Source organism: Gordonia sp. B8661-1 (genome assembly GCF_059427765.1).
Window position 1 is genome coordinate 399413 of the sequence record NZ_JCAHRL010000001.1, and the last position, 57095, is coordinate 456507.

Annotated in this window: 52 protein-coding genes and 1 tRNA gene (1 of these 53 cut by a window edge); 19 read left to right on the forward strand and 34 right to left on the reverse strand. The window is 66.7% G+C overall.

All coding sequences use genetic code 11. The annotated features are described in order from the left end of the window. On the forward strand, positions 1–26 hold the end of the coding sequence (locus AC4JJG_RS01875) for a glycoside hydrolase family 25 protein (RefSeq protein ID WP_495399209.1). Its footprint begins 706 nt before the window's first position; 26 of the gene's 732 nt are visible here — the last part of the coding sequence; its start codon lies off the left edge, out of view; it ends in the stop codon at positions 24–26. A gap of 6 nt (positions 27–32) precedes the next feature. Here AC4JJG_RS01875 and AC4JJG_RS01880 read toward each other — a convergent pair whose 3' ends face one another. The 6 genes from AC4JJG_RS01880 to AC4JJG_RS01905 form a co-directional block, all read right to left on the reverse strand. Then, positions 33–968, reverse strand: a complete 936-nt coding sequence (locus tag AC4JJG_RS01880; RefSeq protein WP_495399208.1) for a 4-(cytidine 5'-diphospho)-2-C-methyl-D-erythritol kinase — start codon at positions 966–968, stop codon at positions 33–35. A 41-nt stretch (positions 969–1009) separates the two neighbouring features. Beyond that, positions 1010–1576: a GNAT family N-acetyltransferase gene (locus AC4JJG_RS01885; protein WP_495399207.1), complete on the reverse strand. Its 567-nt coding sequence runs from the start codon at positions 1574–1576 to the stop codon at positions 1010–1012. A gap of 59 nt (positions 1577–1635) precedes the next feature. Beyond that, the gene (gene rsmA, locus AC4JJG_RS01890) at positions 1636–2523 is read right to left on the reverse strand and encodes a 16S rRNA (adenine(1518)-N(6)/adenine(1519)-N(6))-dimethyltransferase RsmA (protein WP_495399632.1); all 888 of its coding nucleotides are present in this window, start codon (positions 2521–2523) and stop codon (positions 1636–1638) included. Next, the gene (locus AC4JJG_RS01895) at positions 2487–3611 is read right to left on the reverse strand and encodes a resuscitation-promoting factor (RefSeq protein ID WP_495399206.1); all 1125 of its coding nucleotides are present in this window, start codon (positions 3609–3611) and stop codon (positions 2487–2489) included. The genes rsmA and AC4JJG_RS01895 overlap by 37 nt, the downstream gene beginning before the upstream one ends. A 130-nt stretch (positions 3612–3741) precedes the next feature. After that, on the reverse strand, positions 3742–4617 hold the full coding sequence (locus AC4JJG_RS01900; protein ID WP_495399631.1) for a TatD family hydrolase: 876 nt from the start codon (positions 4615–4617) through the stop codon (positions 3742–3744). A 62-nt stretch (positions 4618–4679) separates the two neighbouring features. Then, positions 4680–5522, reverse strand: coding sequence for a PhzF family phenazine biosynthesis protein (locus AC4JJG_RS01905; RefSeq protein ID WP_495399205.1), 843 nt, complete (start codon positions 5520–5522; stop codon positions 4680–4682). 167 nt (positions 5523–5689) lie between these two features. Here AC4JJG_RS01905 and AC4JJG_RS01910 point away from each other — a divergent pair, with 167 nt between their 5' ends. The 3 genes from AC4JJG_RS01910 (at position 5690) to AC4JJG_RS01920 (ending at position 9556) form a co-directional block, all read left to right on the forward strand. Further along, positions 5690–6400: a GntR family transcriptional regulator gene (locus AC4JJG_RS01910; protein WP_495399204.1), complete on the forward strand. Its 711-nt coding sequence runs from the start codon at positions 5690–5692 to the stop codon at positions 6398–6400. A 91-nt stretch (positions 6401–6491) separates the two neighbouring features. After that, positions 6492–7202: an HAD family hydrolase gene (locus AC4JJG_RS01915; RefSeq protein ID WP_495399203.1), complete on the forward strand. Its 711-nt coding sequence runs from the start codon at positions 6492–6494 to the stop codon at positions 7200–7202. Continuing rightward, positions 7199–9556 carry a glycoside hydrolase family 65 protein gene (locus AC4JJG_RS01920; protein ID WP_495399202.1) on the forward strand — a complete coding sequence of 786 codons (2358 nt, stop codon included), beginning with the start codon at positions 7199–7201 and terminating at the stop codon, positions 9554–9556. The genes AC4JJG_RS01915 and AC4JJG_RS01920 overlap by 4 nt, the downstream gene beginning before the upstream one ends. Before the next feature lie 79 nt (positions 9557–9635). On the opposite strand, the gene AC4JJG_RS01925 is transcribed toward AC4JJG_RS01920, so the two are convergent. Both AC4JJG_RS01925 and AC4JJG_RS01930 read right to left on the reverse strand, forming a co-directional pair. Next, entirely contained in the window at positions 9636–10349 is a 714-nt protein-coding gene (locus tag AC4JJG_RS01925) for a hypothetical protein (RefSeq protein ID WP_495399201.1), read from the reverse strand. Further along, positions 10346–10708 carry a PadR family transcriptional regulator gene (locus tag AC4JJG_RS01930; RefSeq protein ID WP_495399200.1) on the reverse strand — a complete coding sequence of 121 codons (363 nt, stop codon included), beginning with the start codon at positions 10706–10708 and terminating at the stop codon, positions 10346–10348. The genes AC4JJG_RS01925 and AC4JJG_RS01930 overlap by 4 nt, the downstream gene beginning before the upstream one ends. A 150-nt stretch (positions 10709–10858) precedes the next feature. Here AC4JJG_RS01930 and AC4JJG_RS01935 point away from each other — a divergent pair, with 150 nt between their 5' ends. The 4 genes from AC4JJG_RS01935 to AC4JJG_RS01950 all read left to right on the forward strand — a co-directional run bounded on the left by AC4JJG_RS01935 (position 10859) and on the right by AC4JJG_RS01950 (position 16456). Beyond that, complete coding sequence (locus AC4JJG_RS01935; RefSeq protein WP_495399199.1) at positions 10859–12376, forward strand: HNH endonuclease signature motif containing protein; 1518 nt, start codon at positions 10859–10861, stop codon at positions 12374–12376. Positions 12377–12427: 51 nt separating this feature from the next. Further along, the gene (gene metG, locus AC4JJG_RS01940) at positions 12428–13984 is read left to right on the forward strand and encodes a methionine--tRNA ligase (RefSeq protein ID WP_495399198.1); all 1557 of its coding nucleotides are present in this window, start codon (positions 12428–12430) and stop codon (positions 13982–13984) included. Further along, positions 13981–15159 (forward strand): aminodeoxychorismate synthase component I, encoded by a 1179-nt coding sequence (locus tag AC4JJG_RS01945; RefSeq protein ID WP_495399197.1) that lies wholly within the window; start codon positions 13981–13983, stop codon positions 15157–15159. The genes metG and AC4JJG_RS01945 overlap by 4 nt, the downstream gene beginning before the upstream one ends. 109 nt (positions 15160–15268) lie before the next feature. Further along, complete coding sequence (locus tag AC4JJG_RS01950) at positions 15269–16456, forward strand: helix-turn-helix domain-containing protein (protein WP_495399196.1); 1188 nt, start codon at positions 15269–15271, stop codon at positions 16454–16456. On the opposite strand, the gene rsmI is transcribed toward AC4JJG_RS01950, so the two are convergent. Beyond that, positions 16383–17225 carry a 16S rRNA (cytidine(1402)-2'-O)-methyltransferase gene (gene rsmI / locus AC4JJG_RS01955; protein WP_495399195.1) on the reverse strand — a complete coding sequence of 281 codons (843 nt, stop codon included), beginning with the start codon at positions 17223–17225 and terminating at the stop codon, positions 16383–16385. The two genes, AC4JJG_RS01950 and rsmI, sit on opposite strands and share 74 nt — an antisense overlap. A gap of 82 nt (positions 17226–17307) precedes the next feature. Between rsmI and AC4JJG_RS01960 the strand changes: the two genes are divergently transcribed. Beyond that, positions 17308–18876: a dolichyl-phosphate-mannose--protein mannosyltransferase gene (locus AC4JJG_RS01960; RefSeq protein WP_495399630.1), complete on the forward strand. Its 1569-nt coding sequence runs from the start codon at positions 17308–17310 to the stop codon at positions 18874–18876. Here the strand turns inward: AC4JJG_RS01960 and AC4JJG_RS01965 are convergent. The 7 genes from AC4JJG_RS01965 to AC4JJG_RS01995 form a co-directional block, all read right to left on the reverse strand. After that, the gene (locus AC4JJG_RS01965; protein ID WP_495399194.1) at positions 18824–20503 is read right to left on the reverse strand and encodes a BCCT family transporter; all 1680 of its coding nucleotides are present in this window, start codon (positions 20501–20503) and stop codon (positions 18824–18826) included. The genes AC4JJG_RS01960 and AC4JJG_RS01965 overlap by 53 nt on opposite strands. 31 nt (positions 20504–20534) lie before the next feature. After that, complete coding sequence (locus tag AC4JJG_RS01970) at positions 20535–20915, reverse strand: GntR family transcriptional regulator (protein ID WP_495399193.1); 381 nt, start codon at positions 20913–20915, stop codon at positions 20535–20537. Further along, positions 20912–22177 (reverse strand): arginine deiminase, encoded by a 1266-nt coding sequence (locus AC4JJG_RS01975; protein ID WP_495399192.1) that lies wholly within the window; start codon positions 22175–22177, stop codon positions 20912–20914. Before AC4JJG_RS01975 ends, AC4JJG_RS01970 begins: the two co-directional genes overlap by 4 nt. A gap of 29 nt (positions 22178–22206) precedes the next feature. Further along, positions 22207–23412 (reverse strand): MFS transporter, encoded by a 1206-nt coding sequence (locus tag AC4JJG_RS01980; RefSeq protein ID WP_495399629.1) that lies wholly within the window; start codon positions 23410–23412, stop codon positions 22207–22209. 10 nt (positions 23413–23422) lie between these two features. Continuing rightward, on the reverse strand, positions 23423–24448 hold the full coding sequence (locus AC4JJG_RS01985; RefSeq protein ID WP_495399191.1) for a patatin-like phospholipase family protein: 1026 nt from the start codon (positions 24446–24448) through the stop codon (positions 23423–23425). Between the two features lie 38 nt (positions 24449–24486). Next, complete coding sequence (gene soxR, locus AC4JJG_RS01990) at positions 24487–24933, reverse strand: redox-sensitive transcriptional activator SoxR (protein WP_495399190.1); 447 nt, start codon at positions 24931–24933, stop codon at positions 24487–24489. A 138-nt stretch (positions 24934–25071) separates the two neighbouring features. After that, complete coding sequence (locus AC4JJG_RS01995) at positions 25072–25932, reverse strand: universal stress protein (RefSeq protein WP_495399189.1); 861 nt, start codon at positions 25930–25932, stop codon at positions 25072–25074. A gap of 165 nt (positions 25933–26097) precedes the next feature. Here AC4JJG_RS01995 and AC4JJG_RS02000 point away from each other — a divergent pair, with 165 nt between their 5' ends. Continuing rightward, a complete protein-coding gene (locus AC4JJG_RS02000) occupies positions 26098–26487 on the forward strand; it encodes a hypothetical protein (RefSeq protein ID WP_495399188.1) in 390 nt (129 codons plus the stop codon). A 46-nt stretch (positions 26488–26533) separates the two neighbouring features. Here AC4JJG_RS02000 and AC4JJG_RS02005 read toward each other — a convergent pair whose 3' ends face one another. Beyond that, entirely contained in the window at positions 26534–28321 is a 1788-nt protein-coding gene (locus tag AC4JJG_RS02005; protein WP_495399187.1) for a cation:proton antiporter, read from the reverse strand. Between the two features lie 243 nt (positions 28322–28564). Between AC4JJG_RS02005 and AC4JJG_RS02010 the strand changes: the two genes are divergently transcribed. From AC4JJG_RS02010 to AC4JJG_RS02025, 4 genes are all read left to right on the forward strand, one after another. Continuing rightward, on the forward strand, positions 28565–29584 hold the full coding sequence (locus AC4JJG_RS02010; protein WP_495399186.1) for an AurF N-oxygenase family protein: 1020 nt from the start codon (positions 28565–28567) through the stop codon (positions 29582–29584). Between the two features lie 44 nt (positions 29585–29628). Continuing rightward, positions 29629–31161 carry an FAD-dependent oxidoreductase gene (locus tag AC4JJG_RS02015; protein ID WP_495399185.1) on the forward strand — a complete coding sequence of 511 codons (1533 nt, stop codon included), beginning with the start codon at positions 29629–29631 and terminating at the stop codon, positions 31159–31161. Between the two features lie 153 nt (positions 31162–31314). Further along, positions 31315–32148: a maleylpyruvate isomerase N-terminal domain-containing protein gene (locus AC4JJG_RS02020; protein ID WP_495399184.1), complete on the forward strand. Its 834-nt coding sequence runs from the start codon at positions 31315–31317 to the stop codon at positions 32146–32148. A gap of 187 nt (positions 32149–32335) precedes the next feature. After that, a complete protein-coding gene (locus AC4JJG_RS02025; protein WP_495399183.1) occupies positions 32336–33154 on the forward strand; it encodes a hypothetical protein in 819 nt (272 codons plus the stop codon). Positions 33155–33242: 88 nt separating this feature from the next. Here the strand turns inward: AC4JJG_RS02025 and AC4JJG_RS02030 are convergent, their stop codons facing one another. The 3 genes from AC4JJG_RS02030 to AC4JJG_RS02040 form a co-directional block, all read right to left on the reverse strand. After that, positions 33243–34757, reverse strand: coding sequence for a DEAD/DEAH box helicase (locus AC4JJG_RS02030; protein ID WP_495399182.1), 1515 nt, complete (start codon positions 34755–34757; stop codon positions 33243–33245). A 253-nt stretch (positions 34758–35010) separates the two neighbouring features. Next, positions 35011–37446 (reverse strand): patatin-like protein, encoded by a 2436-nt coding sequence (locus tag AC4JJG_RS02035; RefSeq protein ID WP_495399181.1) that lies wholly within the window; start codon positions 37444–37446, stop codon positions 35011–35013. A 145-nt stretch (positions 37447–37591) separates the two neighbouring features. Further along, positions 37592–38347, reverse strand: coding sequence for a hypothetical protein (locus AC4JJG_RS02040; RefSeq protein WP_495399180.1), 756 nt, complete (start codon positions 38345–38347; stop codon positions 37592–37594). Between the two features lie 122 nt (positions 38348–38469). Here AC4JJG_RS02040 and AC4JJG_RS02045 point away from each other — a divergent pair. After that, positions 38470–38542 (forward strand) — tRNA-Ala (locus AC4JJG_RS02045). Positions 38543–38767: 225 nt separating this feature from the next. On the opposite strand, the gene AC4JJG_RS02050 is transcribed toward AC4JJG_RS02045, so the two are convergent. Both AC4JJG_RS02050 and AC4JJG_RS02055 read right to left on the reverse strand, forming a co-directional pair. Further along, the gene (locus AC4JJG_RS02050; RefSeq protein WP_495405742.1) at positions 38768–39271 is read right to left on the reverse strand and encodes a helix-turn-helix domain-containing protein; all 504 of its coding nucleotides are present in this window, start codon (positions 39269–39271) and stop codon (positions 38768–38770) included. 251 nt (positions 39272–39522) lie between these two features. Continuing rightward, positions 39523–39846: a hypothetical protein gene (locus tag AC4JJG_RS02055; protein WP_495405735.1), complete on the reverse strand. Its 324-nt coding sequence runs from the start codon at positions 39844–39846 to the stop codon at positions 39523–39525. Between the two features lie 137 nt (positions 39847–39983). On the opposite strand from AC4JJG_RS02055, the gene AC4JJG_RS02060 reads away from it, so the two are divergent. After that, a complete protein-coding gene (locus AC4JJG_RS02060) occupies positions 39984–40970 on the forward strand; it encodes a hypothetical protein (protein WP_495399178.1) in 987 nt (328 codons plus the stop codon). 256 nt (positions 40971–41226) lie between these two features. Here AC4JJG_RS02060 and AC4JJG_RS02065 read toward each other — a convergent pair whose 3' ends face one another. From AC4JJG_RS02065 to AC4JJG_RS02100, 8 genes are all read right to left on the reverse strand, one after another. Next, positions 41227–41724, reverse strand: coding sequence for an immunity 49 family protein (locus AC4JJG_RS02065; RefSeq protein WP_495399177.1), 498 nt, complete (start codon positions 41722–41724; stop codon positions 41227–41229). After that, positions 41721–42083: a hypothetical protein gene (locus AC4JJG_RS02070; RefSeq protein WP_495399176.1), complete on the reverse strand. Its 363-nt coding sequence runs from the start codon at positions 42081–42083 to the stop codon at positions 41721–41723. The genes AC4JJG_RS02065 and AC4JJG_RS02070 overlap by 4 nt, the downstream gene beginning before the upstream one ends. Before the next feature lie 735 nt (positions 42084–42818). Beyond that, positions 42819–43268 carry a hypothetical protein gene (locus tag AC4JJG_RS02075; protein ID WP_495399175.1) on the reverse strand — a complete coding sequence of 150 codons (450 nt, stop codon included), beginning with the start codon at positions 43266–43268 and terminating at the stop codon, positions 42819–42821. Positions 43269–43488: 220 nt separating this feature from the next. Then, complete coding sequence (locus AC4JJG_RS02080; protein ID WP_495399174.1) at positions 43489–44883, reverse strand: SepX/GlpR family protein; 1395 nt, start codon at positions 44881–44883, stop codon at positions 43489–43491. Positions 44884–45157: 274 nt separating this feature from the next. Then, positions 45158–45814 carry an SIMPL domain-containing protein gene (locus tag AC4JJG_RS02085; protein ID WP_495399173.1) on the reverse strand — a complete coding sequence of 219 codons (657 nt, stop codon included), beginning with the start codon at positions 45812–45814 and terminating at the stop codon, positions 45158–45160. 47 nt (positions 45815–45861) lie between these two features. Then, positions 45862–46518: a GNAT family N-acetyltransferase gene (locus AC4JJG_RS02090; RefSeq protein WP_495399172.1), complete on the reverse strand. Its 657-nt coding sequence runs from the start codon at positions 46516–46518 to the stop codon at positions 45862–45864. Positions 46519–46569: 51 nt separating this feature from the next. Further along, complete coding sequence (gene glp / locus AC4JJG_RS02095; protein WP_495399171.1) at positions 46570–47874, reverse strand: molybdotransferase-like divisome protein Glp; 1305 nt, start codon at positions 47872–47874, stop codon at positions 46570–46572. A 147-nt stretch (positions 47875–48021) separates the two neighbouring features. Then, positions 48022–48975, reverse strand: coding sequence for a UTP--glucose-1-phosphate uridylyltransferase (locus tag AC4JJG_RS02100; RefSeq protein WP_495399170.1), 954 nt, complete (start codon positions 48973–48975; stop codon positions 48022–48024). A 105-nt stretch (positions 48976–49080) separates the two neighbouring features. Between AC4JJG_RS02100 and AC4JJG_RS02105 the strand changes: the two genes are divergently transcribed. Beyond that, positions 49081–49653 (forward strand): 5-formyltetrahydrofolate cyclo-ligase, encoded by a 573-nt coding sequence (locus tag AC4JJG_RS02105; RefSeq protein WP_495399169.1) that lies wholly within the window; start codon positions 49081–49083, stop codon positions 49651–49653. A gap of 33 nt (positions 49654–49686) precedes the next feature. Here AC4JJG_RS02105 and AC4JJG_RS02110 read toward each other — a convergent pair whose 3' ends face one another. Continuing rightward, positions 49687–50058: an FmdB family zinc ribbon protein gene (locus tag AC4JJG_RS02110; protein WP_495399168.1), complete on the reverse strand. Its 372-nt coding sequence runs from the start codon at positions 50056–50058 to the stop codon at positions 49687–49689. Between the two features lie 422 nt (positions 50059–50480). Between AC4JJG_RS02110 and AC4JJG_RS02115 the strand changes: the two genes are divergently transcribed. Together AC4JJG_RS02115 and mscL are read left to right on the forward strand one after the other, a co-directional pair. Next, positions 50481–51173, forward strand: coding sequence for an SAF domain-containing protein (locus AC4JJG_RS02115; RefSeq protein WP_495399167.1), 693 nt, complete (start codon positions 50481–50483; stop codon positions 51171–51173). Positions 51174–51409: 236 nt separating this feature from the next. Next, complete coding sequence (gene mscL, locus AC4JJG_RS02120; RefSeq protein ID WP_495399166.1) at positions 51410–52108, forward strand: large conductance mechanosensitive channel protein MscL; 699 nt, start codon at positions 51410–51412, stop codon at positions 52106–52108. Between the two features lie 950 nt (positions 52109–53058). Here the strand turns inward: mscL and AC4JJG_RS02125 are convergent. The 3 genes from AC4JJG_RS02125 to AC4JJG_RS02135 all read right to left on the reverse strand — a co-directional run bounded on the left by AC4JJG_RS02125 (position 53059) and on the right by AC4JJG_RS02135 (position 56545). Further along, complete coding sequence (locus tag AC4JJG_RS02125) at positions 53059–54936, reverse strand: ABC transporter ATP-binding protein (RefSeq protein WP_495399165.1); 1878 nt, start codon at positions 54934–54936, stop codon at positions 53059–53061. Between the two features lie 216 nt (positions 54937–55152). Further along, positions 55153–55833 (reverse strand): MspA family porin, encoded by a 681-nt coding sequence (locus tag AC4JJG_RS02130; protein ID WP_495399164.1) that lies wholly within the window; start codon positions 55831–55833, stop codon positions 55153–55155. Between the two features lie 70 nt (positions 55834–55903). Then, positions 55904–56545, reverse strand: a complete 642-nt coding sequence (locus AC4JJG_RS02135; RefSeq protein WP_495399163.1) for an MspA family porin — start codon at positions 56543–56545, stop codon at positions 55904–55906. Positions 56546–57095 lie beyond the last annotated feature (550 nt).

Genomic DNA, 57095 nt, shown 5'->3' on the forward strand with positions numbered 1-57095 from the left:
ACGCGATCAACGTCTTCGGCAGCTGAGCGGCGTCACTCGTCGTCGAGCACGCGGGCGCCCGGCACCGGCCCGGTGGCCGTCCGCACGGCGCGTGTGACGCCGGCCCCGGACAATTCGGCAGCGACGTTGACCGCCGACACCTCGTCGGCGCACAGGAACGCACACGTCGGACCCGAGCCCGACACGATCCCGTTCAGGGCACCCGCGTCGATTCCGGCCCGCAGTGTGCGCCGCAATTCGGGCTGGAGGCTCAGCGCCGCCGGCTGCAGATCATTGCTCAGCAGCGGCGCCAGCGCATGCGGATCACCGGCTGCCAGAGCGGTCAGCAGGGCATCCGGACGGGATGCCTCGACATTCTCGGATCGGTTCTCCCGCAACCGATCCAGCTCACCGAAAACCTGCGGCGTCGACAATCCGGCCTTGGCGAGGGCGAGCACCCAGTGGAATTCACCGCGCGCCAGGATCGGCATCAGCTGCTCCCCCCGGCCGGTGCCGAGGGCGGTGCCGCCGTGCAGCGCGAACGGGACGTCGCTGCCCAGCCCGGCGGCGATCTCGTACATCTCGTCGCGGTCGAGATCGAGACCCCACAGGTGAGTGACGGCCAGAAGCGCCCCCGCGGCGTCGGCGCTGCCGCCTGCCATGCCACCGGCGACGGGAATGCGTTTGGTGATGTCGATGGCGACCTTCGGTGCACGCCCGGCGCGTTCGGCCACCTCGGTCACCGCGCGCACCGCGAGATTGCTCGAGTCGGCGGGCACCTGGGCGGCACCCTCACCCGTGGTACCGACCCGTAAATCCGTCGAACGACTGACCCGGACGTCGTCGCACAGCGACAACGCCTGGAAGACCGTCACGAGATCGTGATAGCCGTCGGCACGGAGCGGTCCCACGCCGAGGTGCAGGTTGACCTTGGCGGGAACCCGGACGGTGACCGCATCGGACACCACCGACAGCGAGGCTCGAGACACAGCTAACCAGGATAGCGGTCGTAACGGTCACCGCGCGACGGTCACCGCGCACCCAGGACGTGCGCGGGCCACCGGCGCCGGGCGATCGGATCGTCGCGGCGAAGTACTGCCGTATGCACCTGTTCGGTGAGTTCCCGCCGCCGGTGACCACCGCCGAGCTGCTCGTGTGAGCTGCCCGTGTACCGGAACCCACACGCCGAGGCGAGCCGTGCCGACGCGGTATTGCCGAGCAACGCATTCCAGTTGATGCGCTCCAGACCGAGACGGGAGAATCCGTCGTCGACGACGAGCCCGACCGCCTCTGCAAGGTAGCCGTGACCGCGCTGATCCGGGGCGCACCAGTACCCGATCGACGCGCCGCCCGCACCATCACACCGCAGACCCGCGACTCCGACGAACTCGTCACCGTCGCCGAGCCGAATCACCCACGTCGACGACTCCGGTGCACCGGCCGTCACGTTCACGAAATACTCTGCGTCCGAACGGGTGTACGGTACCGGGACCAGCGTGTACCGCTGGATGTCCGCATCCTGGCAGGCTGCGCAGATGGCGTCGACATCCGATTCCGCCGGACGCCTCAGCACCAGTCGTGTGCTCAGCAGTTCCATGCCCGGGAGGCTAGTGGGGCGCACGATGCCCGTCACGCGGATTTCCGGAGGCGCCCCGGTCAGTCGGTGGTGGCGAGCCGGACGAAGTCGTCGACATCGAGTCGCTCGCCGCGGATACCGGGGTCGATCCCCGCGGCGCGCAGGCGGCGTTCGGCCTCCACCGGGCTGCCCGCCCAGCTCGCCAACGCGGACCGCATCGTCTTGCGACGCTGGGCGAATGCCGCGTCGATGGCAGCGAAGACCAGGGCGCGGCGTTCCGGGTCGTCGGGCTGATCGTCGGTGCGATCGACACGCACCAGCCCCGACTCGATCTTGGGTTCGGGCCAGAAGACATTGCGGCCCACGGCGCCGGCGCGACGCACCGTCCCGAAGTAGCGGGCCTTGACGCTCGGCACACCGTAGGTGCGGGACCCTGGTCCGGCGGCCAGACGGTCCGCCACCTCGGCCTGCACCATCACCAGAGAGGTTGCGATACTGGGGAATTCGGCCAGCAGATGCAGCAAGACGGGAACCGCGACGTTGTAGGGCAGGTTCGCGACGAGAGCGGTGGGCTGCACCGGGAGGTCGTCGCGGCGCACGGTCATGGCGTCGGCGGTGATCACCTGGAAGTCGGCGGCCCGGGCCGGGGCGAATTCCTCGATGGTGCGCGGAAGACGTTGCGCGAGAACGGGATCAATCTCCACGGCAACGACGCGTCCGGCGGTACCGAGCAGGGCGAGGGTCAGCGATCCGAGTCCGGGGCCGACCTCGAGAACCACATCGTCGGCGCCGACACCGGATTCGGCGACGATCCGCCGCACGGTGTTGGCGTCATGAACGAAGTTCTGTCCGAGGGTCTTGGTCGGCCGGACATCCAATTCGGCTGCGAGCCGCCGGATCTGGGCGGGTCCGAGGAGTCGCGGCGCGTCGCTCAGCGCAGCCCCAGACGCGAGCTGCACGACGGCCAGGCACCCCAGCCCTGGGCCGCCTGAGTCTTCTTGGCGACGGCGATCTGCTCCTCACGGGTGGCGAGGTCGGCACGCGGCGCGTATTCCAGGCCGCCCCAGCGCGCCCAGGTGTTCTGATCGAACTGCACACCGCCGAAGAATCCGTTGCCGCTGTTGATGGCCCAGTTCCCGGTGGCCTCGCACTGGGCGAGCGCATCCCACACCGAGCCCGTCGGCACGAACGGCGCACCCTCCTTGGTGCCGATCCGCACGGTCGCGGCGATCGGTTCGGTGACGATGGTCGATCCGACCTTCTCGCGCTTGATGACCTTGCCGTTGACGGTGGTGACCTTGTAGGTGACCTCCTGGCTGCCCGGCTTGCCCGGCTTCAGCACGACCTTGCGGTCGCGGATGAGCGTCGGGTCCTTCTTCTCGATCTCCGGCGGCGCGACGCGCTCGGTGACGGTGGTGGCGTCGGTGCGGATACGCGTGACGCTGATCTTCATGCCCTCGGTGACCGGGGTATCCGCGGCGGGGGTGACCTTGTCCTCGCCGCCGAGGGGCTTGCCGGTGCCGGCCAGGACGTCGGCGACGGTCTTGGCGGCGACGGTCGGACGGAAGGTGACCAGGCCGTCGGTGAGCTTCACACGCTTGGGCGTGACGACGTCGACGACGCCGCCGTCGACGGGGATGCCGCCGGTGCGCGCGAAGTTGGCGTCCTGCGCGACCGCGCCGTGCATGCCCTGCGCGCCGAGGAGTTCGGGCAGGCTGGTCGCGGTGGTCCGCACGGTCTTGCGCTGCCCGTCGACGTCGAGGACGACGGTCTTGGCGCGCCGCAGGGTGATGGTCTGTCCGTCACTGACGCCCGCATCCGCGGCCGGGGTGACCAGGTCGCCGTCGACCGGTGCGAGTCCCTGCGCACCGAGCACGGAATCGACCGAGAGCGCCATGGTGGAGACCTGTCGCTTCTGCCCGTCGACGTCGATGGTGACGTTCTTGTGCATGGCCACGCCCATGATTCCGCCGGCCGTGAGGGTGGTGAGCACCGCACCGACGGCCACCCGTGCACGAGTGGACTGGGAGGTGTTGATCTGCGCAAGAAGGGACAACGGTCTACATCCTGTTCGGGGACTTGAAACTCCGCGCGCACCGCGAAACCCAAACCTCGGAACCAGATGCTCCCCGACCTGAGTCGCCGCAGTTCACAGCGGATCACAATACGATAACGAACCGGGATGGTTACCGCAAAGGTAGCCGGTAGACGCGCCGGGCGTTGTCGCCGAGCGTCCGCGCCATCGTCTCTCCGTCGATCCCGCGTATCTCCGCCAGTGCCCGCGCGGTGTACGGGATGCAATACGACTGATTCGGCTGGCCACGGTAGGGATGAGGCGTCAGGAACGGCGCATCGGTCTCCACCAGGATCTGGTCGTCGGGAACCATCGCGGCCGCGACCCGCAGTTCGTCGGCGTTGGCGAAGGTCACAGTCCCGGCGAAGCTCAGGAAGTACCCGCGCTCGATGCATTCCCGGGCAACATTTCGGTCACCGGAGAAGCAGTGCATGATCACGGATTCGGGCGCGGTCTCGGCGGCCAGGATGTCGAGGAGATCCTGGTCCGCCTCCCGGTTGTGGATCATCAGCGGCTTGCCGACCTGCTTGGCGAGATCGATGTGCCACGCGAAGGCCTCCGCCTGGACAGCCGGGTCGGCACAAGTCTCGGACTTGCCCGGCCAGTAATAGTCGAGACCCGTCTCCCCCACGGCGACGACCCGGTCGTCGGCGACCATCCGGGTCAGTTCCGCCTTCGCGTCGTCGTCGAGTTCACCGGCGTGCGTGGGATGCAGGGCCACCGCGGCGAAGGCCCGGTCGTCCCAGTGCGCCGCGTCCATGGCCCAGCGCGCGTCGACCATGTCGTCGGCGACCGTGACGACCTGTCCGACGCCCACGCGCTCGGCGTGATCGAGGATCGCGCGCACCGACTCCGCATCGCGGCCACCGCACGCGGCCAGGTGCGTATGCGCATCGACGAGGCCCGGGAGCGGCTCCGGATCCGGCGGGGGCTCGCGGCGCCGCCGTTTGCGGGCCGCCTTGTTGCTCAGTGTTTCGTCGTTGCTCAGTGTTTCGTCGGCGACGGCTGAATCAGTCCCCGCGGAGACGGTCGAATCACCACCAGAGTCGGTCACAGCTCCACTGTGCCAGCGATGACGGTGCGCGCCGCGCCGCCCACCCAGATCCGCGTGCCGTCATCGACGACCCGGACGCGCCCGGCACGCCCCAGTGCGGCGCCCTGGGCGGCGACGTATTCCTCCGGCGCGCGGCCGGTGGCGCGCAGCCACACCGCGATCCCGGCGTTGAGACTGCCGGTGACCGGATCCTCGGGAACACCCTGATCGGGCGCGAAAGCCCGTACCTCGTAATCGATTCCGGGCTCGCCGGAAATCCCGTCGGCATAGGGGCCGACCAGCCCGACCTCATGCGCACCCAGCGCCGCGAAGTCGGGCCGCACCTCGAGCACGCGTTCGCCGGATTCGAGCATCAGCACCATCCAGTCGGGACCGTTGGCGACCCATTCGGCGGCGACGACCTCGGCCCGGGCCAGTCCGAGCGCCGCGGCCACCTCCGTGACGGTGTCCTCGTCCACCGGCCCGGATCTCCGCAGCGGCGGCGCCGCGAAAGCCAGACCGTCGTCGTCGACGCGGATGTCCACCAGGCCGACACCGCATTCCTGCACGATGCGCTCGCCCCGCGGTGCGCCACCGGACTCCAGCCACGCGTGAGCCGAACCGAGCGTCGGATGACCGGCGAACGGCAGTTCGCCGGAGGGCGTGAAGATCCGGAGGCGATAGTCGGCGGCGGCGTCCGTCGGTGGCAGCACGAAGGTCGTCTCCGACAGGTTGGTCCAGTTGGCGAAGGCCGCCATCGTCTCGTCCGTCAGCCCGTCCCCGTCGAGGACGACCGCCACCGGATTTCCGGCCGTGGGTACGTCGGCGAATACATCGACCTGGGCGAAACGTCGCGTCATGCGCCCATCCTCGCGCACATGTGCCGACTGCGGCCACCGCATTTCCGCCGTTCGGACAACGGCCGCCCGACACCTCGGAGCCAACCGTGGTCCGGGCTGCGAACGAAGTACGGTTGAGCGATATCGCCGGGGGATGCATGGGGCGGGACACACGGGCGGAGACAGCGATGACGACGACACCCTTCGCGGCCACCAATCTGCCGCGTAAGCAGCTGACCGACGAGGTCGCCGATCACCTGCGCACACAGATCATGACCGGGCGGCTGCGTCCCGGCGAGTTCGTCCGCCTCGACGACACGGCCACCGCGCTCGGGTGCAGCGTCACCCCGGTCCGGGAGGCCCTGGTGACGCTGCGCGGCGATGGTCTGGTCCGGTCCTCGCCGCATCGGGGTTTCATCGTCGAACCACTCGGCCGCGGCGACATCGTGGACATCTTCTGGATGCAGGCCGAACTGTCGGCGCGGCTCGCCACACATGCCACCGACAATCCCGATCTCGACGACCACCTGACCCGGATGACCGAGATCGTCGACGACCTGGAGTCCGCCGTCGGCCGCCGCGATCTTCCGCGTGTCCTGAACGCCGAGTTCGCTTTTCATCGCCAGGTGAATCTGGCGGCGAACAGCAAGAAATTGGCCTGGTTCGTGTATTCGGCCAGCAAGTACAACCCCCACGAGGTGTACGCGGGTGACCCGGAATGGGGACGGCAGGCCGTCTCCAGCCACCGGCGGCTGATCGGTTTGCTCCGCGACGGAGACGGCCCGGCGATCCGCTCGGAGATCCACGCCCGGTTCGACGACGCACGTGACCGGCTGATCGCCCAGCTCGAATCGATCGACTTCTGGGGAGACGGCTCCGAGACCGATACGCCGTCCTGACCGCCACCGGCACGGTGCCGTGCGGGTGATCACGCACACGCCGAACGGCCAGGACGAGCCACGCGCCCTCCGGACCGGTACCGTTTTGCTGGTGTTGGGTTTGCCAGAGGACATCACGGTCGCACTCTTCGACCTCGACGGCGTGCTGACGAGCACCGCTGTCCTGCATCGCCATGCCTGGAAGGCGACATTCGACGCCTTCCTCGCCGAGCGCGATCCGGACGGATTCTCCCCGTTCACCGAGCAGGACTACCTGGACTACGTGGACGGACGTCCACGCGAGGACGGGGTGCGCAGCTTCCTGCATGCTCGGGGCATCGACGATGTGCCCGACGAGACGGTGACCGCCCTGGGCGAGCAGAAGAACAAGGCGTTCGTCGCGTCGCTGGAATCCGAGGGAGTCGAGCCCTACCCGGGCTCGGTGCGCTATCTGACGGCGGCTCGCGACGCGGGCCTGCGCATCGCGGTCGTCACCTCCTCGAAGAACGGGGCGATGGTCCTCGACGCGGCGGGACTGAGTGAATTCGTGGAGGTTCGTGTGGACGGACTCGAGGTGGCACGACGTGGTCTGCGCGGCAAACCCGCGCCCGACTCCTACCTGCTCGGCGCCGAATTGATGGGCGTCACCCCGGCGTCGGCCGCGGTGTTCGAGGACGCCATCTCCGGCATCGAATCCGGCGTGGCCGGAAACTTCGGCTTCATCGTCGGTATCGACCGTGTCGGCGGCGGACAGTCCGCCGCGATGACCGCAGCCGGCGCCGGCCGCGTCGTGACCGATCTCGACGAATTGCTCACCGCATGAGCGCCACCCGGGAAGCCGAACACGGCTTCGAGGTCGCCCCGTGGGAACTACGGTGGCGCGGACTCGACACCGACATGCTCGACCGGACCGAGACGCTGTTCGCCCTGTCGAACGGTCACATCGGCATGCGCGGCACCTTCGAGGAGGGCGAACCGGTCGAACATCCGGGCACCTATCTGAGCGGCTTCTACGAGCTGCGCGACCTGCCGTACGCCGAAAGTGGTTACGGCTACCCGGAATCCGGGCAGACGGTGGTCAATGTCGCGGACGGCAAGACGATCCGGCTGCTCGTCGAGGACGAGCCGATGGACCTCCGGTACGGCCGCACCGAGGAGCACGAACGTGTCCTCGATTTCCGGACCGGCACCCTGCGCCGCACCACCCTGTGGACGTCGCCGACGGGACGCACCGTGCGGATCAAATCCGAACGCCTCGTGTCGTTCAACAAACGGACCATCGCCGCCATCCACTACGAGGTGGAGCCGATCGGCGAGGACATGAAGCTCGTGCTGCAGTCGGATCTTCTTGCCAATGAACCGATTCCGATCCCGGGCAACGATCCCCGCCTGGCCGCCGCGCTCGACAGTCCCCTCGTCAGCGACTTCGCCGCCTGCCGCAATTACTGGGGCATGCTGGTGCATCACACCAAGAAGTCCGGGCTCCACGTGGCCGCAGGCATGGACCACGAGATCAGCTTCCCGGACACCGCGGACAGCTTCATCCGCGCCGACGGCGACCTGGCCCGGCTCACCGTCGCCGCGAACGTGCCGCAGGGGACCACCCTGTCGCTGACGAAGTACGTCGGCTACGGATGGTCGGCCCGCCGCTCGGTCCCCGCCTTGCGCGCACAGGTCGACGCCGCCCTCGCGATGGCGATGGAAATCGGCTGGGACGCACTGAAAGCCGATCAGGCCCATTACATGGAGGAGTTCTGGAAGGACGCCGACATCGAGCTCGACGGCGACCCGGAACTCCAGCAGGCCATCCGCTTCGCCCTGTTCCACGTCCTGCAGGCGGGCGCCCGCGGCCAGTCCCGCGCCATTCCCGCTAAGGGACTGACCGGACCCGGCTACGACGGTCACACATTCTGGGACACCGAGACCTTCATCCTCCCGATGCTGACCTACACGGTGCCTCCCGCCGCAGGCGAGGAATTGCGGTGGCGCCACGCCACTCTGGACAAGGCCAAGGCCCGCGCCATCGAACTCGGTCAGCGCGGGGCGATGTTCCCGTGGCGGTCCATCAACGGCGACGAGTGTTCGGGTTACTGGCCCGCGGGCACCGCCGGCGTCCACGTCAGCGCCGACATCGCGAATGCCACCGCACGGTATATGCGCGCCACGCACGACGAGTTGTTCGAAACCGAATGCGGCGTCGAGATTCTCGTGGAGACCGCCCGGTTGTTCGCCGGGCTCGGACACCACGACAACAACGGCAAATTCCGCATCGACGGCGTGACCGGTCCCGACGAGTACACCGCCGTGGTGAACAACAACGTGTTCACCAATCTTGCTGCGCAACAGAATCTCCGAGATGCGGTGGCCGCCGTCAACCGGCGCCCGGACGTCGCACAGGCCCTCGGTGTCACCACGGCCGAGGCCACCCACTGGGAGTCCTGCGCCGACAACATGATGATCCCGTTCGACTCGGATCTCGGCGTGCATCAGCAGTGCGAGTCGTTCACCCAGTTGGGTGCATGGGATTTCGAGGCGTCGGTGGGCAAATACCCACTGCTGCTGAACTATCCGTACTACGACCTGTATCGCAAGCAGGTCGTCAAGCAGGCCGACATGGTGTTCGCGCTGTACATGTTCGGCAATCACTTCACCCCTGAACAGAAGCTGCGCGACTTCGACTACTACTACCCGCTGACGGTGCGCGACTCCTCACTGTCGGCGTGCTGCGAGGCCGTCGTCGCGGCCGAGGTCGGCTACCTCGACCTGTCCTATGACCTGATGTGCGAGTCGGTGTTCACCGACCTCCATGACCTGCACGGCAATGTGTCGAGCGGCCTGCACATCGCGGCCCTCGCGGGTGCCTGGACGGACTGCGTCGCCGGATTCGGCGGCATGCGGGACTTCGGCGGCAAGATCACCTTCGCCCCCCGACTGCCGAGCAGGTTGTCGTATCTGTCCTTCCGCATGATCGTCGGCGAATCGAAGATCGTCGTTGCCATCGATCCGAAGTCGGCAACCTACCGACTGCTCTCGGGGCCACCGATTCACCTGTCCCATCACGGCGAACAGTTCACCCTCGAGGAGGACGCGCCCGTCACGATGGACATTCCGGAGATCAAGCAACTCGAACCGCCGAAGGCACCACCGGGCTGCGAGCCGTACCGCCGGCTCGACTAACCTGATCCACCGAGTCGGCGACGACGGAGTCATCCACGGCGACAACGGCTTCGGCGCGCAGCACCGTCGAGGTGCGGACCTAATCCACGCCGTCGCCGTCGACGGCTGCCTGCGGGCGGACCTGCGCCCTTGTGACCGCGACGTGGCGAGCGAGCCCGATGGTCACTGCCAGACCGGCGACGGCTACGACGATGACAGCCGAGAACACCGCTGTCGTGGCACTGAAGTCTCTCCACCACGCGAGAGCGACCGCGGCGCCGGTGGTGAGCGCGGCGCCAATCGGCAGCAGGGCGGCCAGCCACTTCACGGTTGCCCCGGTGTGCGGATCGCCTACGGCGGCCAGTGCGCCGCGACCGAATACGAGCGCGCAGAGATATGCGAAGACCACGGACATCGCGTACAGCGGGGCCAGGAGCTCGCCCGGGTAGAAGGTGGATTTTCCGGCAAACGCCAGGAACGCTGCGCCGACGATGAATGCCAGGCCGACGGCGATCCCCGCCAGCGCTGCCGGGACAAGCAGGTGCAAACGTAGGGCACGACCGGATACTCCACGTTCGTGCGCCCACTGTCTGAACATCTCGGGCCGGTCATCACCCAGCACTGCGGTCGGGCTGTAACCGTCGGCGTACGCCGCGCAGAGCTCCTCGTCGAGTTCGGTCAGCATCTCGTGCCGGTCGGTTCTGCGTACCCCGATGTGGCGCCACTGCCGGTTCGCCTCGGTCAGTATCTCGCCGAAGTCAGTGTTGCCACCGTTCCGGGCGGTCTGGTCGTGGTCTGTCAGCGCGTTGTTCATGCCGTTTCCTTCTGGTCGACGTGGGTCGAGTTCGTGGATTGCAGAATCGCGGTGACGCCGGTGGATACGGTGAGCCATTCCGCTGTCCCGCTGTCGAGCGTGTCGATGCCGTCGGTGGTCAGTGAGTAGTACTTCCGTGGCGGCCCGCTCGGCGACGGCCTCTTCTCCGAGGTCACGAGGCCGGCTTTTTCCAACCGCGTCAGGAGCGGGTACACAGAGCCGCCCGACACCACCAGGTCGTGTTCTGCCAACCGCTCGGTGAGCTCATATCCGTACACCGGCCGCTGCCGCAATAGCGACAGGAGGCATAGGTCCAGTACTCCGCGAAGAACAAGGCTTCGCCTCTCGGTAGCTATCATGCTCAACATGCTAGCCCGCACTAGCGTGCTCTGCAAGATACCGATGCGGTGTTGCGGCCGCGGCCGCGGCACACACGATCGGCTTGACTATCGAACGTGTGTTCGATATAGTCGGTTATTCGCAGGTCATGGCATCGGGGGGTGAACCATATGACCGCATCGGTCGAACTGTCGTCATCGCTGACGGACATGTACGCGCAGCTGGAATCGTTGGTCGATGGCATCGTTGCCGCGTCGTCGCAGTCGTGTTCGGAAGCCGAGCTTGTCGAGTTGGCCGAAACGCATGAGCGGTTGTATCGGCGGATGGCGTTCGCGGGGCATCGGCGGGTGATGGATGTATCCGATCGTGACGCACACCGATCAGCGGGCTGTCGTTCGATCCAGGACTTCATGTTTACGCGCCTACGCATCACCGACTTCCGCCGTCGCATGGATGCGATGAGCGGACTGATGCCCACCTACACCCTGCAGGGCGAGGTGAAAGAGCCCGAATGTCCCGACACCGCAACCGCTTTGGCCGAAGGTGCGATCAACCCCGATCATGTCGGTGCTGTGCTCGATGTGATGAAGAAGCTGCCCGCGGCGGTGTCGGTCGAGGACCGGGAAGCCGCGGAATCGACGCTTGCTGAATATGCACGAGAGTTGACACCGAAAAGTATTCGTCAGGTCGGTGCACGCATCCTCGCTCATCTCGACCCGGACGGATCCTTGACCGACGACCGTGATCGGAAACGACGCCGCCGATTGTCGGTGCTCGATCCTGATGTGCAACAGATGTCGAAGATCGTCGGGTATCTCGACCCCGAAACCCGAGCCATGCTCGATGTGGTGATGGCAGCCTGGGCCGCACCCGGGATGAACAATCCCGACGACGATCAGTCGCCGATCGGGCATGTCGATGAGGCAGATCCGGAGCGGGTGAAGGAAGCGGCACAACGGGATTCGCGTGGTGCGTCGGAGCGTCAGCACGACGCCTTCAAGGCGCTGCTGCGCTGCGCGTTGGATGGTGGTGTCCTCGGCAAGAGCCATCGAGGGCTACCACCACACCTGATCATCAAGATCACCGAGAGCGAACTGCGTGAACGCGCAGGCCTCGGCCACACCACCACCGGCGCCGATCTGCCCATCTCCGACGTGATCAAGTTGGCAGCCGAATCCCAGATGTATCTCGCGGTGTTCGCCGATCACACCAACGAGCCGTTGTATCTGGGTCGAGCCAAACGATTGGCCAACCAGGCCCAGAGGTTCATGAGTTTCGTCCAGTACGGCGGGTGTTCGGTACCGGGGTGTCCGCGACCGTTCTCCCACACCGAAATGCATCACGCCGAACAGGATTGGACCGACGGCGGCACCACCGACGCCAACGCCATGGCCCCGGCCTGCCCACCACACAACCGACTCGTCGGACCCAAGACCGGACAACTGTCGACCATCAAGATCCGCACCGGCCCCGACCGCGGACGCTACGGCTGGAGACGCAACACCACTGGCGGAGTGCCACCCGACACACCGAAGACCAACCACATCCACCTCGTCGACGAACTCCTTCGTCGACCGCCGCCCTCCCGCAGCCGGACGGAACCGGGCCTGCGCCAGGTGCTCGCGGCGCCCTGTGTCAGGCGGCGCGACCGCGACGAGCGCGGCGTCGACCCGGCGGCGCCACGATGAACACGGCTCCCCGAGGTGCAGCGCAGGTCACCCAGTATTCTGGGCAGCACTATGGCCTCAGCTCAGAATTCGCACGGCGACGGGAAACCGTACTACCTGACCACCGCGATCGCGTATCCGAACGGAGCGCCGCACATCGGTCACGCCTACGAGTACATCTCGGCCGATGCGCTGGCACGCTTCCGGCGACTCGACGGATACGACGTCCGGTTCCTCACCGGCACCGACGTCCACGGCCAGAAAATGCAGCAAACCGCCGAGACCGAAGGCGTCCCGACGGCCGAACTCGCCAACCGGAACTCCGACCGATTCCAGGCATTGCAGGAACGCCTCGGGTCGAGCTTCGACCGCTTCATCCGTACATCGGACGACGACCACAAACGCGCCTCCGAAGCGATCTGGCAGCGCATGGCCGACGCCGGCGACATCTACCTCGACAAATACTCCGGCTGGTACGACGTTCGCGACGAGACCTTCTACAACGAAGCCGACACGACCGTGAACGACGCCGGGGAACGGGTGGCCACCGACTCCGGGCACGTACTGACCTGGACCGAGGAGGAAACCTACTTCTTCCGGCTGTCCAACTACCAGGACAAACTGCTCGAACTGTACGAGAACCATCCCGAGTTCATCGGCCCCGACGTCCGGCGCAACGAGGTGGTCAGCTTCGTCAAGGGCGGCCTGAACGATCTGTCCATCTCCCGCACCACCTTCGACTGGGGCGTGCCGGTTCCCGGACATCCCGAACACGTCATGTACGTGTGGGTCGACGCCCTCACGAACTATCTGACCGGCGTCGGATTCCCCGACGACGGCCAGACACTGCAGCGGTATTGGCCCGCCGACCTCCACATCATCGGCAAGGACATCATCCGCTTCCACTGCGTCTACTGGCCGGCTTTCCTGATGAGCGCGGGCATCGAACTGCCGAAACGGGTGTTCGCACACGGCTTCTTGTTCAACAAGGGCGAGAAGATGAGCAAATCCGTCGGCAACGTCGTCGACCCCGACGCACTCATCGAGGAATTCGGGCTCGACCCGGTGCGCTACTTCTTCCTGCGCGAGGTCTCCTACGGCCAGGACGGCTCCTACTCGACCGAGGCCATCATCTCCCGCATCAATGCGGACCTCGCCAACGAATTCGGCAACCTCGCACAACGCACACTGTCGATGATCGGCAAATACTTCGGCGGCACCGTACCCCACCCCGGCGACCTCACGCCCGACGACAGCGCGCTCCTCGCCCAGGCGGACGGCCTCCTCGACACCGTCCGCGACCACTTCGACTCGCAGGCAATACATCTGGGCCTCGAGGCGCTCTGGTCGACGCTGGCCGCGACCAACCGCTACATCTCCGCACAGGAGCCGTGGAAGCTCGCGAAAACCGACCTCGACCGCACCGGCACCGTTCTCTACGTGTGCGCCGAGGTGGTGCGCATCGTCGCCCTGCTCGCACAGCCCGTGATGCCGGAATCCACCGGACGCATCCTGGACCTGCTCGCCGTCCCCGCCGACGACCGGCAGTTCACCGCGACCGGCACGCGACTCGCCGCGGGCACGCCACTGCCCGCGCCCACACCGGTCTTTCCCCGCTACGAGGCGTGACCGCAACCGCGCTCGACGTGCTCCAGGCACTCCGGGCGCACACCACCGCGGCAGGCCTGCCGCCACCGGCCGCACTCATCGGCGACTGGTGGGACGCCGACGCGGTCATCGCACCGTCGATCGACCTGCGCCCCGGTCAACCGCCACCCGATGATCCGGACGCGTACTGGTTCGGCTACCTCGGATTCCCGGTGCGCGCAAGCGAATCCGCGCTACCCGAAATGGTCGGCGGCCTCACCGACGAGATCCTGTTGCTGCGCGACGGCCGATGGATCCATCAGCACGTCAACGGGCCTGACTGCGCCCCATGGATTCGCCGTGCCCTCGACGAACCCCCACCGCTCGCGCGACGATGGCGGGCCGACTGGCGGCAACCGCCACGCGAACCGCACATCGCGGCCATCGGCGCATGCCTCGAGGCGATCCGCGCCGGCGAGATCTACCAGGCCTGCGTCTGCACCCGATTCACCGGCACCGTAACCGGCGCGCCCGCCGACTTCTTCGCCGGCATCGCCGCCGCCACCGCCCCCGCGAAAGCGGCTTTCCTCCAGGGCGATTGGGGGGCCGTCGCGAGCTTCTCCCCCGAAACGTTTCTACGGCGCCATGGGACGACCGTGTCGTCGTCCCCCATCAAGGGCACCGTACCGTCCACCGCCGCACCCGAATCCCTACGGGCATCGACGAAAGATGTTGCGGAGAACGTGATGATCGTCGACCTGGTACGCAACGACCTCGGCCGCGTCGCCGAAACCGGCACCGTAACCGTCCCCGAACTGCTGAGCGTGGTGGCCGCACCCGGCGTCTGGCACCTGGTCTCGACGGTGCGGGCGGAGCTACCCGCGCACGTCACCACCGGAGACCTGTTGCGCGCCACCTTCCCACCCGCGTCGGTGACCGGCACCCCCAAGCTGCGGGCCGTCGAGCTGCTCGGTGACTGGGAGCCGGTACCGCGGGGCGTGTACTGCGGCGCGATCGGAATGGCGGGTCCCGGACGCGATCTGGACCTCAATGTCGCCATCCGGACCGTCGGGATAGCACCGGACGGCACCGCGACACTGGGCGTCGGCGGCGGCATCACCAGCGATTCCGATGCGGATCGCGAGTGGCAGGAGTGTCTGGACAAGGCCGCGAGCATCATCGGACACAACGGGTTCACCCCACCGCCCGGCAGATAGTTGCCGGGGATAGTATCGTCGGCTCATGGTCCATACGGTGCAGTATGGGAACAGGTCGACGCCGGAGGTGGGTCCGGAAATGCATATCGGCAAGGCGAGCATTACCGACATGACCGTCGAGTTGACGGTTTCGTCCACACGTCCGGAGGTGCGCGCCTCCTGGCAACGTGTCATCGAGGCGGGGCTCGACGCCGACCGGCATGCCCCGGCGCACGTCGACGATGCGGACCTCGCCCGCAGGCGCGGCACCAACGCGATCGATGTGGCGGCCCAGCACCTGCGCACGGTCTTCGCCGACTCCGCCGAGGACCCCGACATGCTTCTCGCGGTCTTCGATGCCGATGGGGTCCTCATGCGACGCGCCGGTTCGAATCGCTGGCTGGGTGCCGCGGATCGGCTGGACATGAGCGAGGGCAGTTGCTGGGACGAGGACTCGGCGGGTACCACCGCCATCGGCCTCGTGATCGCCGACAATCACACGACACATCTGATCGGCGACGAACATTACAGTCGCGCATTACATTCCGTGTACTGCACGGCCGCGCCCATCAGCGACCCCAGGACCGGCGACATGATCGGCATCGTCGGATTGGCCGGTCCGGTCGATCATTACGCGCCGTCAGGCCTCACCCTGGCGGCCGTGATGGCCGAGCTCGGACGCCACGAGATCGCCGACACCCAGGAACGTTCGCTTCGCCGCCTCCGCGCCTCCACCGGGGCGCGACTGGCCGGCGTCCGCGGTCCCGCACTGCTGGTGGACAAGGACGGCTGGGTGGCCGACAGCCACGGCTGCACGCCGCCGGTCGCGGTGGCCGCGCCCGTCGAGGGCCAGGAACAATTCGTCTACGGCATCGGGACCTGCATCGCCCACCAGGCGGGCGAGGGCTGGCTGTTGCGCCGCACCGGTCCCGCGAATCCCGTTGTCGCCGAACTCGATTTACGCGGCACGCCATCGCTGCGCGTGGAGGGCGAGAACGGCGACTGGGAGGCCACGCTGACCCGGCGCAACGCCCAGATCCTGCTGTTGCTCGCGGAGGCGCACGAATCCGGGGTGACCGCCGCCCAGCTCAGTCGTCTGTTGTTCGGCGACCCCGGGCACATGGTGTCGGTCCGCGCCGAGATGTCACGCCTGCGCCGCGCGGTCGGGGCGCTCGTGGCCAGCAGGCCCTACCGGCTCGCGCCGGGCGTCACCCTGACGATCACCGACGACTCGCCGACCTTCATCACCGCCGATCCAGCACTGCCTGATACAGCTCGCGACGGGACACACCACCGTCGCGGGCGACATACGCGCTAGCGTCCTTGAGTCGCTCGCCGGAGTCGACGAGGCGTTCCACCTCGTCGACGAGTTCGTCCATGTCGCGCGGTGCCGCACTGCCGCCCTCGATGACGACGGTGATCTCGCCGCGCACCCCCTGCGCCGCCCACTCGGCGAGCTCGGACAGGGTGCCGCGCCGCACCTCCTCATAGGTCTTGGTGAGTTCGCGGCAGACCGCGGCCCGACGATCCGGGCCGAGCACCGTCACGGCATCGGCCAGGGTGTCGGCCAGCCGGTGGGGCGACTCGAAGAACACCGTGGTCCTCGGCTGATCGACGAGCTCGGCCAGCCATTCGCGCCGTGGACCGCTCTTGCGGGGCGCGAAACCGTCGAAGCAGAACCGCTCGGACGGCAACGCGGACACGGCGAGCGCCGTGGTCACCGCCGACGGACCGGGCAGGCAGGTCACCGGCAATCCCGCGGCCGCGCACGCCGCGACCAGCTTGAAACCCGGATCACTGACCGACGGCATGCCGGCATCGGTGATGAGCAGGACCGTCGCGCCATTGGCGATCGAGTCCACCAGGGACGGCGTGCGAGCCGCCTCGACCTGGTCGTAATAGCTAATCATGCTGCCTGCGACGGTCACGTCCAGTGATGCCGCGAGCGCGCGGGCACGCCGGGTGTCCTCGGCGGCGACGATGTCGGCGGTGGCCAGCGCGGCGCGCAGGCGGGGCGAGGCGTCCTCGACCTGGCCCATGGGGGTGGCGGCGAGGACTAGGCGACCGGACGGTTCGGGTGAGTTCATCGCATGTCAGCTTACGAGCGTCCGACACCGGCCCACTACCATCGGACGCGTGACCAACGCCGTCGTCCTCGATCAGCCCGTTGTGGCCGGTGACGACTCCGCCGTCGCCGACCGTGGACGAGCCGAGGACCTCGGCAGCAGACCGGGACGTGTCGTCCCGGCCGCGGTGTTCGGCGCACCGGACCGGATGCGTGGACTGATCGTCGGCCTGCTGCTCACCGTCGCCGCGGCCGCGACACGTTTCTGGAACCTGGATCATCCCACCGACAAGGGCACCCCGGTCTTCGACGAGAAGCACTACGTCCCGCAGGGCTGGCAGGTCCTGACCGGCGGCAACTGGATCGAGGACAACCCGGCATACGGTCTGGTCGTCCACCCGCCGGTCGGGAAATGGCTGCTCGCGGTCGGCGAGTGGATGTTCGGCTACGGACCGGTCGGCTGGCGCGTGATGTCGGCGCTGTCCGGTGTCCTGATCGTGGTGCTGATCTACTGCGCGGTGCGCCGGATGACGCGGTCCACCCTGATCGGGGCGATCGCCGGGGTGTTCGCGATCTGCGACGGCGTGCTGTTCGTGCAGTCCCGGATGGGCATGCTCGACATTTTCCAGGCACTGTTCGTGGTCGCGGCCTTCACGGCCCTGATCGCGGACCGCGATCAGGTGCGGGAACGTCTGCACCGCGTGTACCTGGAAGGACGTATCGACGACAGTCCGTTCGGTCCGCGTCTCGGTTTTCGCTGGTACCGGTTCACCGCCGGCGTGATGCTCGGGCTGTGCTGCGGCACCAAGTGGTCCGGCGCCTACTACGTGCTCTTTTTCATCGTGCTGGCGCTCGGTTTCGATGTGGCCGCCCGCAAGGCCTATCACATCCGCCGACCGTGGATGGGCGTGCTGAGGCGGGATCTGGTGCCGACCGGCATGAGTATGGGCGTGCTGCCGATCGCCATCTATCTCGCGACATTCATCCCGTGGTTCAACAGCGAGACCGCGGTGTATCGCTATCAGGAGGGCAACGGGATCGGCTTCGGCGGACCGTTCTCCTGGCTGCCGGGCGCCTGGCGATCGTTGTGGTTCTACGAGGCCGGAATCCTCGAGTTCCATTCGGGATTGACGAATTCGGCGGGCAATCATCACCCCTGGGAATCCAAACCGTGGACGTGGCCGATGAGTCTGCGGCCGATGCTGTACGCCATCGACAACGGTCCGGACGTCTGCGGTGGCGGCGAATGCGTTCGCGCCCAGATGCTGATCGGCTCGCCCGCGATGTGGTGGCTCGCGCTGCCGATGCTGCTGTGGGGGCTGTGGCGCTTCGTGATTCGACGTGACTGGCGTTATGCCGCGGTGCTGACCGCCTACGGCGCCGGCATCCTCCCCTGGTTCGCCGATCTCGACCGGCAGATGTACTTCTTCTATGCGACCGTGCTCGCGCCGTTCCTGGTGATGGGATTGGCGCTGTGTTGCGGAGATCTGTTGCGCGCCACCGCGAACACCGCGAGGGCACGCCCGGAAAGGCGCACCCTCGCGATTCTTGTCGTGTCGATCTACGTCGGCCTGGTCGTCGCCAACTTCGTCTGGCTCTGGCCGATTCTCACTGCCAGCCCTATTTCTCCGACCCAGTGGCATCAGCAGATCTGGTTGCCGAGCTGGGGCTGACGGGTTCCGCGTCGGCCAACTCGACATCCGATTCCGAGTCGCCGTCGTGGGCGAGCTCGATGGCCTGCTGACGAATGTGTTCGTCGATCTCCGAGCGCAGATTCCGCTGTGCGACGATCAGTGGATCCCGCCGCAGATCCTTGTAGAGCGAGAAACACATCGCGATCATCACGAAGACGAACGGCAGTGCTGCGATGATCGCCATCGTCTGCAAACCGCTCAACGCGTCGCTGCCGCCGATCCAGAGCAGCAACGCCGCCACGCCACCGGTGAGTACACCCCAGAAGATCGTGATGGTCCGCGTCGGATGTTCCGCGCCGCGTTCGGACAACGAGCCCATGACGATCGACGCCGAATCCGCACCGGACACGAAGAAGATGGCGACGAGCAGCATCACGAGCGCCGACGCGATCGCCGTCAACGGCAGATTCGACAGCACGTCGAACAGCGTGTCCTCGCTGGGATCGAGCGTCAGGTCCTTGCCGTCGGTGCTCTCGCGTATGGCCGTCCCGCCGAACACCGCGAACCACACCAGCGAGACCGAGGTGGGCACCAGCATCACGCCGATGACGAATTCACGGATGGTGCGGCCCTTGGAGATCTTCGCAAGGAACAGACCCACGAACGGCGTCCAGGACATCCACCACGCCCAATAGAAGATGGTCCACGACGACAGCCAGCTCTGACCGTCGGCGTCGACCGTCGCACCCGAGCGGGCGGCCAGGAACGGCAACTCATTGAGGTAGGCGCCCAGCGTTGTCGGCAGCAGATTCATGATGAAAACCGTTGGGCCGACGACGAAGACGAAGACCGCCAGCACCAGCGCCAGCACCATGTTGATGTTGGACAGCCACTGGATGCCGCGGGCGATGCCACTGACCGCCGACGCCACGAAGGCCGCCGTGAGTACCGCGATGATGGCGACGAGCAGCATCGTCGACGGCGAGTCGACCCAGCCGATCTTGCGCAGGCCCGAACCGATCTGCAGGGCGCCCAGACCCAGCGACGCCACTGTGCCGAACAGCGTGGCGAAGATCGCGAGGATGTCGATGACCTTGCCGATGGGACCGTTGGCGCGGTCCCCGAGCAGCGGCGAGAAGACCGCACTCATCAACTGTCCACGGCCACACCGATATGTGCTGTAGGCGATCGCGAGACCGACCACCGCATACATGGCCCACGGATGGAATCCCCAGTGGAACATGGTGGTGGCCATCGCATCTCGCACATCACGCGCGGACATCTCCGGCGGCGCGTTGACGAAATGGAACAGTGGCTCGTTCGCGCCGAAGAACATCAGACCGATGCCCATTCCGGCGCTGAACATCATGGCGATCCAGCTGATCGTGCGGTATTCGGGGACATCCGAATCCTTGCCCAGCGGAATGCGCCCGTACTTACTGGCGGCGAGGTAGACGGCAAAGACGACGAATCCGGTGGCGGACAGAATGAACAGCCAACCGACGTTGTCGGTGATCCAGCCGAGCGTGTTCGCACCCGCGGAATCCAGGCTGTCCTGGTCCAGAAGTCCCCACACGACGAATCCGATGACGATGAGCGCGGTGATCCCGAACACCCACGGGTCAACGCGAATTCGCGACTTTCGTACCGTTTTTTGTTCTGTCACTACCCAACACAATCAAGCCGCACCCCAGAACTCAAGTCGGCGACGTGGCCTGTGTCACCATCGCAACAATCGCCTCGTCGTCGATGCCCAGTGCGCGCATAGCCCGCACATGCTCGACGGTGGCCTGTTGTGCCTGATCACGCGTGGTGTCGGAGCCTGCTTTGATGAACGATCCCCGTCGGCCACGCGTCTCGATGATGCCGGCGGCCTCGAGTTCCCGATAACTACGGGCGACAGTATTGGGAGCGAGGTCGAGTTCGGCCGCGAGCTTGCGGACCGTCGGCAGTCGCTGGCCGACGAGGATCTCGCCACGATTGACGAGGGCGACCACCGTCGTTTTGATCTGCTTGAACGGCGACGGGGCGCCCGGCTCGGTGTCGATCTGCAGCAGGGCACCCAGATCGGCAGTCATCTCGCTCCTCCACTCACGGGCAGTTCGTCGCGGATGAGCGGACACGACATGCATCGCGGGCCGCCGCGTCCGGAACCGAGTTCACGCCCTTCGATCTCGATCACCTCGATACCGGAATCCCGCAGACGCCGGTTGGTTTCGACCGTCCGGTTATACGACACGACCACTCCGGGCGCGATGGCCAGGGTGTTGTTGCCGTCATCCCACTGCTCACGTTCGGCGGTCACCGGATCGAGGCCGGTGTCGATGACCCGCAGCTTCTCGATGCCCATCGCATCGGCGGCCGCCTCCAGGAACGGGCGCTCACCACTGACCGACACGGTGCCGCCCTCGGTGCGCAAGGTGTAGGCGGACACCGAATCCGCGATGTTCGGGTACATCACCACGGCATCGGTGTCGACCATCGTGCACACGGTGTCGAGATGCATGAACGCACGGGCCTGTTCGATCGGCACTGCCAGCACGGTGTGGGCCAGTCCGTCGTCGAACAGGCTGCGCGCCAACGCCTCCGCGCCGGCCGGCGTGGTGCGCTCGCCGACGCCGACGGCCACCACACCGGGTGACAGCAGCAGCACGTCGCCGCCCTCGACCGGGGCCACCCGTGACTCGTAGGCGCGCCGGGCCCCGGTGAAACGCGGGTGATGGGCGTAGATGAGGTCGGTGAGTGAGGTCTCCCGGGCGCGGGCGGGCAGGGCGAGCGAGGTGATCGCGAACCTCGGCCCGATCCAGAACGAACTGTCGCGGGTGAACAGCAGATTCGGCAGCGGCTCGATGGCGAACTCCGGCCCCTGATGCATCCGGCGGACCAGCGACGACGACGTGGACGATCCCGAGAGCGGCAACTCGTCGAAGGTCAGCCCGGCAGTCAGCACGTGCGCGAGCTCGGCGGGCGGCAAGCCGCGCAGATAGGCGGCGAGATCGTCGGCGAGATGCGTGCCCAGACGCCGTGCGCTGACCGCGGCGGCGATGCCCTGGATGCGGGCCGCACCGCTGTGCGCGATCGTCTCGGTCAGCAGATCGCCGAGCAGAAGGACCTCGACACCGTTGGCCCGCAACAGGTCTGCGAACTCGTCGTGCTCCTCCTGTGCGCGCGCCACCCAGGGCAGTCCGTCGAAGAGCAGTTGATCGCTGTTTCGTGGTGTGAGACGGCGCAGTTCGTCGCCGGGGCGATGCAGCATGACCGACCGCAGACGTCCGACCTCCGAGGTGGACCCGAGTGGCAGTGGGGATCCGGATGACGGATCGTCGGCGACGGCAGTCATGGATTCACGGTAATGCGTTCGTGCCGAATTCACCCGTCGGTGGGCGGATCGGTGCGCCGCGCGGCGACCGGCGCGGTCTCCGCCGCCGTCATCCACAGCACGAGCGCCACGGTCGCGACCGCACCCGTGAACAGGAAGGCCGGACCGAAACCGGCTCGGTCGGCGACGAAACCGACGATCAGCGGCCCACTCACCGCGCCCAGGTCCGACGCCATTCCGAAGGCGGACAGTGCGGTCCCGCCGCGCTGCCGGTTGCCCAGGACGTCGGCCAGAGCGGCCTGCTGGGTGGGCGCGAACAGCCCGGAGCCGACACCCGCCACCAGCGACAGTGCCAGGGCGACCGGCACATTCGGCGCGTAGCCGAGGACCGCGGTGGAGACGACGGCCAGCAATAGACCGGGCAGCATGATGGGTCTGCGACCGATGCGGTCCGACAGGCGTCCGGCGACCACGATGGCGATCATGTTGCCGACCGCGTACACCGCGAGCACGACGCCCGCCATGCCCGCGCCCGCGTCGAGACCGTCGACGATGAACTGCGGCACGAGTGCGACCCGCACCCCGATGGACGCCCAGCCCTGGGTGAAGTTGGAAGCGAGGATCGCGCGATAGGTCTTGTCGCGCAACGCCGCGGTGAAGGTGATCGGGTCGACCGCGTCGCCGGTCAGCGGTTCCGGTCGGCCACCCACGTCGCGCAGTTGCGTCGCCACCACCACGGTCGCGATGAGCAGCGCGATGGCGTACACCACGAACGGCATCCGCAGCCCGAAACCGACGAGAGCGCTGCCGAGCAGTGGTCCGGTGATGTTGCCGATGAGGAATCCGGCGGAGAAGTAACCGGAGACGCGGCCGCGGATCTCGCCGGGCGCCAACCGGATCAGCAGGGCCATCGCCGACACGGTGAACATCGTGGACCCGATGCCGCCCGCGGCCCGGAAGGCGAGCAACTGCCAATAGCCCTGCGCGAAGGCACAGGCGAAGGTACTGACGGCGACGATGAGGAGACCGATCAGGTAGATGCGTCGCTCGCCGAAGATCGTCACCAGACGGCCGGTCGTCGGTGCGAAGAGCAACCGCATGACGGCGAAGGCCGACACCACCGCCGACGCGGCGAACACCCCGACGTCGAAGGATCGGGCGAAGGCCGGCAATGCCGGTGCGATCAGGCCGTATCCGAGCGCGATGACGACGTTCGCCGCCAGCAGCACCCAGATCCCGCGCGGAATCCGTGTCACCATGCGGCACTCACTGATTCAGCTCGGGCAGTCGGTCGAGGGCGTCGGCGGTCAGGCTGCGGCCGACGTCGATCATCTCCTCCGCCTTGTGAAAGTCGAGGGTGCGCACCGACTTCCGGGGCACGCGGATGAGGATGTCGGGCGGATAGCCCGCGACCTGATAGCGGGTGAGGGCGTCCTGCATGATGTCGAGCGAACGGGTGAGCACCTCGATGCGTTTCATCCGCGGCCGCTCGGCGACCGCTTCGCCCGCAGCCGATTCCGGCACGGCCCCGGGGTCGGTCTCCCCCGCTTCCGCGTCGTCGGGCACGAGCTCACCGCTCAGGGCCGACGCCCGCGATTCCTCGCCGGTTCCGGTGTCGGAGGTGAGCCGGTAGCGTTCCCGGACGGTCCGGACGAATTCGGTGTCGAGCAGCGGTGCGACGTTGCGGCGCAACAATCCTCTGGTCTTCGGTTCGCGGGTGGCCCCCACATCGGGGGCGCCGTCGGCACCGAGCACCACACCGATCGTCACATCGCTGGGCACCGCCGAGGTCGGCGCCACCGGCAGCGGATCGAGGATGCCGCCGTCACCGAGCAGCCGCCCCTGATACTCGTGCGGCGCGATGACACCGGGAATGGCGATGGACGCGCGGATCGCGTCGACGAGACTGTCGCGCTGGAACCATACGGCGCGCCCGGCGTCGAGGTCGGTGGCCACGGCTGTGAACGGCACCGGCAGATCCTCGATCCGGGTGTCGCCCAGGATTTCCCGGACCCGGGCCAGGATGCGTTCGGCACCCATCACCCCCGGCTTGGACAGCGATACGTCGACCAGCCGCATGACGTCGAGCTGTGAGAGTCCACCGGCCCACGCCACGAATTCGTCGAGCTTGCCGGCGCAGTACAGGCCGCCGACGACCGCGCCCATCGACGAACCGGCGACCGTCGCGATCTCGAAACCCCGGGCCTCGAGTTCGGCGATCACCCCGATGTGGGCGTAACCGCGGGCACCACCGCTGCCGAGCGCGAGTGCGACGCGGGTGGAATTCGGCATGTCTGGAGCCTATCGAGTCCGGGCGGTCGCGCGACAAGTCAGTCGTGCATCAGCCTGCGCGGCCCCGGACCCTGATTGTTGAGTTCGTCGCCGGGGTTGAGGAGATGGCAGTCACGCAGCGACAGACAGCCGCAGCCCACACAGGAGCCGATCATGTCGCGCATGTTCTGCAGCAGCGCGATTCGTTCGTCGAGATCGTCGATCCAGCGCCGGGAGGCCGCCTCCCACATGGCGGCCGACGGCGACTCGTGATCGCCGAGTTCGGCGAGCACCCCGGCGATCACGGACAGCGGGATACCGGCCACCTGCGACGCCCGGATGAACGCCACCCGCCGCAGCATGGCGCGGTGATAGCGGCGCTGGTTGCCGGACGTGCGGCGGCTGAAGATGAGGCCCTGTTCCTCGTAGAAACGCACCGCGGACGGCGCGATGCCGGCGCGTTGCGCCAGCTCCCCGACCGACAGCTCGAGCTTTTTCAGGCCCATGCCCCGATTCTAGGGTGGGGTGATCTCGATACGTCGACTCGCTGGCGCTCGCCGACTACTCGATCAGCGGAGGGGCCCAACTGCTGATCGAGTAGCTCGAGGCGCCGGCCGAGAGCGTATCGAGATCCGTCGAACCGCTCAGGCGCGGACGACCATCACCGGGCATTCGGCCTGGTGCAGGATCTTCTGGCTGGTCGAGCCGAGGAGTAGACCGCGGAAGCCGCCGCGACCACGGCTGCCGACGACGATCAGCTGGGCGCCCTCGCCCGCCGCCGCGAGGACGGCCTTGGCGGGCTCGTCGGGCAGAACCCGCTTGTCGACGACCACGTCGGGGTATTCCGAGGAGTATCCGGCGAGCCGCTCGGCGACGGCCTCGTCGGCCTCCTGGGACATACGTGCGACCTCGTCGGGCTCGATCCCGTAGCCGTGCAGCGCGTCGGAATCCAGCGGCGTCCAGGTGTGGACGGCGACGAGCGGCACCTTGCGCAGCGACGCCTGGCGGAAGGCCTCGGCGACCGCGGCATCGCTGACCGGCGAGTCGTCGACGCCGACGACGACCGGTCCGTCGCCGCCCTGGCCCGCCAGCACCACGACACGGCCATGGAAGTGGGAGGCCACCGTCACGCTCACCGATCCGAGGAACAGGCCCTTGACCGATCCGAGGCCACGGGTGCCGAGCACGATGGTGCCGGCGTCCTTGCCCAGTTCGAGGAGTACGCGCGCCGCGTCGCCCTCGACCAGCGACGAGTGCACGTCGACGCCGGGGGCCGTGGTGCGCGCGAGTTCGGCGGCCGCGGTGACGGCATCGGTGGCATCCTTCTTGATGGCGTCGACGACGTCCTGCGGAATGATCAGTCCCGGTGCGTAATTGCTCGTGCTGATGTCGTAGACACCGACGAGTTTGAGTTCGGCGCCTTCGAGAACGGCGGCCTTCGCGGCCCATTCCACTGCGGCGTTCGACGCATCCGATCCGTCGACTCCGACGAGAATCGCATTCATGTCCGGTCTCATCTCCTCACTCGGCAGGGCCCACCTGCCACCCACTGATTCGGCTCCATTGAACCCTCATGTTCCATCGTGCACCGGTGTTTCTGCAGCGGCAATGAGGAAAAGGTCCCGGCCAGAGTCGCTTTCACCACAGGTAAGGTGGAGTCGAGGTGAACCGTGATCGAAGAACACACACATCAGTCCCCGACGCCCGGAACGGAAGGCAGCGCGCGCATGTCGCCGACCCCGCACGATCGGCCGGGACCTGACGGTCGGCGCCCCGGCGGCGATGCGCTCCGGCCCGCGATCGTCCACGGCGTCGTCACCATCATCCTCACGATCCTGGCGATCGTCGGCATCGCGCTCACCGACGGCGCCACCGAGACGGGCTTCGCCATCGCCGCACAGGTCGTCGCGCTCGTCGGCGCCCTGAGCGCGCTGTGGCGCAGTTATCGTTCCTGGCGCGTCGGCGGCCGTTGGCAGGTATGGCAGGGCGCGGCCTGGTTCCTGCTCGCCTTCTTCCTCATCGTGATGACGAATACCGCGGGCTTCGCGCTGCCCGACTAGCGCAGCCGAAACCTCCTGTCCTCCACGGCATTACGGCGCCCCGCGCCTACTCGTCGGCGCGCAGGTCGAGGCTGATCTCGTCGGCATCGAGCTGGCGCAGCTCGCGCCGCAGCAGCGCCGACGGATAGATGCCCTCGTCCCGCAACCGCAGCAGCACTTCGCGCTGCGCCTCGATGACGTCGCGCCGGATGCGCTGCGCCACTTCGCGATACTCCGTCTGGGAGCCCAGCGCCGCGTCGTCGGAATCCTCCTCGGCCCCGCGACGCCGGATCTGTTCACGGATCCACGGGTACTTCGACGCCAGACCGGAGTTGGTGAGCACGTCCTGTGCGGCATCGGTCAATTCGGCCCGCAGGCGCCGCTGTTGCACCGCGCGGTCCTCGGTGATGTCGGCGAGTCGCAGACGCCGGATGAGGGGCGCCAGCGTGCCACCCTGGAGGATCAGCGACGCGGCCGCCACCACGAAGGCGATGAGAACCAGTAGTGATCGCGACGCCGTATCCGGCGGAAGTGTCTGGGCGGCCGCCAGGGTGACGACGCCGCGCATACCCGCCCACACGATGATGGTGCCCTCCTTGGCTCCCATCGGCGCGCCCGCGTAATAGTCGATGTCGGCGGTCCGGCGCACGATATGGCTCCGGGCACGTTCGGCCGCCCGCGGATTCGCCGACAGGCGCCGGTTCATGCGGGCCACCGCGTCGGCGTCGGGCCGTCGGCGGCGCCACGCCGGACGGAGATGACGCCGCCGCGGAACGGGACCGGCATCGTCGCCCGGGACAGTGGTGCCCTCGGGCAGATTCGATCCCATGTCCTCGAGGTAGGGCCGGATCTCGGCGCCACGCCGGGCCCGCCGATCCAGCAGCCCGATCAGCGGCGTCACGTAGATCGCCCGGATGACGAGGGTGAGTGCCAGGCCGACCAGGCCGATCCAGACCGCCGTCAGGACACCTCCGTGGTCGTTGCGCACGTCGACCGTCAGGCCCCACAGTTCGAGGCCCATCAGCAGGAAGACGCCGCCTTCTAAGAGGAATTCGACGGTGCGCCAGTTCTGCGAGTCGGAGAACCGGTGCTGCGGGTTGAGGTATTTCGCGGCGCCCGCCCCGGTGATGAGGCCCGCGGTCACCGCCGCCACCAGCCCCGACGCGCCCAGTTCTTCGGCGGGCAGGAAGGCGAGGTAGGGCACGGTGAAGGAGATGACCGTGTTGACGGTCGCGTCGGCCAGTTGTCGCCGCACCCAGAGGTTCAGCGCGCCCACCACGCCGCCGATCAGCACTGCCCCGACGACCGCCCAGGCGAAACTGAGTGCCACATGTCCGAAGGAGAAGCCCGCCCCGGCCGCCGCCACGGCCGCACGCAGCAGGACCAGCGCCGTCGCGTCGTTGAGCAGGCTCTCCCCCTCCAGCACCGCGGTTACCCGTTCCGGAACCCCGAGCCGTTTGGCGATCGCCGTGGCCACCGCATCGGTCGGCGACACGATGGCACCGAGCGCGATCCCGGTCGCGACCGGGAGACCGGGGATGACCCACGCGAAGAAGAAGCCCATGATCACCGCGCTGATCAGCACCAACACCACGGACAAGGCGCTGATCGCGGTGAAATCCCGCCGGAAGTCCATCGTCGGCATGGACACGGCGGCCGAGTACAGCAGTGGCGGCAGGACGCCGACCAGAATCCATTCGGGATCGACGCCCACGGCGGGCACGAACGGCATCATCGCGACGATCGCGCCGACGATCACCAGGAGCAGCGGCGGAGAGATATGGATGCGGGGCCCGATGACATGGGCCGCCGCGATCCCGAGTACCGCGACGATGATGAGGAGGATATGCTCCATCCACTCATCTTGGCGCACTCGCGCCGAGCCGCGCCGACCTTGTCATGACACCGCGTGCCATCGCCAAACGTGACATTGATTGTTGACAAATGATCGGCCCCGGCATACTTTCGAATCATCAGCCGAGCGGCGTCCCATCGCGATGCCACGGACCCGGATCGCAGGTTCCGGGCATCGCACGGGGAAGCACCGACGACACGTACGACGATGCTGCCGCGGCGGACGAGATGAAGGGGTCACACCATGACGAACACACTGCACGCGGTGGGTCACGACTACGTACCCGAGCACGAGAAGATCGGCAGCAAGGACGACTACGACCAGGTTCTCGACGATCTCTCGGCCGCCTCGGTCCACCGCAACTTCGATCCCTACGTCGACATCGATTGGGATGCCCCAGAGATGGCGATCGTCCCCAACGACCCGCGCTGGGTTCTCAACTCCGAGGTCGATCCCATCGGCCGGCACCCCTGGTATCAGGAGCAGCCGCTGGAGAAGCAGATCGAGATCGGCATGTGGCGTCAGGCCAACGTCGCCAAGGTCGGCCTGCAGTTCGAGTCCATCCTGATCCGCGGACTCCTGCAGTACAGCTTCAAGCTGCCCAACGGTGCCAAAGAATTCCGGTACACCACGCACGAATCGAAAGAGGAGTGCAACCACACCCTGATGTTCCAGGAGTTCGTCAACCGGACCGGCATGGATGTGCCCGGCGCGAAGCGCAGCTTCCGCCTCATCTCGCCGATCATCCCGCTGTTCTCGACGATCTTCCCCAGCATCTTCTACTTCGGCGTGCTCGGCGGCGAGGAGCCGATCGATCACATCCAGAAGGACTTCCTGCGAAACGATTCCAGCAGCCTGCACCCGACGATGGCCGCGATCATGCAGCTGCATGTGGCCGAGGAGGCACGGCACATCTCCTTCGCGCATCACCTGCTGCGGGAGACCATCCCCCAGATGGGCGCCGCGCGTCGCTTCGTGCTCTCGATCATGATGCCGATCGTCATGCGCGTCCTGTGTGGCGCCATCACGGTGCCGCCGCGTACCTTCGCCCGTCGTTTCGACGTGCCGAAGCACGTGATGAAGGACATCTTCTGGCGCTCCCCGGAGTCGAAGCGCTTCCTGCGCAACGTCTTCGGTGACGTGCGGATGCTGGCCGAGCAGTGCGGCATGATGAATCCGGTCGCCCGCCTCGTGTGGCGCGTGCTCGGCATCGGTGGCCGTGCGTCGCGATTCCGCAGCGAGCCCACCTACACCGCTGCCTGATCCCGGCCCCGGGCATCCCTGCCCGTTTCACACTCTGAGGACACATGCCCCACGTCATCACCCAGGCATGCTGCGGTGACGCCTCGTGCGTATACGCATGCCCGGTCAACTGCATCCATCCGACTCCTGAGGAACCGAATTTCGGAACCTCGGAGATGCTCTACATCGATCCGTCCACCTGTGTGGACTGCGGCGCCTGCGTGAGTGCGTGCCCGGTGAGCGCGATCGTGCCGGGCCACCGGATCACCGACGAGCAGCAGCGCTTCATCGACATCAACGCGTCCCAGTACGGGGTGAGTGTCGTCGATGAGGTCCGTTTCCCCGTCGACAACACGCGCAGGCTGCCGCTGGCGCCCATCGAGCAGCCGAAGCCGCTGGCCGTGGACAGCCCGCTCTCGGTGGCGATCGTCGGCTCCGGACCGTCGGCCATGTACGCGGCCGACGAACTGCTGCGGTACCCGCAGGTCAGCGTGACCATTTACGAGCGTCTGCGCCGGCCCTTCGGCCTCGCGCGCTACGGCGTGGCACCGGACCACACCGCCACCCGCAGTGTCATGCGACTCTTCGACGACATCGCGCGCAGCGAGCGCTGCACCATCAAGCTGGGCACCACCATCGGACGGGATGTCACCCTCGACGACCTGCGCACCCGGCATCAGGCGGTGATCTGGGCCGGTGGCGCACCCACCGACCGCAGGCTCGACCTGCCCAACGCGCAGGCCCCCGGCATTCTGAGCGCCACGTCGCTGGTCGGCTGGTACAACGATCATCCCGACTACGACAAGCTCGAGGTCGACCTGTCCACCAAGCGAGTGGTGGTCGTCGGCAACGGCAACGTCGCACTGGATGTCGCCCGTATCCTCACCGCCGATCCGGACTCCCTCGCGGACACCACGATCTCCCGTCACGCGCTCGCCACGCTGCGACGTTCGGAGATCGAGGAAGTGGTGGTGATGGGTCGTCGCGGACCGGAGTTCGCCGCCTTCACCCTGCCCGAGCTCGTCGGCCTCGTGGACCACGGCGCGAACGTCGTCGTCGACCCCGCGGACCTGACCGACGCTCTCGACAACGACACCGACGATCCGACGCTCGCGGCGAAGCTCGCGCTGCTGTCCGAGGTCGCCGAACGCACCCCGGGCGAGGGCCCCCGCATCCGGCTCGCGTTCCTGCGCGCGCCGTCGGAGTTCCTCCTCGACGAGGACGGTCACGTAAACGGTGTTGTGGTGCAACGCAATCGCATGGCACCCAACGGACTCACGGCCGAGCCGACCGGTGAGACCGAGACCCTCGACGCCGGACTGGTGCTCACCTCGGTGGGTTATCGCGGTGTCGCCGTGCCGGGACTGCCCTTCGACGAGGTCGGCGGCGTCATCCCGCACGAGGAGGGTCGTGTCCTCGACGGCGACGCACCGGTCCCCGGCATGTACGTCACCGGCTGGATCAAGCGTGGACCGACCGGATTCATCGGCACCAACAAGACCGACTCCGGCGAAACCGTCGCGTCGCTGCTGGCCGACTTCGAGGCCGGACGTCTGCCCGCCGCCCCGCGGCGACGCAGGCTGATCGGCCGCTCCTGATCCGGACCGCCGGCTGGGTCCGACCACCGATTGGCCCGACCGCTGATTGGTCCGACCGTCGGCCGGGTCCGACCGCCGATTGAGCTTGTCGAAATCCCCCAGGGAACGGTTGGGTTACGGCACTTACGCGTGTCCCCCGACCGGGCTATTCTGATGGCCAGTTGTCAGGGGGTGCTCTGGGTGCGGACCATGTTCTCGCGGTTCGACTATGTCGATGCCGCGCGTGCCACCGGTGCGCAGTTCGTCGACCTGGTGTCCGGTATCAAAGATCCCGAAGCACGGCTGCGCGGCCCCCATTCCTGGACCATCGCCGACTGTCTCGGCCACGTCTCCGACGCTCCCCGGCATCAACTCGACCTCATCGAAGGTGACGGCCGCTGGGTGCACCGGGCCTCCGACCTGCCCGACTTCAACGCGAAGCAGATCGCGAATCTCCCGACGCAGGACGTCGGCGCACTCACCGACCGCCTGATCAGCGACCTCGACGCGCTGCTCGACACGGTCTGTCATTTCGGGGCGCGCGTACCGGTGGTGCCCTTCCACGGCGACCGGCGAATCCGCTCGGATGCGGCCCTGGGCATCCTGATCGGCGAATTCGTGGTGCACGGTCACGACATCGCGCGGACCGTCGGTGCGCGCTGGGACATCGATCCGCTGATCACGCCGATGATCGCGCGCGGCCGGCACCAGATCATGCCGAGCTGGGTACACGCACCGACGACCGCCGATCATTCGGCGACCTACGACATCCGGCTCCGCGGTACCGAGGAACGCTACGTCTACGAGTTCACCGACGGTCGGCTCGAGATCGATCCGTCCGAACCCCGCAGCGCGGATGTCCACGTCAGCATCGACCCGGTGACGGCCCTGCTGATCGGCTACGGCCGCACCTCCCCGACCTGGGCCGCCCTCACCGGGAAGGTCCTCGCCTGGGGACGCCGACCGTGGCTCGCACTCGGCTTCTGCCAACGTTTCATCCCGGCCTGATCGGCCCGATCTCCCACAAAAAGTTCCCCACACAGCGCCGCCGACTGGATTATCCAGTTCGTGTGTCTGACAGGGGAATTCCGTGTGGGGATTCGCCTTGTCCACAGGTAGCGGTCCATCCACAGATCCGGCCGCCTGCCCCTCGAAGTCCGACATCGGTCGGAACCTGCCGTCCAGGATCGGCAGTATGACCACCGATCCGGGCGTGTACTCGTGGGCCCAACTGCGCCGGCAGGCGCGGCACGCCGAACTGCAGCACATGATTCGTGAGGGCGACCTGATCCGGGTCCGTCACGGTTGGTACGCGACCCGCGACGCATCGGCACCCGTGGTCGAGGCGGTCCGGCGCGGCGGAGTGCTCGGTTGCGTGTCGGCACTCCGGTGGCACGGCATCTGGGTACCCGAGACCTCTCATACGGTGCATACCCGAGGCAACACCGCGGGCAAGCGGCGACCCGGTCGCTTCTGCCGTCAGTACGGCAGGCCGGAATCGACACCGGAGGCCGTCGACCCGGTACCCATCGCCTACCGCCACGCCGTGCGCTGTCTGGACCGGGAAGGCATCGTTGTGGTGAGTGATTCGATCCTCGACGTCACCTCGATGACACTCACCGACCTCGTGGCCGAACTCGCCTCCGCACCACGGTCGGTTCGGGCTCTACTCGACCTGTGTGACGGCCGCGCGCAGGCGGGCACCGAGACGATGGCACGCCTACGATTCCGGTCGATGGGACTGCGGGTCCGTGTCCAGGTGCGCATCGACGGGGTGGGCCGCGTGGACCTCCTCATCGGCGATCGGCTGATCGTCGAGATCGACAGCCACGAGTTCCACCGGACCGCAGAACAATTCGAAGCGGATCGTCGGCGGGACCGCGCCGCGGCACGGCAGGGCTATCTCACCATCCGCCTCACCTACCGTGCGGTGACGAGCGATTGGCCCACCGTGGAGGCCGAGGTCCGCGAGATCGTGCGTCGAGGACTGCACCTGTGGCCGAGGCGTCGATGATCGGCGGATCTCCCACAAGAAATTCCCGACACAGCAGGGCCGACTGGATTATCCAGTCGGCCCTGCTGTGAGGTGAAGATTCTGTGGGTCAGGAATGACTGCCGGCGGCACGACGGCGTCCGGGCTGACCCGAACGGTTCCGCTGGCCCTGGCCGGCGTTCCCGGGATGGCCGGATCGTGCCGAACGGCTCGACTGACCCGAACGTCGCGGCTGATCGGAGCGGGTCTGACCGGCCGAACGGGGCTGCCCCGACCGTGACCGGCCCGAGCCGTCAACGGAGGCCGCCGGACGACGACCGCCGTCCGAGCGTCCCTGGCCGGAACGGCTCTGCTCGCCCGATCGTCCCTGGCCCGAACCCGTCCGCCGACGACCCGTACCGCGTCCGCCTCCGGAGCGTCCGGTGGCACGCCCCTGGGCGACAACCGGTTTCGGGCTGGGCGCCACGAAGTCGGCGTGTTCGCCGACGAGTTCGGTGACCTCCGGCGACGTCGGGGTGACCCGCTGCGGCGACACGGTGATACCGGCCTTGCGCAGCAGTCCGGCGAGGTCGCGTCGCTGATCGGGCAGGCAGATGGTGACGACGTCACCGGCGTTGCCCGCGCGTGCGGTCCGTCCGGACCGGTGCAGGTACGCCTTGTGTTCGGCGGGCGGGTCGACGTGGACGACGAGTTCGACGCCGTCGACGTGCACACCGCGGGCGGCCACGTCGGTGGCCACCAGCACGCGCACGTCCTCGGCGAACGCCTTGAGGTTGCGGTCGCGCTGCGCCTGGCTCAGGTTGCCGTGCAGGTCGACGGCCGGGATACCGGCGTCACTGAGCTTCTTCGCCAGCTTCTTCGCCTGGAACTTAGTCCGGGTGAACAGGATTCGACGACCAAGGCCGGAGGCGAGTTCCTGGATCAGCGCATTCTTCGCGTCCGGTGCGACCTCGAAGACGTGGTGGGTCATCGTGGCGACCGGCGCGGTCGAGTCGTCGGTCGAATGCTTGCTGGGCTTGTTCAGGAAGCGTCGTGCCACCTTGTCCACCCCGTTGTCGAGGGTGGCGGTGAACAGCATGCGCTGTCCGCCGGCGGGGGTGGCCGCGAGGATGCGGGTGACGCCCGGCAGGAAGCCGAGGTCGGCCATGTGGTCGGCCTCGTCGAGGATGGTGATGGCGACGTTGTCGAGGCGCACCACACCCTGCCCCATCAGGTCTTCGAGGCGCCCCGGGCAGGCGACGACGATGTCGACGCCACGACGGAACGCGTCTTCCTGACGCTTCTGGCTCACACCGCCGAAGACGGTGGTGACGGTCAGGTTCATGGCTTTGGCCAGCGGCACGACGACGGCGGCGATCTGGGTGGCCAGTTCACGCGTCGGGGCCAGGACGAGGCCCGTCGGCGCACCGGGGGTGCGGCGCACACGGCGCTCGGCGAGCCCGGCGACGAGCGGCAGGGCGAAGGCCAGCGTCTTACCGGAGCCGGTCTTGCCGGAGCCGATCACGTCGCGGCCGGCCAGGGTGTCGGTCAGGGTTTCGGCCTGAATACGGAAGGGTTCGGTCTTGCCGTCGGCGGCAAGGACGGATACGAGTTCGGCGGGCACGCCGAGGGACGCAAAAGTCATAGGTGTGGACAAGTCCGGTCTTTCTCTGTGGACACGCGTCGGCGCCGGATTGCGGCACCGGGTGTCGGATGGCGAAGACGCAGGTGTGCGTGTTCGTTCGCCGTACGAAGTCGAGGAGCAGGTCACTACCTGCCTAGAAGCGTTCTACGACGCGATGAGGTCGTCCGTGACGCCTCACATGCCCAAGGCTACCGATGAGTAACCGCCGACGCCACTCACCGTGATGAGTGCCACGCTCGCGGGAACGCCGTGATCACGCACCCCCGACGCCGGTACCGAGCTGCGCGGCGAGGTGAACTCGCAGGTCACCGACACCGTCGAGGTCGCCCTCCGACGTCAGCACCCGACTCAGACCTTCGGTGAGGATCGTCTCGGTCCGGTCCTCGTCGGACCCGCCCGCAGCCGATGCCACGGTGGTGGTCGCGTTGGCTCTCGCGGCCTGACAGATCTGACCGAGGATGAGTTCCACCGAGTCCAGTCGCCCCCAGAGGTAGTCGTTCTCGCGCCACGCCCGATCGAAGAACCCTCCGAAATGAAAGGTCCCCGCGCCCTTGAGCTTTCGCTCGCCCTCGAGCGGCTCGAGACGTTTCGCCATCGGCGGACTGAACTGCGCGACCGCGATCGGCGAATACTGCGGCAGACGTGACAGCGCGACGATCGGATAGATCATGCCGTCGTACAACGGCATACCGAGCCAACGGCTGAGCAGCCGCAGACGTGCACGCTCGTCCCAGTTCGCGGTCAGCCGGGTGAACTTCACCCACAGTCGCGCGCTGTAGTCGGGCAGGCGGTAGCCGAGTCCCTTGCGATACTCCTCGACGACGGCGACGATCTCGTCGGTGTGCACGGCGGCGAAAACCTCGGGGCCCGCGACCATTCCGGAGTCCAGCGACTCGGGACACAGGAATTCGATCATGGAATCGTCCATCTCCGAGACCGTCTCGCGGATCGCATGGGTGATCTCGTCCTGCGCGTCCCAGGTCGCCGCCTTGAGTCCGTCGAGTTCGTCCGCGGAGACCGTGATGCCCGCCTTCGCATACATCTCGTTGAGCCCGGCCAGCACGAACTGCAGGCGCCGCTCGCGGTACGGCATGTCGGTGTCCCGCAACCACTTCTGCAGGGCGGCGGTGTCCACGTCGCGCCACATGCGCTGATTGCGCAACCACGCCTGCAGCGCGGACGTCACCATGACCGCGCGGTCCGAGCGTGCCGGATAACCCAAGCGTGCCACGACTTCCCTGGCCATGCGCTCCATCGTCTCGGTCGCCTTCAGCCGGCAGTACGTCGGATACGACGGCCCGAGGCGTTCGGCGGCGATGTAGTGCATCTGATCGGCGACGGACCGTACGGCGTCGGGGATCTCGTGTCCCGGCCCCTCCGGCTCGTCCAGTCGGATCGGTTTCTCGTCGGTGTCACCCGGCGGCAGATACAGCACATGCCCGTCGACGATCTCGAGTCCCACGTCGGCGAGCGCCGCGAACACCACGTCCTCCTGCGAGCTCGCGATGGCACTGATCTCCGCGATCCGGGTGTTCATGTCGCGCAGCTTCACCAGCTCGGACAGGAACGAATGTGAACCCTTCGCGCCCAGAATGGATTTCGCCACACCGGCCATCCATCCGGGGGCTTCGGAACGTCGGCGTCCCGGCTTCAGTTCGAGCGCCGCACCGGGATCGGGTTCGATGTAGAGCAGCCGGCGTACCACCTGACTGTTGGCGCGCTTGGCCGCGATGGCGTCGATCGCCAGATCGAAGGGTGCGTTGTCGAGGAGGCCGCCGTCGACGAACCACGACGACTGCGGGTCGATTCCCTCCTCCTCGTAGTTCTCCCGGAAGCGGACCGTCGACGCATCGAGGGAAACCTTGGCCTCCTTCTCGAATCCACCGAGGCTCACCGGCGCGAACGCGCCCGGAAAGCAGGAGGTGGCCCTGGCCGCGAAGGCCAGCGCATTCGAATGGTCGGGACCGAATTGCGCGGTGTCCTCCTCGGTGGCGCGGAATTCGACGACCTGCGCGAAGTTCTTGGCGCGCTGGCCGATTCCGGTACCGCCCGTGGTGACCACGGACTGATATCCGTGCAGATCGGTGGTGGTGACGAAGAGGTCGAGCCCGCGTCCCTGCGCGATGAGGGTGTCGCCGTCGCCGTCGTCCATCGCGGTGATGGCGGTGATCAGGTTGCGGCTGAGGAACGAACCGGACAACGGGGACACCGCTTTTCCCGACCGCAGCATCAGGAACATCAGCGCCACCAGACCACGCATCCAGAGCGTGCCGAAGGCCTTGGGCCGCAACAATTTCTTCAAGTCGGCCTGGCCGAGCCACAGTTTCTTCAGACCGTCCTGTGACGCGCCCCGCGCGATCGACTTGCCGAGCACCACGCCGTTGATCCCGCCCGCCGACGTGCCGGCGATGATGTCGATGACGACCCGCAACCGCGTGCCGCGCCGGGCGAGTTCGGCGAAGACGTCGAAATACGTCCCGGCGGTGTCGTCGTCGGCGAACGGATTGTCGGCGTCCGGGTCGTAGCCGAGTTTGTCGAAGGCGGCCGAGGCCTCCGCCAATTTGCCGAGTTCCTTGGTCACGCCGTGCATATAGACGGCGAGTGCCACTCCTCCGTAGCAGACCAGGGCGAGCCGCAATTCCAGGTAGCGCGGCTCGGTCGAATCGATTCGTGCAGGGTCGTCTTCCATGCTCGGTCGCCTTCCACATCTCCCCCCGCGGATAGTGTCCCGATCAGCATGCGCCCCATACGCCGCCGAGTACATGCGTACCCGACTACTCGATCGGGACGCGTGGTTCACGCGCCCCGATCAGGTAGGTCCACCGAGGACCAGGTCAGGCCTGATCGTCGTGGTGCGTAATGGAATCCGGGTGATCGACGATCCACTTGCGCGCGTCCTTCGCCGCACGCGACAGGGCGAACCGCTCTCCCAGATAGATGGCGGGCGCGCCGACGATCGGGATGTAGGCGAGCCAGCGGAACACGCGCGGCGACTGCGGCCTGCGCGACATCTCCTCCTGCAGGCTCTTGAGGGTGCGCGCGGTCTCCCACACCGCACCGAAGATCGACTTCTTCCGTGCCGCGGGCTCGGCCGGCAGGGCCGTCGACGACGCCTTGGCCTCCACCTCGTCGACGACGTCCCGTCCACACAGCACCGATGCCAGAAGTTCCACCTGCCTGCTGCGCTCGGTGACCCCGTAGACCCGCGCGATCGCCACCAGCACCATCGCCTGGCTGGCGAAACCCAGCGTCGACGAGATGGGCAGCCGCTTCGCCCACGCACCGAAGATCCCCGGGTACGCGACCAGCACCGTGCTGAACGTGCCGATGCGGGACACCCACCAGTCGGCCTTGCTGTTGGTCGACCGCTCCGTCCACCCCTTGGTGCCCGGCCAGTCCGTCACGTTCACCGCGTCACCCAGCAGGTGCAACGCCTTCTGGACCTTCGAATCGTCCTCGTCGGAGTCGTGAAAGGTGTGCCCCTTCAACCCCAGCGGATCACGCTCCGCCAGCACGTCCAGAACCGGGTTGATGCCGGCGACAGCCGCATCGAGGACAGAGATGATCCGCTCATCGGAAACAGTGGCCATGAGCCGAGGGTAACCGGATCGTCGGTGCTCAGGCAGCACGAACCTGCGCGTGGCGGCGGTTTGCGCCCGGCCCGGGGACTGCTGATAAAGTGGCGTCCGGCTGGTCGGGCAACCGATCACCCGGGGCTATGGCGCAGTTGGTAGCGCGACTCGTTCGCATCGAGTAGGTCAGGGGTTCGATTCCCCTTAGCTCCACAGAGATCGCAGGTCAACTGCCTGCGGATTTCTTATTGCCTTGGGCCGTCCGTAGTGCGTCCGCAGTAGATTCGATCGCGGTGTCCAGAGCGACCGCCACGCCGTCGAGATCGTCGTCGAACAGATCGGCGGCCGTACCGGCTGTGCACCACCGCGGATCGACAGCTTGGGATGGTGGGGCCTGATCCGACCTGCGCATGGAAGGCGATGGCCTGCTCGCCAAGGTCACATGCGAGAAGCACAAAGACGCGTCCGGCTGCGTCCACAACTTCCGCCTCGTCCCGCAACCGTGTCAAAGGACCTGATGCCCGTGTGCCAGAGAAGGGGCGAACACTTCTGGTAGTTGTCTCGCTCGACCTGCTGCCCAAGCGCCAAGCGGAAACCGTTGCAGCCGAGACGATCCGCGAAGTGCCCTCGTGGACCGCTGCGTGTGTCGAAGCAGGTGCCGTAGTCATGGGCGACTTTCGCGAAGTAGGCCTCGACGTCAGCCATGGCCTCAGGTGGCGTATCGCGGTACTTGGTGCGCAGGTACGGCTGGATCGTCGGCAGCTCGCCGTCCGGGAGCCAGCCGACCGAGACAAACAGGTCGCTCGCGGGGATATCCAGTACGGCAGCGATGGAACGCGGGTTCTCGGCTCGTGGTTCGACGATCCCGCCGAGTCCGAGTCGGGTGACCGTGCCGGGCGAGATGCCCGCTCGGCGAGCCAGCTCGCTGGCCGAGAGGCCCAGTGCCGCCGTGCGACTATGAGCCCACCCATTGCGCTCTGCATCTTTCCAATTCCGTTGTCTCCGTTTGTCTTTCCTCCCATTACCGCTCGTTCGTTGAACGAATTCAACGCCTCGTTACGTTTCTACAACACTAAATCGATTGCACCGGCGAAGATTCGTAAATACCGAACGTGGACTTCCCGGATGCCGATGTGACCTCGCACGAGGTTCACTTCGACATCCGGGGGTGGCCAGAGCGTTCTGCTGCTGGTCTATTTGGAGGAGGCACCTCCAGTCTTGCCCTGCCTCCCTCCTGTGCTGCGGGGCGTGATGGCGAGCGGAGCGCTGTCGTCGGTTGCCGTGAAGAGGCTGGCGATGGCGCTGCGCCGGGTGGCAGCTTCCTGCTCGTCGGCCAACGCGGTGTCGGCTTTGGCCGCGAGCTCCGGTGCCTCCTTGGCGTCGGCGACTTGAGCGTCGGTAGCGGCGAGCACTTCGCCACCGACGCTGTGGCCGCGCAGCCCAGAGATGACCGACAGCTGAGCGTGCAGCGGTACCGGCAGTGTTGTGACGCCCTTGACGGCGTAGCGTGTGGACATAGCGACCTCCTCGGTGCTGTTGCGGTCGGCGAACACGAAGATGTGCTCCACTTAAACGACCCCAGCACACCGACGAGGGAAGAGGCCGTTTCTCAAGCAGGCCGCGAAATGTCGGTGATGCGACGTAGCCTGCACTCATGAGCCCGGCTGACGAAGCATCTCCCGCAATTTCGCTGGTGGCAGCGACGCGGAACACCTGGACAGCCTTTGTCGAATCAATCCACGGCCAGGGGCGTCCGTTCTTCTGGTGCGCAGCGATCAGCCCGTTCGCGGCAATCTGGCTAGTCGTCGCAAGCAACACGGTTGGCGAAGTGATATTCCAGGCCGCAGCCGGTGCTTTAGCGATGTTCATCCTTATGTGGATGGGGTTAGCAGCAGACAAAGACGAGCTTCGACGGTTCGCATCGTCAGCCGACAGCATGCGGCTGGCCGCTGGCCGCCGTTTCTCAGCTTGGTGGTATCGACATATTGCACGATTCTGTCGTCCTGCAGTAGTCGCACCTGCGATGCTCACGCTCAATATCTTGTTGGAGTGGTGGAGGCCAAGTCCATTTTTTGAGGAGCATTTCGGAACGATCAACGACGAGAACATCGCACTAGGCCTACTTTTAACAGTTCTCGGATACGTTCTGATGGTGGGATTTTGCCTGATGCTCACTATTACCTTAGTGGATGCATTGCGGCATTCCTGGCGCTCGACACTCCGCCGTATGCTGCTAGAGATCGTTGGACTGGATCCCGCGCGTGGTGCGAAGCCAGCCTGGTTTATCTCGGGCAAGCTCCTGTCCATAATGATCGCCATGGTCTCTGCCGGGCTACTCTTCGAACTCGCCGAACCGTGGCCCGCCGCCCAGTACTTAGTGGGTATCGCCTTGTTTCTGGCAATCCTGTGGTCGGTGGTGACCGGCCTGCACATTGAACGCAGCCACGGGGTATTCGCTCTGGTGCTCTCGGCTGCTGTTGCGTGGTTCGGTGAGTTCCTGATCTGGAGTGGCGGGCTCCCACCCCTCTCGGACTGGGTCGCCTGGGCATGCCTGGTCGTGAACCTCACGGTGGCAACAATGCTCGCCCTGCAAGTAATCGCTGAACGATATCACCACATCGACTATGCCCAATCGAATTGAAGCTGCTGGAGCTGGAGTGTGATCAAGAACCGGCGCTGGGCAACGAGATAGAGCATGCCCCAGTCGCGTTGACTGAGACCCGCTGCGATGTCAGCCAGCGCCGCTCTCGGTTACTCTTCGCCGCGCCGTGGAGTTCCCGAGACGGTACGCCACCGCGTTTAGCGGCACGTGCAATGTCCTTATTGAGGCGCGTGAACGCCTGTTCCCGCTCCGTCATCTAGTTCAGATTCTTTCTCGTGCACAAAGAGCACTTCGTTCAGCTCAGCTCGAACATCCACGGCGGATCATCAACCAAACTCGCTGGCAGATAGCCGGATTCAACCTCGATCCGCATGCCTTCATCAGCAGCCAACGCCGCAAGTCCGAGAATCGGTAGCGATGAGAATCCCCGTGGATCTGCCCGCCGCTCGTCGGTGGCCGACCAGTAGATGCCGTAGTTGCGCAGTGCGGTTACGAGTTGATCGGTGAATTGATCCTGATCACCAATGGCCGTCAACACCCCGAACAGATCCAGTTGCAGCAGCTGCGCCTCGTCGCGGCTGACGACCGTCGGTTCAGCCACCACCGGAAGCGCCTCGCTCACCTGCCGCGGCCACGACTCGTCGCCGGCATCTCTGGCCTGGAGGATCCTCACCAGCGCCAGCATCGCCCGGTCATACCCACCTGTGCGCGCCAGTGCGGCCGGATCAACAGCAGCCAAGACCTCGAGCGCAGTCCCGTTACGGGATGCTCGCGCCCACCAGTAGGCCGTCAACCACGCCCCCCCGTCGTCACACTCGTCGACGAACCAATGCCGTGGGTTTCCAATCCACCCGAATCCAGTTCGATCACAAAAGATTCACCAGCTGGGATCGCCGCCAACTGTAACATCGCCACATGAAGCTGCGCCGTGCGCCGGGCAGGCAGCCGAGTCGCGTCCGCCTCGCCGCGAGGGTCCACGCCAAACCGAAACTGAGCACCGGCAGCGGCGCCATACGCCACCTGCGGCAGAACGAGCTCCGGTTGTGAGGTCAACAGGTCATACAGCGACTGAGTGGCTTCCTCAGACTCGTTCGCCAAACGGTCGAGCTCACTTGCAGACATCCCTAGTTCGTGTCGAGCAACAATGCGCATGCCCATCCTCATCTCAGCCGATATCGAAATGCCGGGTGTAGTATCCCGCCCAGTCTCTAATCGGTCCCACTCGGGCTTGCGTCTGCTACACGATCAGGTGACAGTTTTGGTCACGCGGCCTGACTGGCTGGTGTGGTCATGATGGTCTCGTATTCCAGTGGGGTCAATTGTCCGAGGTGGGTCTGTCGGCGGCGCCGGTGCGCATCCAGAGGTAGTGGTCGCCGCCCGGCGACTCCCCCCAGGAAATCAACGTACCTGCGTCAATAACGGCGCCTTCAGGAAGAGCGTCAGGTACCTGTCCAAGACCTTCCATCGAGAAAAACTCTCGGAATCGGATCGTCTTATCGGCCAGATCTACGTAGGAAATTCGCTTGGATGGAACAAACTAATCGCATCACAGAACAGAGAATCGCCATATACGGCACTCTATTCTTTGAGTCATCAGGAATTCGCACCTCCAAGACGCTCCTCTGTCGGCGTCCAATCATAGTTTCGGAGGTGGCGGGAGTACTGCGACGAGTTCATCAAGCGCAGCCATTGAACCTCCTAGACATTCTGAACCTAGATCAGCGGCAGATTCCACGTGGTCGAGTGCATGAGCGAATGGTTCCGGGACGCCGTGCTCAACTGATCCAGGCACGGCCGAACCCGTCCACAACGGGGACCGCTCAGCGACTCCGGCTGCATAATGCGACCGAGGCAACTGAGCGGTGACGGTTGTGGACTCTTCGACGATCAGGCGCAGCTCTTGGTGTGCATCTGCACCGTGAGACGTCCGTAGTTGACCAGCCCGGACTTCGGTGCGCGCTTCTTCCGGGAGCTCGCGACCAGGCTTCGGTCGCTGCCGTAGGTGAATGTCTCGCCGTTGGAGATGCTGCCCTTCTGGCAGGACTCAACCTGCAGCTGCGCGACGATCCAGTACGTGTGACGCGGCTTGAGACCGTAGAACGTGGTGCACCCGTTCGGGCGCTGATGGGTGAAGACCTGCCGCCCCAGGTTGAAGAGTCCGCCGTCGGTCATCAGGGAGATCGGTCCGTTGTACGGGCTTCCGCCGGGATTCTGCACGCACACCTTGGCGTACGGGCGCGGTGCCGCGTCGGCCGGCGCGGCACCCAGCACGCCGCCCACGAGCCCGGTGGCCACCGCCGCGGTCGCCGACAATCCTGCGATCAATCTTTTGCTCATTCGGATCCCCCCGAAAGTCAGTGTCGCCGTGCGGTGATCACGTCCCTGATGAACGCAACGCAGGCAATCTCTCCCCGGAGTTATATCAGTGAACGCGTGGCCACCAGATCTGGTGACACCCGCTCGCTCGAACGTCCACAACGACCACCGCTCAGCGAGTCGGATTGCGTTCTGCAATCGGAGTCGCTGAGCGGGGCCGGGCGTGGATCGGAAGCGGGGATCAGACGGCGGTGCGGCGCAGGTCGTCGGTCTCCCGCATGATGCGGCGGCTCTGATAGGGCGGCAGGTGCTCGAAGACCGGATCCTCGTCGTCGATCTCCAGGACGACGGCACCGCCGGGGCGGCGCAGACGCGGAGGCGGGGGCGTCGCGGCGAACTCGGGCACCGACTCCTCGCGACGGAGCCGTTCGGCCTCCTGACGCTGGGCACGACGGGCACGCGCCGCCCGCTGCATGCGGATGCGCTGCTCGGTCACGGTCACCCGGCGCAGGTAGGCCAGGTAGGCGATCAGGCCGACCGCGACGACACCGGTGCCGATCCAGCCGGGCAGTCCGGCGACGACCCCGGCGACGATGGCCACCAGCAACAGCGCGACCAAGCCGATCAGCACTCGCTGACGCTCCCGGTACCGCATGGCGACGCGCTGGGCATCCGGCTCGTACGCGCCGCGCCGCGACCGGCGAACGTTCGGATCGGACGCCGCTACCGGCGCTTCCTCCTCGACGTCGTCGTCGTACTCGTCCGACTCCTCGAAGTCGTCGTCATACTCGGCATCGTCGTACTCGGCATCCTCGTACTCGGCGTCGTCGTCGTAGTCATCGTCGTCGTAGTCATCGTCGTCGTAGTCATCGTCGTCGTAGTCATCGTCAAGGTCGTACTCATCGTCGGCCTCGTAGTCGTCGTCCGCGTCGTACTCATCGGATTCGGCGTACTCGTCCGCGTCATAGTCGGATTGGTCGTACTCCGACTCCTCAGCATCCGACTCGTCCTCGACCCGCGGGATCTGCGTCGTGATCTCGGTGTCGGCGGTGTCGGTCTCGGTCTCGGCGATCTCGGCATCGACGACGTCCGGGTCGACCTCGGTCTCGGCCTCGTCATCGAAGTCCGCACCGACGAACTCGCCGTCGACGGTGATCACCTCGTCATCGGTCTCATCGGTCGCGTCCGCCTCGACCTCGTTCTCGTGATCGGCATCGACGAGATCGTCGGTGTCGTCACGATCGTCGGTGGTGCCGTCGGCAACCGGAGCGGACACGTGCTCGCCGGTCGCGCGACGGACGTTCACCGTCTCGCCGGAATCCGTTGCTGTGGAATCGGTTGCATCCGAATCCGTTGCGTCGGTGTCGTTCTCATCGGTGTCGGCATCGTCGTCGGCGACGGCCGTGGCCGCGGCGGTGCGGCGGGTCGTCGAGGGCTTCCACGACGGATCATGCGGATGGGCCGCCGACGACCGGCGGCTGGTGCGGCGCGCGCGGGTACCGCCGCGATGCACCACGCGGGTCTCCTTGGCCGCATCGGTCGTCTTCCGCATCTGCGGGCGACCCTTCAGAACCATCGGAACCAGCACGAATAGCCAGACGGCAACAAGGCAGACCCACAAGACTGAGTTCGGCATGCGACTCTCCCTTCTGTTCACTCTGGTTACACGAGGCCACTCCATAATCTAGGCGCGCAGGTGCGTCGGCCTGCGCAGACGCGCCGGGGCCGGACACATTTCGTGAATTCACAGAGTGCTCTCAGTCGGAGCGGGAGGGATCTCGATACGCGGCCTCGCTGCGCTCGGACGCTACTCGATCAGCGTCGGGACCGGGCAGCCTCGCTGCGCCCGGACGCTACTCGATCAGCGTCGGGACCGGGCGACGCGGCGCGGTTCGATCAGCGGGAGGCACTCACTGGGCGATCATCCTCGCCTCGACGTCGACGGAGACCGTGACGTCCTCGGGCCGTAGTTCCATCGACGGCCGACCACCACCCCGGGTGCGCTCCGGGGCGCCCATCAACTGCATGTCCGCGTACACCGGACCGTTGTTGACGCCCGGATCGGACAGCCGCACCACCTCGACCGGCCCTCGACCGACCGCGTCGGCATAGGCCTGCCCCTTGAGGACCGCCTCGTCGACCGCGTCGCGGCGCACCTCCCGTTCGTAGGCACGCCGATTGTCGTCGGTGACGTCCCATGCGATGCCGCCGATCTCGATACCGTCGGCGCCGGCCCAGTCGTCGAGGAATTCCGACAGTTTCTCGAAGTCGACGAATTCCGCGCGCACCCCGATTCGGGTCGAGTACACGGGTTTCGCCGGCCTGCCCTTGTCGTCGTAGGGCCGCCGTCCGAAGACCCGCACGCTGTCGCTGTACCACTCCTGCACGACACCCGACTCGGCGTACTCCTCGAGCGCGGCGACGATCGGCCCGTGCGCGGCAACGGCGTGGCGGTACACCGCGTCGCGGTCGCCGCCCTCGAAGTACACACTCGCGTGCAGCCGGGCGACCTCCGGCGGATACCGACGTGTCGCCTCACCGCGGACCAGGATCTCCAACTGCGCCATACCGCCGACGATACGTGCCGCCGCACATCGATGTGGGCGGTCGCGATCTACCGGAACGTGGCGCGGCCCGAGCGGACGAGGGTGTCCGCCGCACTGCCGACGATCTCCTCGATCGTGAGACCGAACAGCAGATGGTCGCGCCACCGTTTGTTCACGTCCATGTACCGCTCCAGCAGACCTTCACGCCGGAAACCGACCTTCGTCAACACCGCCTGCGAAGCGATGTTGTCCGGTTGCACGGTTGCCTCCAACCGATGCAGGCCGACCGCGCCGAAGGCATGGTCGACTCCCAAAGCGACTGCGGCCGTGGCGATTCCCTTGCCGAAGTGAGCGGAGTCGATCCAGTAGCCGATCCAGGCACTGCGCACCGCGCCGCGCTGGACGTTGCCGAGGGTGAGCTGTCCGACGTACCGGCCGTCGAGTTCGATGACGAAGGGCAGCACCGCACCGCGTTTGGCCTCGGACCTCAGCACCGAGAACAGCGGCGGCCACGCACTGGCCTGATGCCGTTCGGCCCAGGAGCCGACGCCGGTGGGTTCCCAGGGCAGCAGGGTGTTCTGGTTACGGATGCGGAGTTCGCTCCACGTCTTACCGTCGCGGAGTTTCACCGGGCGCAGCGTCACCGCCCCGGCCCCCGTGTGCAGCGGCCCCAATGTCGCAGGCCAACCGGGAGCGGCCTGTTCCCCCGTCAGCCACCTCAACATCTGCACGAGTCTATGTGGTCGTCACCCGTACGGAGGAGGACCGGCGCAGGTTCATCCACGCTGGGCGAGGAAGGCGACCTCGACCTCGTCGCCGGTGCCGAGCTCCTCGACGTCCGAATCCACCATGATCAGGCAGTTCGCCTCCGCGAGTTCGGCCAGCAGATGGGAGCTGCCGGTCGGCGACGCACCGATGACCTGCACCAGGTAGTCGCCGGAGCGCTCGTCGCGCATGAGTTGCCCGCGCAGGTAACCCTTGCGGCCCGCGACCGACGCGATGGGACCGATGGTGCGCGCCTTGACGACTCGGCGCATCGGCTGGCGTTTACCGAGGGCGATACGGATCAGCGGACGCACCATCACCTCGAAGGTCACCAGCGCACTCACCGGATTCGCCGGCAGCAGGAAGGTCGGCACCTCGTCGCGGCCGAGCCGTCCGAAGCCCTGCACCGATCCGGGATGCATCGCGACGCGCACGATCTCCAGATCCCCCAGGTCGCTGAGCGCGTCGGCGACGGCCCGTGACGCACTGCCGCCGATGGCGCCGCAGATCACCACGATTTCGGACCGGATGAGTTGCGCCTCAACCACTTCGCGCATCCGGGAGGTCTCCCGCTCGGCGATGCCGACCCGGTTCACGTCGGCTCCGGCATCCCGCGCGGCGGCGGCGAGCGCATAGCTGTTCACGTCGTAGATCTGTCCGGGGCCGGGTGACCGGTCGATGTCCACGAGCTCGCTGCCGATGGAGATCACCGACAGCCGCGGCCGCGGATGCACCAGCACGCGTGGCTGTCCCACCGCTGCGAGCAGACCCACCTGTGCGGGCCCGATGATCGATCCGGCGCGCACCGCGACGTCACCGGGCTGCACGTCGTCGCCGACGCGACGCACGTAATCGCCGCTCTCCACACCGTGCCCGACCTTCACACGCGAGTCGCCGCCGTCGGTCCACCGCACCGGCACCACCGCGTCGGCCAGGGTGGGCATCGGTGCACCGGTCTCCACCCGCACGGCCTGTCGCGGCTGCAAACGGGTCGGTGTCCGGGCGCCCGGCTCCACCGAACCGACCACCGGCAACTCCACGATGATGGGCTCACCCGCCGTCAGGTCGACCAGCTCGGCTCCACCGGAATCGAAGTCCTCGAGGTCGTCGGGAGCGGTCGTGCCCGCCAGGTCGACGTCCACCGCACGTACCGCGTAGCCGTCGATAGCGGCCTGATCGAATCCGGGCATCGGCCGTTCGGTGCGCACCTCCTCGGCGCACATCAGGCCCTGCGCCTCGGAGATCGCCACCCGCACCGGCCGCGGCGCCACCGCAGCCGCGGTCACCCGCGTCAGATGATCTTCGACCGACCGCATGTCACCTCTCGCCAGCTATCCGGTCCCACCACGTCCGGCCCACGCCTGTCCGCCCGATGGGATACACCTCGCGTGCGACCCTAATACCCGGGCACCGTGCGCCGTGTCAGGCGCGCGGGATGCACTGTGCCACAGATCGGCGCCGGTTCATTCCTGTTCGAGCCGCTTCTGCAGCCAACTCCGCAGTTCCGGACCGTAGTCGTCCCGGTCGAGAGCGAAGTCCACGGCCGCCTTCAGGTATCCGCCCGGGTTACCCAGGTCGTGTCGCGTGCCGCGATGCACCACGACGTGCACCGGCTCCCCCTCCTCGATGAGCAGCGCGATCGCATCCGTCAACTGGAGCTCTCCCCCGGCCCCCGGTGTGATGCGGCGCAGCGCGTCGAAGATCTTGCGGTCCAGGATGTACCGGCCCGCGGCCGCGAAATTCGATGGTGCGTCCTCGGGTGCGGGCTTCTCCACCATGCCGCGCAGGCGCATCACGTTGGGGTCGTGCGCGTCCGGGAGCTCTTCGACGTCGAAGACCCCGTAGGCGCTGATGTGCTCGTGCGGCACCTCGATGGCACACAGCACCGATCCGCCGCGGCGCGCCCGGGTGCGGGCCATCACCTCCAGCACACCACCGGGCAGCACCAGGTCGTCGGGCAGCAGGACGGCGATCGCGTCCTCGTCGTCGTCGAGATACGGCTCCACACAGCCCACCGCATGGCCGAGGCCCAGCGGCTTTTCCTGCACCACCGACGCCACCTCGAGCAGCGATGGTGCACGCCGCACCTTCGCGAGCATGGCGGCCTTGCCACGCTTGGCCAGGGTGTTCTCCAGCACCAGATCCTCGACGAAGTGCGCGACCACGCCGTCCTTGCCCGGTGAGGTGACGATCAGCAGACGTTCGGCGCCCGCGGACTTCGCCTCCTCGGCGACCAGCTCGATTCCCGGGGTGTCGACCACCGGGAGCAGCTCCTTGGGCACCGTCTTGGTGGCCGGGAGAAATCGGGTGCCGAGGCCCGCTGCGGGGACCACCGCGGTCCGCGGGATGGGCGGCGTGTCCGAGGCGGACGCGAAGGCCGCGTCCTCGGTAGGCTTGCTCACGTCGCTGGATGTCATGGAGGACACCCTAGTGCGGATCACTGGCCGGTTCCTCCCGAGGCGTGTACCGACCGTGTCGGCGCCGCTGTCCCACACCGCGGGACCCGAAGCTCGAGGAGCTCGATGAAAGACCGTCTGCGCGCGGAAATTCAGGAACGCCGCGCATCGTTGCCGCTCTACTCCCGCGAGGAGGCGGCAGGCAATCTGGCGCAATGGGTCTATTCGGCGCCGTTCCGGCTCGAATACGACGTGACGGTGGCCGCCTACATCCCCTTCGGCAGTGAACCCGGGTCGCTCGCGCTACTCGACGCGCTTCTCGATCGCGGGGTGTCGGTGATCGTGCCGGTCGTCCCGGACGGCCCGCCCGCGGCGCTGGATTGGGTTCGCTACGACGGCAATTCGTCGTCTCTGAAGGACGGACGCTGGGACATCCCGGAACCCACCGGAGATCGGCTCGGCCCCGACGCCGTGGAGGCCGCCTCGGTGATCTTCATTCCCGCGCTGGCGATCGATGCCGCCGGCAACCGGCTGGGCCGCGGGGCCGGCTACTACGATCGCACGCTCGGCGCGGCGACCGGCGAGCTCGTGGGTGTGGTCTATGACGACGAGGTCGTCGACGAGGTACCGGCCCATCCGCACGATGTGCGCGTGGGCTGGATTCTCACGCCGGGCGGCGGATTCCGGCGCGTCGAGTAGCCGCGCCGTCCGAACGGGTCAGGAGGCTCCGGGTCAGGATGTTGCGGCGCTCGACGTGCTCTTCGACTTGTCGGAAGACGACGAGGACGAGGACGACGAGGACGACGACTTTTTGTCCGAGCTCTTCGAGGACGAGTCGCCGGTGCTCTTCGACCCACTGTCGGAGCTGCTCTTCGAGCCACTGTCGGAACTGTTCGACGACGACCCGGACTCGGACGAACTCGACCCGGGGCGCGAGTCGGTGCGGTAGAAGCCGCTGCCCTTGAAGACGATGCCGACCGAGTTGAACAGCTTGCGCAGGCGTCCGGAGCACTCCGGGCACTCGGTCAGCGAGTCATCGGAGAACGACTGGACGATGTCGAACTTGTTGTCGCACTCGGTACACGCATATGAGTAGGTGGGCACCGCTTTACCTCCGCAGAAAGTCATGAAACGTTGTCCAGTCTAACCGACTTTGGCACTCAGACATTCCGAGTGCCAAGCAGGCTGGTCACGGTCGGCCGACGGCGAGTGATCCGGTGCGGTCGTAGGAGCCCCACACAGGACGTCGGTGCGCGCGAGGAGCGCCGCCGATGGTGCTTCCGATGACAATCGCCGGGGTGGCGATCACGACGATCCGGGCAGGTCGTCGATGTCCGCAACGGTGAGCGAAATAGACCGAAGAAAGTGATCGACATGAACCGCGAATAGAACAATTCGCCCATATCGGGCGCCGGCGTGACCCGCAACAGCACCGCGTTGTCCACAGCCCTACGGATTCGGCGGTGTATCCACAGGCCGGCCGAACGCCCGGCGATTCCGTCGCCGCGCGGCGCTACGTTGCGCGCATGACGTTCTTCTCCCGCAACCCGTTGTCGCCGCGTCTGATCGACCGCATGCGAGCGGCGTTGCGGCCCGGATGGATTCGCGCCGTTCTCATCCGGCGGACCGCCGCCGTCGGCATGGTGATCGTCGCGGCGGTGATCATGATCGCCGACCACCGCGACTCCGGCGCCCGGACAGTACTGGTCGCCGCCCACGACCTGCGTCCCGGATATCCCGTCGCCGCAACCGATCTCGAGGACCGCGAGATCCCGGGCGGGCTGATCCCCACGGGCACACCGCGAATGCTCGGCGACGTCGTCGGCCATACCACCGCCGGACGCATCCGTGCGGGAGAAATCATCACGGACGCACGGCTTCTCTCGCCTCGTCTGCCCGCGCAACTCACCGGACGTACCGACGCCCGGCTTGTCCCCATCCATCTCGCCGACCAGTCGGCCGCGGAACTGCTCCGCGAAGGCGACGTGGTCGATGTGCTGGCCGCGAGTGGTGAGCGATCCGATTCCGGCGAGCCGCTGCGCGGTGAGGTGCTGGCTCGCGATGCGGTGGTGGCGTTGACATCCGGTGTTTCGCCGACCGGTGGGCTCACCACCAGCAGATCCGCGGCGAGGCCACTGCTGCTCGCGATGGGCGAGAGTGCCGCGCACCGCGTTGCCACCGCGGGCCTGGACGCCTCATTGGCCGTGGTGATGCACTGAGGAAGCCCGTCGAACGCACAGACCGGTAAATGCGTACGCGCATATGGCAAATCGCGGCACGCGGGCGTGGTTCGACCCATCGTCGCGCGAAACAATGCACGGGTCGTTTACGATCCTGTATAGGGTTTGAGAGTTCGTTACGAATTTTCGACCATCGGACCGCACCCCGGTACCGGTGGACCCGGCGAATTACCTGAAACAAGAGCGGGAAACCACAGAGGAGAGGACCGCACACCGTGCTCAAGGGATTCAAGGATTTCATCCTCAAGGGCAATGTGATCGAGCTGGCCACCGCGGTCATCATCGGCGCTGCCTTTACTGCAATCGTCACGGCATTCACCGATGGCATCATCAAGCCCCTCATCGCCGCCATCCCCGGCGGTGACGCGGGCAAGGGCCTGGGCTTCCAGATCATCAGCGACAAGCCGGCCACGTTCGTCGACATCGGCACCCTGATCACCGCCGCGATCAACTTCATCATCGTCGCCGCGGTCGTGTACTTCATCATCATCGTGCCGTACAACAAGCTGGCCGACCTGGGCGGCTTCGGCAAGAAGAGCGAGGTCACCGAGGTCGCGCTGCTGACCGAGATCCGCGACCTGCTCGATCCGGAGGGTGGCTCCAAGGCCAAGGCCGAGGCGCAGTCGGATCTGCCGGATCACCTGCGCGATCCGGGCGCACCCACGGGCGGCCAGCCGCTCGATCCGGGCACGCAGCGACTGACCACTCCCCCCGCGGGAGCCACGTCGCCGGCCAACGCGCCCTACCCGACGCCGCAGCCGGCACCCGGTAGCTACCCCCAGCCGGGCAGCTACCCGCAGGGTGGTCAGCCGGGCGGCCAGCAGTACCCGCCGCAGCAGTACCCCCAGGGCGGGCCGCAGGGCGGCCAGTACCCGGGCGGATTCGACGACCCGCAGGGACGTCACTCCCGCTGATCGACCGACACCAGAAGGACCCACGTTCGCCGGGCGTGGGTCCTTTTGTATGTGCGGAGGTTTCGGTACGCGGCGGACTCGCTTCGCTCGTACGTCGCTACTCAACCAGCGAGACGGCGACTCGACCAGCGAGACGGCGACTCAACCTGCGAGACGGCGACTCGACCAGCGAGACGGCGACTCGAGCAGCGAGACGGCGCTCGAGCATCGAGGACCACGGGCCCTGTCAGGGAGTTGGCAGGCCGGTGCACAGGGAGCCGCAAGGTTGCACACCTAACTTCGTGAGGGCCGGCAGAGATCGTCACGCGCTCCGGCACCGCACATCCGTCGTGACACAACAGTGGAGGTCCACATGCCGCACGGTGATCGCCGTCGTCACAACCCGCGCACCGAGCGCCCGCGCCACGAGGAGCGTCGCCGCCCGGCGCCGCGTCCCCGCCCGCGTCCGCGGCCGTTCCCCTTCGTCGGCAGCAGCTAGACGGCCGTACACCGAAGGGCGCGCACCCACTTCCGGGTGCGCGCCATTCGCCGTTCCGCATCCGCGTCGACGATGTCACGACTGTGACCCTCGACACATTTGCTCGTGGCGTGCAGGGTCATCGACCCCTCTCATCCGCAACGTCCTTGTCGCCGGTAACTGCGGTGGCTAAAGTCCGAAACCGGGAATCGTTGCCCCACAACGTCCCACGCGTATTTCCCGACGGAAGGACTGCAATGCCTCACCCCGATCGCGGCGGACGCCGCCGTGGACCCGGCCATGACGGACCTCGCGGCCGCTGGCGCGGACGCCCCCACCCGCCGCGTGGACGCGGACATCGTCATCACGACGATCACCACCGTCACCGCCGCCTGCCGTTCCTCTTCTTCGGAAGCTGACCGAACGCGACAGGTGAGGACGGCCCCGCAACATCCGTTGTGGGGCCGTCCTTTTCGCGCTCCTAACGAATAGGCTACGTCCCGTCGCCACCGACGATGCGCCCGTCGACGATGGTGAGTGTGTAGTCGGCGACGGCGGCCACCGCCGGATCGTGCGTGATGAGGACGGTCGTGCGTGACCGCGCCAGCCGGACGAGCGGCTCCATCACCCGGCGCGTGGTCGCTGCGTCGAGGCCGGTGGTCGGCTCGTCGAGGATGAGCAGCGGCGAATCACGCAGAATCGCCCGGGCGAGACCGATCCGTTGTCGTTGTCCGCCAGAGAGATTCGAGGCATCGTCGCGCAGGACGGCGTCGAAGCCGTCGGGCAGTTCCTCGATGAATTCGAGTGCGTCGGCGGCCTCGGCGGCGGCGCGGATCTGTGCCTCGGTGGCGTCCGGCCGGGCGTAGGCGATGTTCTCGGCGACGGTGCCGTGGAACAGCGCGAGCCGCTGCGGCAGCACCGCGATGTGCTCCCGCAGTTCGTGGACCGGCATGTCACGCAGATCCGTTCCGTTGAAACGGATCTCGCCCGACCACGGATCGTAGAACCGCAGTAGCAGATACATGAGCGTCGACTTGCCCGCGCCGCTCTCCCCCAGCAGCGCCACGAAGTCGCCCGATTCGATCGTCACCGATGCGGCGTCGAGCACCGCGTGCGGACCGTCGAGGGCATCGGTGGTCTCGTCGGGATATCCGAAGGTCACGGCGTCGAACGCGATGGCAGCGGTGCGTGCCACGGCGCTGGACGCGGCGCCGGCGGCGGGGGTATCGAGCGGGTCGTCGACCGAATCGTGGGCCAGCGCAACCTGTTCGGGGTCCTCGGCGTCGGCCGGGTCGGCGACACCGACCGGTGCGTCGAGCACCTGTGCCACGCGTTCGGCACTCGCGGTGGCCGACGTGATGGAGACGGCGAGGGTGCCCAGGGACTGGATCTGCGGATACAGGTAGCCGAGATAGCCGGTGAGGGCGATGAGGGTGCCGATGGTCGCGGCACCCTCGGAGATCTGCCAGGCACCGACCACGATGACGGCCATGATGCAGAGCATCTCGATGATCGCGACGGTCTGCCCGAACGCGGCGTTGGCCCGCAACTCGGTGACGCGGGCGTCCCGCCACAGACGGCTCTCCCGCAGCACGCGCAGACGGTCGCGGCGCGACTGATTGTCGGCGGCGATGGCCACGGCGTGGGTCACGCCCTCCTGCACGCGGGACATGATGCGGCCATTGGCCTTTCGTTCGCGTCGCGCGGCATCCTTGACGACCCGGCCGAAGCGGCGGGACACCACGGCGAGTAGCGGCGCGAGCAGAAACGCGACCAGCGCCAGCTTCCAGTTGGTGACGAACGCAGCGATCGAGTAGACCAGGGCGCTGCCGATGGCGACGATCGCGGCCACCACACCCGACGACACCAGGTATTCGATCTCGTCGACGTCGCCGCTGTGGCGCGCGATGAGGTCGCCGGCCTCGAAGCGCCTGCGGGTGTGCGGGGCGAGTCGTTGGGTGTGCTGATACACGCGGTCGCGCAGCCGCAACAGGATCCGTTCGGTGACGACACCGCCCAGCACGTCGGCGACCCAGCCGACGAACGCCCCGATCAGCGTGACACCGACCCAGACGGCCAGCGGCACCCACAGTGCCGAGAGGTCACCGGTCACCAGCACGGAGTCGGTGATATGCGCGAAGACCGCGACGGTGATGACGCTGGTGCCCACCTCGACGAACATCAGCAGCACGGTGAGCGCGAGCTTCCAGCGCTGCCCGGCGAGGACCGGGGCGAAGCGCCGGATGGCGGAGAACACCGTCAGGGCGTGCGGCTGATCGTCGTACGGATCGCCGTCGTATGGATCATCGGAGCCGACCCGCGAATCCACGTCCCCCGCCGGACCGTCCCTGGTCGAGGATGCACCAGACACCCGACACTCCTTCCGGTGCGAGGGGCTTCACTCGCGCATCATGACCCGCATCCGAGGATATCGAGCGGCACCGCGGAAACAGGCATCCGGCAGGAGACGCACGCCGACATCACAGCCGCCGGACAGAAAAGACCACCGGGGTGGGACCGCTGCTGCGATCCCACCCCGGTGGCGGTGATGCGAATGTGCGTGCGGCACTGGGCCGCTCGCGGGCGATCAGCCCAGGCTGAACGGCTTGCCGTACAGGGTCACGACCGACTTCACCGAGTCGGTCTTGACCTTGACCTTCACGACGGCCTTGGCCGAGGCGTGACCGGCGCAGGTGTCGATGCCGAACTTCTCCTGGCTGTAGACGACGCCGCCCGACTTACCCTTGAAGGTGTAGTCGTTGACCTCGTAGTCCTTGTAGGACTTGTTGTCACCGGAGGTGGTGTTGATGATCGGGACGTAGGTTGCCTGGCCGGGAGCAAGCGTCACCTTCGCGTTGCCGCCAGGCTTTCCGCCGTCACTCCAGCCCCCGTCCGCGATACCATTCTGATCAATCGTGAAGTCACGCGCGGCGCCAGCGCCTGCCTCGCCACCAATATTCACCTGGCAGCCGACCATGTAGCCCGCGGTGATGGAGCCACCGTCCGCCTGGCCGCTGACGCTGACCTTGACCTTGCCGGACACCCAGACCTCGCGGCTAGTCGGAATGTTGGTGACAGCGCGCTGGATGTTGACGAACTCGCCGGACAGGCGAACGTTCACCTTGGTGCCGTCGACGAGCGTCTTGGACACGAAACCGCCGGGCAGCGGACCGGCTGCGGCGCCACCGGCACCCAGGCTGGTCAGGCCCATGATCGCGGCACCGGCGAGGCCGACACCGGCGGCGACGCGAGTGTTGATCTTCTTCATGATTCCCCTTCGGAAAAGTTCCATCTGCTCAGGGCAGATAAGTCAGAGTGAGCTGAGTTTCTGCGCCGGATCAGTTGAGACTGAAGGGCTTGCCGTACAGGGTCGACTGGATGAGGGTGCCCTCACCGTTGACGGTGCCGTCATCGGTGTTGTAGCCCTTGGCCGCGATCACCTTGGTGATCGTGCGGGCCGAGGCGTAGCCACCGCAGCCTTCGACGTTGATCTGAAAACGCTCGAGCTGGATCGCTCCCGGCTTGCCCGCCTTGAAGTCGACGTCGGTCACGTCGGCAACCTTGACCTGACCGGGGCTCAGCGGAAGCGAGATGCCTGCGCTCAATGAGCCGCCCGAGATGTTGAGCGATCCGCCCAAATCAGCCGACAGGCCGGAAATGTCGATCTGGCAACCGATGAGTACCTTGACGGCCAGATTGCCGTTAACGCCCTTGCTGGGCTTCACGGTGTAGGTACCGGAGACGACGGCTGCGCGACCGACACCATTGTTCGCAACCGAGTGCGCCGGCTGCGACGACTCGTGGGTACGCCAGGTCTGGATGACCTCGCCGTCGACGCCGACAGCCTTCTTGTAACCGTTGGGCAGCGGAGCAGCAGCCGCGCCGCCGGCCCCCAGGCTGCCCATTCCGATGGCTGCCACGGCAGCGATGGCGCTGGCACCGACTGCGCGACGCAGACCCAGCTTGCTGAACTTGCTCATTCGTTCCCTCTCACAGGATTCACGTTTTTCGCGATGCACACCGGCGTGCACCTCGAGTCGAACATCTGGGTTGCGGACCCCCGCCCCGCACCGAAAATCATTCGGCCCGATGGAAGTTGCCTTCCCGCACACCCCCGGTCACTGACGCGAGCCCCATCGCGACAGATCTCAGGACATTCCACCGGTGCCCCCTGAGCACCGATTTCACTGTCAGATCGGAACGTTATCGGAGCGATATCTAGACCAGCAACAGATGCGATCGCACGTGTCGTAATCCCGTCCCTACGATTGCGAACGAACGGTTTGCCATCAGCAGTTTCGGCTGGGTTAACAGCACGAAAACACGCTGCTATCCGCCTCGCGCGAGGCTGCCGGATCATTCGTAGTGGGGTGGCCGATTGGACTCAAACCACTCCCTGGACGTCCCTTTGTGACCTTCATCACATTCGTCCGAAGGGAGGTCCGGAATGTCGTCGCCGAAGACGTCATCGAGCCTCCGGCGTCTGCGCCACGCGCCGGAGGAACGTTCCGTCTCGTCAGAATTGCTGGT

What these genes read in the sequence shown, in the direction of transcription:
- AC4JJG_RS01885 (WP_495399207.1), bottom strand. Translation starts at nt 1,576, where the DNA reads ATGGAACTGCTGAGCACACGACTGGTGCTGAGGCGTCCGGCGGAATCG.
- AC4JJG_RS01905 (WP_495399205.1), bottom strand. Translation starts at nt 5,522, where the DNA reads ATGACGCGACGTTTCGCCCAGGTCGATGTATTCGCCGACGTACCCACG.
- AC4JJG_RS01910 (WP_495399204.1), top strand. Translation starts at nt 5,690, where the DNA reads ATGACGACGACACCCTTCGCGGCCACCAATCTGCCGCGTAAGCAGCTG.
- AC4JJG_RS01920 (WP_495399202.1), top strand. Translation starts at nt 7,199, where the DNA reads ATGAGCGCCACCCGGGAAGCCGAACACGGCTTCGAGGTCGCCCCGTGG.
- AC4JJG_RS01925 (WP_495399201.1), bottom strand. Translation starts at nt 10,349, where the DNA reads ATGAACAACGCGCTGACAGACCACGACCAGACCGCCCGGAACGGTGGC.
- AC4JJG_RS01930 (WP_495399200.1), bottom strand. Translation starts at nt 10,708, where the DNA reads ATGATAGCTACCGAGAGGCGAAGCCTTGTTCTTCGCGGAGTACTGGAC.
- AC4JJG_RS01935 (WP_495399199.1), top strand. Translation starts at nt 10,859, where the DNA reads ATGACCGCATCGGTCGAACTGTCGTCATCGCTGACGGACATGTACGCG.
- metG (WP_495399198.1), top strand. Translation starts at nt 12,428, where the DNA reads ATGGCCTCAGCTCAGAATTCGCACGGCGACGGGAAACCGTACTACCTG.
- AC4JJG_RS01950 (WP_495399196.1), top strand. Translation starts at nt 15,269, where the DNA reads ATGACCGTCGAGTTGACGGTTTCGTCCACACGTCCGGAGGTGCGCGCC.
- rsmI (WP_495399195.1), bottom strand. Translation starts at nt 17,225, where the DNA reads ATGAACTCACCCGAACCGTCCGGTCGCCTAGTCCTCGCCGCCACCCCC.
- AC4JJG_RS01970 (WP_495399193.1), bottom strand. Translation starts at nt 20,915, where the DNA reads ATGACTGCCGATCTGGGTGCCCTGCTGCAGATCGACACCGAGCCGGGC.
- AC4JJG_RS01975 (WP_495399192.1), bottom strand. Translation starts at nt 22,177, where the DNA reads ATGACTGCCGTCGCCGACGATCCGTCATCCGGATCCCCACTGCCACTC.
- AC4JJG_RS01985 (WP_495399191.1), bottom strand. Translation starts at nt 24,448, where the DNA reads ATGCCGAATTCCACCCGCGTCGCACTCGCGCTCGGCAGCGGTGGTGCC.
- soxR (WP_495399190.1), bottom strand. Translation starts at nt 24,933, where the DNA reads ATGGGCCTGAAAAAGCTCGAGCTGTCGGTCGGGGAGCTGGCGCAACGC.
- AC4JJG_RS01995 (WP_495399189.1), bottom strand. Translation starts at nt 25,932, where the DNA reads ATGAATGCGATTCTCGTCGGAGTCGACGGATCGGATGCGTCGAACGCC.
- AC4JJG_RS02005 (WP_495399187.1), bottom strand. Translation starts at nt 28,321, where the DNA reads ATGGAGCATATCCTCCTCATCATCGTCGCGGTACTCGGGATCGCGGCG.
- AC4JJG_RS02010 (WP_495399186.1), top strand. Translation starts at nt 28,565, where the DNA reads ATGACGAACACACTGCACGCGGTGGGTCACGACTACGTACCCGAGCAC.
- AC4JJG_RS02015 (WP_495399185.1), top strand. Translation starts at nt 29,629, where the DNA reads ATGCCCCACGTCATCACCCAGGCATGCTGCGGTGACGCCTCGTGCGTA.
- AC4JJG_RS02020 (WP_495399184.1), top strand. Translation starts at nt 31,315, where the DNA reads ATGGCCAGTTGTCAGGGGGTGCTCTGGGTGCGGACCATGTTCTCGCGG.
- AC4JJG_RS02025 (WP_495399183.1), top strand. Translation starts at nt 32,336, where the DNA reads ATGACCACCGATCCGGGCGTGTACTCGTGGGCCCAACTGCGCCGGCAG.
- AC4JJG_RS02030 (WP_495399182.1), bottom strand. Translation starts at nt 34,757, where the DNA reads ATGACTTTTGCGTCCCTCGGCGTGCCCGCCGAACTCGTATCCGTCCTT.
- AC4JJG_RS02035 (WP_495399181.1), bottom strand. Translation starts at nt 37,446, where the DNA reads ATGGAAGACGACCCTGCACGAATCGATTCGACCGAGCCGCGCTACCTG.
- AC4JJG_RS02040 (WP_495399180.1), bottom strand. Translation starts at nt 38,347, where the DNA reads ATGGCCACTGTTTCCGATGAGCGGATCATCTCTGTCCTCGATGCGGCT.
- AC4JJG_RS02055 (WP_495405735.1), bottom strand. Translation starts at nt 39,846, where the DNA reads ATGTCCACACGCTACGCCGTCAAGGGCGTCACAACACTGCCGGTACCG.
- AC4JJG_RS02060 (WP_495399178.1), top strand. Translation starts at nt 39,984, where the DNA reads ATGAGCCCGGCTGACGAAGCATCTCCCGCAATTTCGCTGGTGGCAGCG.
- AC4JJG_RS02070 (WP_495399176.1), bottom strand. Translation starts at nt 42,083, where the DNA reads ATGCGCATTGTTGCTCGACACGAACTAGGGATGTCTGCAAGTGAGCTC.
- AC4JJG_RS02075 (WP_495399175.1), bottom strand. Translation starts at nt 43,268, where the DNA reads ATGAGCAAAAGATTGATCGCAGGATTGTCGGCGACCGCGGCGGTGGCC.
- AC4JJG_RS02080 (WP_495399174.1), bottom strand. Translation starts at nt 44,883, where the DNA reads ATGCCGAACTCAGTCTTGTGGGTCTGCCTTGTTGCCGTCTGGCTATTC.
- AC4JJG_RS02085 (WP_495399173.1), bottom strand. Translation starts at nt 45,814, where the DNA reads ATGGCGCAGTTGGAGATCCTGGTCCGCGGTGAGGCGACACGTCGGTAT.
- AC4JJG_RS02090 (WP_495399172.1), bottom strand. Translation starts at nt 46,518, where the DNA reads ATGTTGAGGTGGCTGACGGGGGAACAGGCCGCTCCCGGTTGGCCTGCG.
- glp (WP_495399171.1), bottom strand. Translation starts at nt 47,874, where the DNA reads ATGCGGTCGGTCGAAGATCATCTGACGCGGGTGACCGCGGCTGCGGTG.
- AC4JJG_RS02100 (WP_495399170.1), bottom strand. Translation starts at nt 48,975, where the DNA reads ATGACATCCAGCGACGTGAGCAAGCCTACCGAGGACGCGGCCTTCGCG.
- AC4JJG_RS02105 (WP_495399169.1), top strand. Translation starts at nt 49,081, where the DNA reads ATGAAAGACCGTCTGCGCGCGGAAATTCAGGAACGCCGCGCATCGTTG.
- AC4JJG_RS02115 (WP_495399167.1), top strand. Translation starts at nt 50,481, where the DNA reads ATGACGTTCTTCTCCCGCAACCCGTTGTCGCCGCGTCTGATCGACCGC.
- AC4JJG_RS02130 (WP_495399164.1), bottom strand. Translation starts at nt 55,833, where the DNA reads ATGAAGAAGATCAACACTCGCGTCGCCGCCGGTGTCGGCCTCGCCGGT.
- AC4JJG_RS02135 (WP_495399163.1), bottom strand. Translation starts at nt 56,545, where the DNA reads ATGAGCAAGTTCAGCAAGCTGGGTCTGCGTCGCGCAGTCGGTGCCAGC.